The organism is Marinobacter persicus (assembly GCF_002934325.1).
GTDB classification, from domain to species: Bacteria; Pseudomonadota; Gammaproteobacteria; order Pseudomonadales; family Oleiphilaceae; genus Marinobacter; species Marinobacter persicus_A.
In genome coordinates, this window is the sequence record NZ_PTIV01000001.1 from 170953 (window position 1) to 228409 (window position 57457).

Sequence of the window (57457 nt, forward strand, 5' to 3'; positions counted from 1 at the left end):
CCTTCGTGCCCAGCCCCGGCAAGATCAGCCACTTCCATGCCCCCGGCGGCAATGGTGTGCGCGTGGATTCGCACATGTACAGCGGCTACTCAGTGCCTCCGTACTACGACTCCCTGATCGCCAAGCTGATCACCTGGGGTGACGATCGTGAAATCGCCCGTCGTCGCATGAAGATCGCCCTGGACGAGATGCTGGTTGAAGGCATCAAGACCAACCAGGCCCTGCATCGGCAACTGCTGCGTGATGGCGGCTTCAAGCAAGTCGACTTCACCATCCATCACCTCGAAAACCTGATGCGGGACTGATATGCCCTGGGTGCAACTCCAGATTCCAGCTGATCCGGACACCGCGGATCAGCTGGAGGACCTGTTAATGGAAATGGGTTCCGACGCCGTTTCAATGGAAGACGCCGCCGACCAGCCCCTGTTCGAGCCGGACCCTGGCACCACGCCCCTGTGGAACCAGACCACGGTCACCGGGCTGTTCCAGTCAGACCGCGATATTGAGCAGCTGTGCGCTGACATTCGCGATGCCTGGCACCAGCAGACCCAGCAGGCGTTACCGGAAATCGACGTAACCCTGGTGGAGGACAAGGACTGGGAGCGGGCCTGGATGGACGATTTCCAGCCCATCAAATTCGGTGAACGTCTCTGGATTGTGCCCAGCTGGCACCAGGCGCCGGACCCGGAGGCCGCCAACCTGATGCTGGACCCCGGGTTGGCCTTCGGCACCGGCACCCATTCCACCACGGCCCTCTGCCTGGAATGGCTGGACGGCCAGGAGATCGCCGGCAAACAGGTCACCGACTACGGTTGTGGTTCCGGTATTCTCGGCCTGGCGGCCCTGCTGCTGGGTGCCGAGCACGTCATTGGCGTGGACACCGATCCCCAGGCACTGGAAGCCAGCCGGGAGAACGCCCGCCGCAACAACGTCTCGGAGCACCGTCTGGATCTGTACCTGCCGGGCGACGATCCGGACACCCAGGCGGACATCATGCTGGCCAACATCCTGGCCCAGCCCTTGATCGGCCTGGCACCACGCCTGGCGGAGCTGACCCGCCCCGGCGGCGACCTGGTGCTCTCCGGCATACTGTTCAACCAGGCCCGGGAAGTAATGGACGCCTACGAGCCCTGGTTCATCATGGACGAGCCCGAACAGAAGGAAGATTGGATACGCCTCACAGGACGCCGCAAAATCGGGTGACGAAACAGCCGGTTATGACTAAACTGCTGAGGGAGTGACAATCACGCTTTCAGGACAGAAGCATGACCCAGAGCAGCCTGCAGACCCAATGCCCCCAATGTGAGACCCGTTTCCGGGTCACGGACGAACAGCTTGGCATTGCCGGGGGCAAAGTCCGTTGTGGCAACTGCATGCATGTTTTCAACGCCATTGACCACCAGGTGTTACCTGAACGCCCCCCAGCTCAACCCGAAACCACCCCAACGCCTTCTGACGATACAGCATCCGACCAGACAGAAGACGAGGAAGATCTGCTCTTCGAGGACAACCCCGAAGAAGATGCCACCGAGAGCCGCTATACCGGCAGCGCGCTGACTTTCTCCGACGACGAGCTTAGCGACAGCTTCCGCAACTTCGACCAGGACGACGATTCCAGCCATCCAGAGCACGACCTGGAACCCGGCTCCAAAGACCAGGACGAGAGCTGGGCCGAAGCCATACTGGAAGAGGATGATGAGCTCGAGCACGCGCCGGAGCCTGAACAAACCCCGAACTCCCCGGAAGAATTGCACCTGACAGCCGGAGACGACGACCGGGTGACTGAGCCCGAGCCCCGCGCCTCCAAACCTTCTCCCGAGCCCGACAACCTTTACCAGGGCCTACGCCACGAACCGGTGTCGGTTCGCCGCAGCGGGGGTGGCTTGCGCAAGGCTTTCTGGGCACTGGTGGTTCTCGCCCTGATCGGCGGGCTCGCGGCCCAGGTGGCCTGGTTCCAGTTCGACCGGTTGGCAGCCATCCCCCAACTGCGCCCCTTTTATGAACAGGCGTGCCAGTGGGCCGGCTGCACCCTCAAACCCCTGATCAACGTGGAAGCCGTGGAAAGCCGGAAGCTGGTGGTACGCACCAACCCGGACAACCGCAACCAGTTGATTGTCGATGCGGTCATCGTCAACACGGCGGGCTTCGAGCAACCTTTCCCGGCCATTGCCTTGACGTTCTCCAACCTCAATGGCGACGTGGTGGCGCAGAGCACGTTCACGCCGGATGAATACCTGGCGGAGGGCGAAGGGGACAAGCAGATCATGCCCCGGCAAACACCGGTCCGCATCTCCATCGACATCCGGGATCCCGGGCGCGATGCAGTGAACTATAACCTCAGCTTTGTTCCCTGGGAGGGCTGAGCGCTAACCACCCGACTCCCGGCCAATGGTTGACAGCGCAAAAGTCAACCAGAAAGCGCGAAAAATAATCAATTTTTTCAGCCCCCTGCCCCTTCAATCGGCTGGCCCCCAGCGGTATTATTAGCGCCCTTCGGATCCGGAAGCGGTTATTAATTAACCAATCGCTTCATTCCGATGCTTGCTCAATCTCCTGTGACACGGACTCAGATCATGTTGCCAACGGCAAAAATCGGGCCGTACACCCTGCCCAATCCATTGATCGTTGCGCCCATGGCTGGCGTTACTGATCGCCCCTTCCGGCTACTGTGCCGAAAAATGGGGGCGGGCCTGGCGGTGTCGGAAATGGTGATCGCAGACAGCAAGCTCTGGCACACGCGCAAATCCCAAACCCGCCTGAACCACCAGGGCGAACCAGAGCCCCGCTCGGTCCAGATTGCCGGTGGCGACCCCGCCATGCTGGCGGACGCGGCCCGGCAGAATGCCGCATTCGGGGCACAGATCATCGACATCAACATGGGCTGTCCGGCGAAAAAGGTCTGCAACAAGGCTGCCGGCTCCGCGCTGATGAAAGACGAGGCTCTGGTTCGGGAGATACTCGAAACCGTGGTCAAGGCTGTCGATATCCCGGTGACCCTGAAAATGCGGACCGGCTGGGACAGGGAGCACCGCAATGCCCCGGTTATCGCTCGCATGGCTGAAGACGCCGGCATCCAGGCCATTGCCGTACATGGTCGTACCCGCGCGGACAAATACAACGGTGAAGCGGAGTACGACACCATTGCCGAGGTCAAAGCCAGCGTCGGCATCCCGGTGTTTGCCAACGGCGACATCACGTCACCGGAAAAAGCCCGACGAGTACTCACCCACACAGGGGCAGATGGCCTGCTAATTGGCCGTGGAGCCCAGGGGCGACCGTGGATCTTCCGGGAAATCCTGCATTATCTGGAGACCGGGAAACACTTGGCGACACCGGCACTGGATGAAGTGGAGCAAATCCTGACAGAGCACCTGTCTGCACTGCATGGCTTCTATGGCGAGAAAATGGGTGTGCGCATAGCCAGAAAACACGTGGGCTGGTACCTGCAGGCTCACGATGAGAGCAAACAATTCCGCAAACGCTTCAACGCTATTGATAATGCGATGGAGCAGCAAGACAGCATCGAACATTACTTTGCACGCTTACGTAAAGAAGAGGAATTCGCAGCATGACCGCTGAGACTTTGACGAATGAGAACATGGGCACCCCGGCCAACGACGACATGCATCAGCTGCACACCGTCAATGGCAGTGGCAACAGCGTCACCCTGCGCGACAGCGTGGAAGTTGCCCTGAAAAACTATTTCGAGCAACTCGATGGCGCACCGGTCTCCGATGTGTACCAGTTGGTACTCTCAGAGGTTGAAGCCCCTCTGCTCGAACAGGTCATGGCTTACACCCGTAACAACCAGACCAAGGCCTCAACCATGCTGGGGCTGAACCGCGGCACATTGCGCAAGAAACTCAAGCAGTACGGTCTGCTATAATCTGCACGGCTTTCCCTGGGCCTCCCGGATGACACTCTGGCGAGGCCCTTGCTACTTTATACCCGAGCAAAATTCAGCGTATCCGACCAGCGAAGAAAGTGACCATGGCAAATCAGGCAAACACCCCCGTCCGTCGCGCTCTGATCAGCGTGAGTGATAAAACCGGCATCGTCGACTTTGGCCGTGCCCTGACCGAACGCGGCATCGAGCTGTTGTCCACTGGCGGCACCTTCCGCCTGCTCCAGGAAAACAACGTACCGGTTACCGAAGTGTCCGACTACACCGGTTTCCCGGAAATGATGGACGGTCGGGTCAAGACCCTGCACCCGAAAATCCACGGCGGCATCCTGGGCCGTCGCGGCACCGACGACACCGTAATGGGCGAACACGGGATTAACCCGATCGACATGGTCGTGGTGAATCTCTACCCGTTCGAAGACACCGTCGCCAACCCGGATTGCGACCTGGCCACCGCCATTGAAAACATCGACATCGGTGGCCCGACCATGGTCCGTGCAGCTGCCAAGAACCACAACGATGTCGCCATCGTGGTTAACGCCTCCGATTACAGCCGGGTACTCAAGGAACTGAACGACAACGACGGCGAGCTGACCTACAGCACCCGCTTCGATCTGGCCGTAAAAGCGTTCGAGCACACCGCAGGTTACGACGGTGCTATTGCCAACTACCTGGGTGGCCGCACCCCGGACAACGACAACGCCGACTTCCCCCGCACCTTCAACGCCCAGTTCGTGAAGGTCCAGGACATGCGTTACGGCGAGAATCCTCACCAGCGCGCCGCCTTCTACGCCGAGCGCAACCCGCGCGAAGCCTGCGTGGCCACCGCGAAGCAGCTGCAGGGCAAGGAACTGAGCTTCAACAACGTGGCCGACACCGACGCCGCGCTGGAATGCGTGAAGCCCTTCGCCGATCCGGCGTGTGTCATCGTCAAGCACGCCAACCCCTGCGGCGTGGCCATTGGCGCCGACATTGAACAGGCCTACGACCTGGCCTTTGCCACCGACCCGACGTCCGCCTTCGGCGGCATCATCGCCTTCAACCGCGAGCTGGATGCCAAAACCGCCAAGGCCATCGTTGACCGCCAGTTCGTGGAAGTGATCATCGCCCCGACCATCGCGCCGGAAGCCGTAGAGATTGTCTCCGCCAAGAAGAACGTGCGCCTGCTGGCCTGTGGCGAGTTCGACGGCGAGCGCGCCAAGTCCCTGGACTACAAGCGTGTGACCGGCGGCCTGCTGGTGCAGGATCGCGACCTGGGCATGGTCGCCATGGAAGACGTGAAAGTGGTTACCGAGCGCCAGCCCACCGAGCAGGAACTCAATGACCTCTTGTTCGCCTGGGAAGTGGCCAAGTACGTGAAGTCCAATGCCATCGTGTACGCCAAGGCCGGCCGCACCATTGGCGTGGGCGCAGGCCAGATGAGCCGCGTCTACAGCGCCAAGATCGCCGGTATCAAGGCTGCCGATGAAAACCTGGAAGTGAAAGGTTCGGTGATGTCTTCCGACGCCTTCTTCCCGTTCCGGGACGGCATCGACGCCGCCGCCGAAGCCGGCATTACCGCTGTGATCCAGCCGGGCGGCTCCATGCGCGACCAGGAAGTAATCGATGCCGCCAACGAGCATGGCATCGCCATGGTCTTCACCGGCATGCGCCACTTCCGCCACTGATACGGATTCAAGGAGAACACGATGAACATTCTGGTTATCGGCGGCGGTGGTCGCGAACATGCACTGGCCTGGAAAGCGGCCCAATCCCCCCAAGCGGACAAGGTTTTCGTGGCGCCCGGCAACGCCGGCACCGCCCGCGAGCCGAACCTGGAGAACGTCGACCTGGACGTGATGGACCTGGACGGCCTGGCCGACTTTGCCGAACAGAACCACGTGGGTCTGACCATCGTCGGCCCGGAAGCGCCCCTGGTGGCCGGTGTGGTCGACAAATTCGAGGAACGCGGCCTGCGCATCTTCGGCCCCAGCGCCGGCGCCGCCCAGCTCGAAGGCTCCAAGGCCTTCACCAAGGACTTCCTGGCCCGCCAGCAGATTCCCACCGCCGACTACGCCAATTTCACCGATGTGGACGAGGCCCTGGCCTACGTGCGTGAGAAAGGCGCGCCCATCGTCGTCAAAGCCGATGGCTTGGCCGCCGGCAAGGGCGTGATTGTCGCCATGACCCAGGAAGAAGCCGAAGATGCCATCCGCGATATGCTCGCGGGTAACGCCTTTGGTGACGCCGGCAGCCGCGTGGTGGTCGAGGAATTCCTGGACGGCGAAGAAGCCTCCTTCATCGTGATGGTGGACGGCAAGAACGTACTGGCCATGGCCACCTCCCAGGACCACAAGCGCGTGGGCGACGGCGATACCGGCCCGAACACCGGTGGCATGGGCGCCTACTCCCCCGCACCCGTAGTCACCGCCGACGTGCACCAGCGCATCATGGACGAGGTAATCATGCCCACGGTTAACGGCATGGCCGCCGAAGGCCATGCCTACAAAGGCTTTTTGTACGCCGGCCTGATGATCGACACCAATGGTGCCCCCAAGGTGATCGAATTCAACTGCCGTTTCGGCGACCCGGAGACCCAGCCGATCATGCTGCGCATGAAATCCGACCTGGTGGAACTGTGCCAGGCCGCCGTGGACGGCAAGCTGGACCAGTGCGACTCCGAATGGGACGACCGTGCATCCGTGGGCATTGTCCTCGCCGCCGGGGGCTACCCGGGCAGCTACAACAAGGGCGATGTCATCTCTGGGTTGCCCGAAACCGAGGTGGACGGCAAGAAGGTCTTCCACGCCGGCACCAAGCTGGATGGCGATGAGGTGGTCACCGCCGGCGGTCGCGTGCTTTGCGCCACGGCTCTGGGCAATACCGTCACCGAGGCCCAACAGCGCGCCTACGAGCTGGCTGCGAAAGTCACCTGGGATGGCGTGTTCTACCGTAAGGATATCGCCTACCGGGCGATTGCCCGCGAGCAGGGCTAGCCCCTCAAACGGACCTGACAGGGCCTGCTGCTGATGCCTGAAGCCATCTGGATTACGTTTGCCTTTGTGCTGGGCCTGGGCGTGAAAGCCGTGGGCCTGCCACCACTGGTGGGGTATCTGGCCGCAGGCTTTGTCCTCAGCGGGCTGTCGTCGTTTACCGGGCTGGCGGTTGAACAAACCGGTGTGCTGGAGCATGTCGCCCATCTGGGTGTACTGCTACTACTGTTCACCGTTGGCCTGAAACTCAAGCTCAAATCCATCGTCAGCCCGGAAGTCATCGGCGGCGGCCTCCTGCATTTTGGCATCACCTGCCTGGTGTTTACCCCCGGCCTGTACTGGCTACTGGAGCTAGACTGGGCGACCGCACTTCTGCTGGCCATCGCGCTCTCCTTCTCCAGCACGGTTCTCGCCGCCAAGGTGCTGGAAGGCAAACGGGAAATCCGAGCCTTCCATGGCAGGGTCGCCATCGGCATCCTGATCATGCAGGACCTCATCGCCCTGGTGGTGATGAGCCTGGCAGCCGGCAAGACGCCCTCGCAATGGGCACTGCTGGTGTTCGGCCTGCCCCTGTTACGTCCCCTGCTCTACCGCCTGCTGGATGCCAGTGGCCACGACGAACTGCTGGTTCTGCTTGGCCTGTTACTGGCCCTGGTTCTGGGCGGATTGGGCTTCGAGGCCGTCGGTCTGAGTTCGGAACTCGGCGCCCTGATCTTTGGCGCCATGCTGGCCAACCATCCGCGTTCACAGGAACTCTCCAAGTCGCTTTGGAGCGTGAAGGAAATGTTCCTGGTAGGCTTCTTCCTGCAAATCGGGATTGGAGGCCTTCCGGACCAGCAAGCTTTGATGTTTGCCGTGGTGGCGGCCCTGGTGTTGCCGCTCAAGGGCATACTGTTCTACTTCCTGCTGCTGGCTTTCCGCCTGCGTGCCCGCAGTAGCTTCCTGACTTCCCTGTCACTGACCAATTACAGCGAATTCGGCCTGATCGTGGCCAGCGTGGCATTGCCGGAGTGGCTGGTGCCCCTGGCGATCACCGTGTCACTGTCGTTTGTCTTTTCGGCACCGATCAACCGCTTCGCCCACAGCATTTACGAACGTGTCTGCCATCGCATCGACCGGTTTGAGAGCCACAAGCGCCATCCGGACGAGCAGCCGATTTCCCTGGGCGACACCAAAGTGCTGGTGATGGGCATGGGGCGGACTGGCACCGCCGCCTATGACTGGTTAAGTGCCAATGAAGAACGCATCATGGGCCTGGATTCAGACCCGGCGAAGACGGAGAAGCACCAGAAAGAAGGACGCCACGTGGTGTTTGCCGATGCCGAGGACATCACTTTCTGGGAGGGACTGCACATGCCTTCCGTGGAATCGGTGGTGCTGGCCATGAGCGATATCGAAGGCAAGCTCATTGCCGCCCGAATGTTGCGCAAGCTGGGCTTCACCGGCTATATCGTGGCCCACACCATGTATGCCGATGAAGCTGAGCGCATTCGGGAAGCCGGTGCCAACCAGGCCTACCTGACCATGAGCGAAACCGGTGTGGCCCTGGCCAGCCACCTGGCGGAGCACCATCAGCGGATAGAAGATGTCCGGGCGCTGGAACAGGCCAAACTGCCGAAATAGCCTGGCCTTACCGGGCACAGCTCCTGAAACCGGTGTAGACATCGTTCCTGGTCGGGAAGTACGCCTGTCGATAGGTGCCGCGAATGAGGTTCGATGAGGTGGCACAACTGCCGCCCTTGGTGACCTTGTGGGTGGCAAACTGCAGGGTGGACATGAACGGGTACATATCCACCTTGAAGCCGTCATAGGGCAGGAACTGGTTGCTGGTCCATTCCCAGACCGTGCCCACCATCTGGCGGCAGCCGAACGGACTGTCACCCGCCGGATAATCCCAGACCGGATTCTGTGCCATGCTGCGCCCATCCAGATCCGCTTTTGAGGCATCCGGTGCTTGATTACCCCAAGGGTACCGCCGGAACGGCTCACCGGCTTTGTTCGCCAATGCCGCCACTTCCCACTCATATTCGGTCGGTAACCGCCGGCCCGCCCATTGGCACCAGGCCTCCGCTTCCCAGTAGGTAATATGGGTCACTGGCGCGTCCGGATTCAACGGCCGCCACCGATCAAACACCCGCTCCTGCCATTCGTTGTTCTGCCAACGCCAATACAGCGGATGCCGGGGCGCTCGCATCAAAGCCTCGTCCAGACCGTGCACCAGGGCCACGTCCTGCTCGGCCTCCAGCCACTTTCGCCCACCGAATGACCACAGCTCCGGGCGTTGGTAACCACCGTCATCCACGAACGCCTGAAATTCGCGATTGGACACCAGGGTTCGGCTGATCCGAAACGCCTCCAGCTCAATCTCAAATCCGGGCTTCTCGTTATCAAAGGCAAAATCTTCCCTGGCAAACGCTTCAGAGTCGCCGGGCATACCAATGCGCCAGCGCCCGGCCGGAATCTCCACATCACCGGAAACCAGCTCACCCGGCGCGGGCCGGTCGCCCTGCAAATCCGGCGGAGCGGGATACCCCACGGTTTGCCGACACCAGATCAGCGATTCGATGTGCATGTTCTGGTGGAAGATGGCGTAGCGGTACAGGTACAGCTCTTCATCGGTCAGGGGACGGCTCTGGATGCGCTCGGCAACCCGGTCGTAGATCGTATTGAAATACGCCAGCGTGGCTTCCCGCCCCGGGAAGAGATCACTGCGCCAGCGGTCCTGGTGCTCGACGTGGAAGGAATCCCAGAGGTCGTCCATGGACGGATCATAGCTGGGGGTTCCGTCCAGCAGGTTGAAGACAAACACTTCGTAGAAAAACGCCGAGTGGCCCATTTCCCACAGCGGTGGATTTACGCCGGGATGATAGGGGACATCCAGCTTTTCAGCCGGCAGTGACTCAATCAGTCTCAGTGTCCGGCTGCGGGCCAGTTCCAGTTCACCGAGCAATTGTTCTTTATAGTCTTCAGCCACCATGAATTCTGCCCTCTCAGCGTTCAGCTTTATGTTTGCAGCATATCAGAATCAGCCCCACACCCAGAGAATCACCGGCACAGCCACGACGGTTACCACCACCGAAAGTGGCAGGCCCAGACGCCAGTAATCACCGAAGCGATAGCCACCCGGCTCCATCACCAAGGCATTGGACTGGTGGCCGATGGGCGTCAGGAAGGCACAGGAGGCACCCACGGCCACCGCCATCAAGGCGGCATCCGGCGCCAGGCCCAGTTGTTCCGAGAGGCCCAGGGCGATGGGGGCCACCAGGACCGCTGCCGCCGCATTGTTCACCACATTGGACAGCGCCATAGCGCCTACCAGAATGATACCCAGGGCCAGCCAACTCGGCTGTCCCTGCGCCACGGCCAGTATCTGGGCCGCAATCGAGTCGGCGCCACCGGTGGTTTCCAGCGCCTGGCCCACCGGGATCATGGCGGCCAGGAGAACAATCACGGACCAGTCAATGGCCCGGTAGGCCTCTGCCGGTTCCAGCAGGCGAGCCAGCACCATGGCCACAGCACAACCAATCAGGGCAACCGGTGGTCCCAGCCATCCAAGCAGAATAACGGCGATGGCTGCCAGAAACAGCCCGCCCGCCAGCCAGAGCTTTTTCGGGCGGCCCAGTTTAAGTTCCCGCTCGGCCAGGGGCAGGCAGCCCAGGGTCTGGAGCGTCGCCATCAGCGAGTCTTCTTCCCCCTGCACCAGGAGAATGTCTCCCGAGCGGAAACGAATATCCGCCAGTCGCTCTTTCAACCGATGCCCCTGACGGGCCACCGCCACAATGTTAAGTTCATACCTTTCCCGCAGATTCAGACGGTTGGCCGAACGCCCGGTCAGTTGGGAGTTTGGGGTAATCACGGCCTCGATTAACCGGACATCGCCGCTGGCAATCCTTTTTTCGGCCTCTTTTTCATCCGGCCGACGGCTCTCGGGTGAACCGTCTTCGTCCTCTTCTTCCTTTTGCTCTTCAACCGCGTGAGCCAAAGCCAGCCCGGTGTGGTCCAGAAATTCCTCCAGGGTCTGGGTATCCGCCTGCACCAGAAGGACATCGCCTTCACGCAATACGGTAAACGTGGACGGAGCCGGCGCACTTTCCTCGTCCCTGATCAACGCCAGGACCACCAGGCTCTGTGCGTTGTCACCGGATGTCAGAAGCTTATGCAGGGTGCCACCGGCGTAGTCCGAATCCTCCGGCACCCGCAACTCGGTTACGTAGTCGCCGACACTGAACAAGCTCTCCCCGTTGGCAGCCTCTTCCCGTTTCGGGGTCAGACGCCAGCCGATGAGCCCGATGAACACGATACCGGCCGCAGTGATAGCCAGGCCTGCCGGGGCAAAATCCAGCAACCCGAAGGCGCCGGTTTCCCGGTAGCTGGCGATGATGATGTTGGGCGGCGTGCCGATCAGGGTGATGGTACCGCCCAGGAGAGAACCGAAAGCGAGGGGCATTAACAGCAGGGAGGGTGAGCGGCCGGATTGCCGGGACATCCAGATCGCCACCGGCATCAATAAGGCCAGTGCCCCGACGTTATTGATGAACGCCGAGCACAGGGCAACCACCAAACTCAGGGTCACCACCTGCAGCACGGCGTTATGCCCAACCCTTGCCAGTAGCCGGGCCACCGCATCCACCACACCACCGTTCACCAGGCCCTGGCTGATCACCAATACAGCTGCCACCGTAATCACAGCGGGGTGGCTAAAGCCGGAGAACAGTTGGTCACCCGGCACCAGGCCGGTGACCGACACCGCCAGCAAGGCCAGCATCGCGACGACATCAAATCGGATCCGGTTCCAGACAAACAGGACAAGCGTGACGCCCAGAATCAGAAATATCATCCATTGATCAGACAACATCGACCGGCCCCTACTCCAAACAACGTCGATTATATTTACAGGCCAACCCTTTGGCCCGGGCGTCCATGACGGCAAGGTGCTGATATTCCGCCAGCTTCAGGAACTGGCCCGAGACCTGCTTTTCGGTGGTCCGAGGAAACGGATCATGGAACAGAAACCAAAATTGCTCTGGCTTTCGGCCGACAGGCGTCAGAACAACATCCATCAGCTGCTCACAAACCAGTGGCAGCTGAACCGGATTCACCCGGGCGAGCCTCTGCATACCCAAGAACCGGAGTGCCGCGGCAGACCTATCGGTGTTTGCGATCTGGCCAGCCTGACACAGGGTCAGTATGCCCACATTGACCAGTGGCTGGAACACCTGCCAGCCAGCTCGTGGCTGGCCATTGTGCAGACCGGCCAGCTGGATCACCCCCAGGTTCGACGCCTGATTCAGGACTACTGCCAGGACTACCACACCCTCCCCGTTGACTGGCGACGCCTGCGTTACAGTCTAGGGCATATGTGGGGAATGGCCTGTCTGGGCAACCTGGAGGTCGACCACAATCGCGCCAGCTATCAACACTTTGCCTTGAAGGGGCCTTCGCAGGCCATTCGCCGGACCCGTACCCTGCTGAGGCGGTTTGCAGCCACTAATGAGCCGGTGCTGATTTACGGCGAGAATGGCACCGGCCGGGACGCGGCAGCCCACTTTGTTCATCGGGAATCGCGCCGACGCCACCAGCCGCTGGTCACGGTAAACTGTGCAGCCCTTCCCCCTTCCCTGACCCAGAGCGAACTGTTTGGCCATGAACGCGGCGCGTTCACCCATGCCCTCAAGGCCCGCAAGGGCCGGATAGAGGCAGCCGATGGCGGCACCCTGGTGTTGGCCGGGGCTGATGAGCTCTGCCCGGAACAGCAATCGGCCATTCTTCGTTTTCTCCAGGACGGGCAGGTGGAGCCCATTGGCGCCAACCACTCCACCCAGGTAGACGTACGCATTATCGCCACCTGCAATACCCCCCTGGAAGACCTGGTGCACGCCGGTCATTTCCGGGAGGACGTGATGTATCGGCTGGGCAACCTGACAGTCACCATGCCGCCCCTTAGGGATCGGCTGGAAGACCTGCCCGGCCTGGTACAGCGCATGCTGGACAACACCACCAACCAGAAACACTGGATCGACAACGCCACATTGCTGGCCATGGCCCGCCATAACTGGCCCGGCAACCTCCGGGAACTCCAGAACCGGCTGAGCCAGGCGGTGCTGCTGTCCCGAAGCCTCCGTATACAGCCGGAGGACATGGGGCTACTGCAAACCACGCCACCAATGCAGACAGATCGTTATTCCCTCCAGGCCTTCCGGGCCCGGGCGGACCGGGAAGCGATCACCACCAGTCTGTCGCTCACGCACCAGAACATTTCAGCCGCGGCCCGGCTACTGAAGATTTCCCGGGTGTCGTTTTACCGGCTACTGGACAAGCACCGGCTGACGCCACCTTCCGCAAAAACCCACAACAACGCCGACCCCGACCGGGGTCAAGGAGAGACCTCATGAAACAGCTTGCCACTCTGGGACTGGCCGCCTGCCTCGCCCCCTTTGCCCACGCCGAACCCAACGACACTGCCACCGAGATTGCCTCAATCACCGCCGACCGGGGCATTGTCACGCAACCGGGACGTTTCACTTTTGAACCGTCGTTTTCCTATGCCCACAGCAGTGCAACCAAGGTGGCGGTGGAAGGCTATACGGTGATCCCCGCCCTGCTGGTGGGGCTCATCAATATTTCCGAAATCCAGCGCGATGTGTTCGTCGGCGCGTTAACCACCAAGTACGGATTCACCAGCCGATTCGAAGCCGGGCTTCGGGTTCCCTATCTCAGCATCGAAGAGGATATTCGTGCCCGAGAGGCCTTTAGCGGCACCCCCATTGACACGTTGGAAGAGTCTTCGGGCGAAGGCCTGGGGGATGTGGAACTGGCGCTACGCTACCAGCTCAATGATGGTCTGGACGGCTGGCCTTACCTGATCGGCACGTTCCGGGCCAAGGCGCCGACCGGTGATGGGCCCTATGACGTTGACCGGGACCCAATTACCGGTACGGATGGAGAAGTGGTGAGGGACAAAGACGGCAATCCCATTGGCTACGAGCTGGCCGAACGCCCCACCGGCTCAGGCTTCTGGTCGGTGGAGCCAGGCTTGTCGTTCATCTACCCTTCCGATCCCGCTGTGCTGTTCGGCAACCTGAGCTACGTGTGGACCATTGAGGACGACCAGGGGCCCGAGAATGGCGGCACGGTGGATCCCGGGGATGTCGTCCGGTTTGGCTTTGGCATGGGCTTCGCCTTCAACGAACGCACCTCGTTCAGCCTGGGGTACGATCACTCTGTCATTGGCGAGACCACCTACGAGCTGGGAAATGACTTGTTTGCCGCCAACTTCAGCCGTACCCAGGTCGCCTCGCTCGCCTTTGGACTGTCTCACCGGGTAACCAGTGACACCCTGCTGAGCCTGACCGTTGCCATCGGGGTCACCGATGCCGCACCCGACACGGAGATTACCCTGAAGCTGCCGATCAACCTGTAAGCAGCGTCACGGCAACATCGGCAGGCCGGCATCCTGTGGCAGACGATAGACGTTGCCGATATTGTTCAGCTCAATATCCAGCTGGCGAATTTGCTGGATGGTGACGCTATTGAGACTGTTCTGAAGCACCGTCATCCAGCCACCATCGCCCGCAGCGCCGGTGGTCAGCCTCAGGCCGTCCGAGCCAATGCTCTGGGCCACCAAGGACTCCATTTGCAGCGACAGCCCATCACCGGTCAGTCGCTGGTTCAGGTTGGGAATGCGCAGGTGATTGATGACCTGGGTCTCGCCGTTCACGGCCACTACCTGCTCAAGCCCGATGGCAATCTCCAGTCCGTCCAGAAAGAAGCCACCCCGCAGGGTTGCCAGTTCGGCATCCGACAGGGGAGTTTCACTCAGCCGCATCTCCGCCTGAACGCTCATGGCAACCAGAGTCATTGCCCAGAAAACGCCCATGTGTCGTTTCATGGCATCACCACTCCTGTGTACTGGGCCAATAAGGCAGAGTATGTCCCACGGACGGCCCCTCCAGCCCCTTGAACAGAGGCGCCCTCGCCAGCCCCGGCCAGTCGTCCCGGGCCAGAAAACTCGACCGGCCCTGCTCCAGATGGCTGCGAATGACAAATGCCGCGCCATCCCAATGCTGGTTGAACTCTGCCCAGGAATAGGCCTTCAGGCCCCGGGCCGGATCACCCACCAGCACTTCGCGTTGGCTAATACCCTTGATCACCACAAAATGCCGGTAACCACCCAGGGTGACCAGTGCAATCACCGGCACCCGCACCCGCTCACGCAGGCCTTCCAATGGCATCCGGAATCCATCCGCCTGGTAACCATTGGCTTCGAGATATCGCTTCATATCCAGCATGGAGAAACCGTCCCGAAGCACCTTTTCCTTATCCGCCAGGGCCAGCATCTCGCTGAAAACATCCTGCTCTGTCACTGGCCAGTCGTAATGGTAGGAAAGCAGGGAAGCCAGAGCAGCAGAACCACAGCTGAAATCGTACTGTTGCTGATACAGCTGGGCAAAACGCTGATCCTGAAAGCTGGTGACCGAAACCTCTACATGGCCACCGGCACCCGGGACCAGCACCGTTCCGGAAAAGGCGGTGGACCAGAGCAGGCAACCCAGTGCTCCTGCCAGCCACTGTGCTTTACCAACCATGATCCACCTCCGGCTCAGTGATTGATGAGAATGTTGATCTGGGTACTGTCCTGGATCACCACCTGATTACCCGTGTTCTGAATCACCGTGGCGATGCCGCTCATATTTTCGAACGCCTGGTCCGCGATCCAGTTGTCGCCGGTGTTTACCGGTCCTGACAACACATTGCCGCTCACCTCGGCATTCTGCTGGGCCTCATTCAGCTGCCACTGAATGGGAACGCCCTGACGGCCACTGGCCGCATCCAGCTGCTTAAGGCTCATGGGCTGTGCATCGGCCCAGTCCTCAGCAACAGCAACTCCGGGCATAACGGCGACCACAAGCATCAGTACCCTGTTCATGACTTTGGCCATGACACAACTCCCGACAAGGGAAGCTGCCCCCGTTGGAGGCAGCTCGCCCTGTCTCAGCCTCAGTTACCGCCGCCTGCGCTCAGGTTCGACATCACGCTGACGTTGGCCTGGGTCACGCTACCCACACCGGCGTTCTGGGCGAAGGCGCCGACACCGGTGAAGTTCGCGGAGCCACCGGAGATCTCGTTGGAGGTCCGGGTATCAACCATGGAGCGTTTGCCGTTGGCATCGCCATAGGTGACGTTGGTTCCAGACACGGTGCCGCTCAGCTCAGCATCGTTCATGAACACTTCCATCGACAGGTTCATGGTGTTCGAGCTGTTGTCTGAACTGTCGCTATTGTCGGTGTTGTTCGAATCACTGTTGCTGATCGAGCTGTCAGAGCTGTCACTGTTGCCGCTGTTGGCAATCTTGTAGGAGTCAGTGACGGTGGTGCTGTTATCAGAACTGTCGGAGTTATCCGAGTTGTCTGAGTTGTCCGAGTTATTCGTATTCGAATTATCGGAGTTGTTGGTATTGGAGTTATCAGTGTTTCCGCTGTCAGCCACCTTGTAGGAATCGTTCACACTGGTGCTGTTGTCGGAACTGTCACTGTTATCCGAGTTATCCACGGAGGAATTATCGGAGTTGTCCGACGCGTCGGTATTGCCACTGTCGGCAATCTTGAACGCATCGTTCAGGCTGGTGCTGTTGTCTGAGCTGTCGGAGTTGTCCGAATTGTCAGTGCTTGAGTTATCGGAATTATCCGTACTCGAATTATCCGACATGTCATTACCGCTATCGGCAATCTTGAACGAATCAGCAACGCTGGTGCTGTCGTCGGAATTGTCGGTGTTATCGGTATTGGTGGTTGAGTTGTCATTACCGGAGTCAGTATTTCCGGAATAGTTGGTGTTGGCTGCGGAGCTGTCATCCGCATTGGTGTTGGGGCTGCCATCGCCCCCCTGTTCCGCCATTGCATACCCGGAGATACCCAGACTCATTGCAATTGCAGCTGCCAGCAGGCTTTTTTTGGTATTCATGATTCATGTCCTTTTGATGATATTGGCTTAACGGGAATCCGTCCCATCCCGCCGCCAGTGAGCGGGGGCGCCAGGGCACAGATCCGTAGGAATCAAAAGAGCGATTAGTATGCCAACCCCACCAATGAACTTTTAAGCTTATGAATACCTGAACTATTTTCAACAACGTCCCGAATCCGAAGGAAAGCCAAAAAGCCTGAACCTGTATCACCCCTGAAACACTCGCCAGTGTGTCAGTCAGTGATAACCTCAAATATCGTCGCAAATCAGGAAGATGAGGGATTACACCAGTGTTAAAAACAAAAACCCCGCAAAGCTCGCGCCTTGCGGGGTTTTCTGTGGTCGGTGAGCGCCGAAGCACTCACCGGAACATCATGAGGCCAGTTTTAGAACTGGTTCATGGTGTTGTCTTTACCACCGGCCTTCAGAGCCGCGTCACCTGCGAAGAACTCTTTGTGGTCATCACCGATGTTGGAACCGGCCATGTCCTGGTGCTTAACAGTCGCGATACCCTGACGGATTTCCTTACGCTGAACGCCGCCAACGTAGGCCAGCATGCCTTCGTCACCGAAGTAGCCCTTGGCCAGGTTGTCAGTGGACAGAGCAGCGGTGTGGTAAGTCGGCAGAGTGATCAGGTGGTGGAAGATACCTGCTTCTGCAGAGGCCTTGCGCTGGAAGTCCGCAGTCCACTCGTCAGCCAGTTTACCCAGCTCGGTGTCGTCGTACTTGCTGTCCATCAGAGCTTCACGGTCATAGGCAGATACGTCTTTGCCTTCTTCTTTCCAGGCATCGAATACCTGCTGACGGAAGTTCAGGGTCCAGTTGAAGGACGGGCTGTTGTTGTAAACCAGCTTGGCATCGGGCACCACTTCACGGATGCGGTTAACCATGCCGGCGATCTGGCCAACGTGCGGCTTCTCGGTTTCGATCCACAGCAGGTCAGCGCCGTTCTGCAGGGAAGTGATGCAGTCCAGGACAACACGGTCTTCGCCAGTGCCCGGCTTGAACTGGAACAGGCCAGAAGGCAGACGCTTCGGCTTCATCAGCTTGCCGTCAGACTTGATCACAACGTCGCCGTTGTTGATCTGGGAAGCGTCGTCGATGTACTCGCCATCGAGGAAGCTGTTGTACTTGTCGCCCAGGTCGCCCGGCTCGTCAGTTACGGCCAGTTTCTGGGTCAGGCCAGCGCCCAGGGAGTCGGTACGGGCAACGATAACACCGTCATCAACACCCAGCTCCAGGAACGCCAGACGTACGGCGTTGATTTTGGACAGGAAGTCAGCGTGCGGAACGGTTACCTTACCGTCCTGGTGACCACACTGCTTCTCGTCGGAAACCTGGTTTTCGATCTGGATGCAGCAGGCACCGGCTTCGATCATCTTCTTGGACAGCAGGTAAGTGGCTTCAGCGTTACCGAAACCTGCGTCGATGTCGGCAATGATCGGCACAACGTGAGTTTCGTGGTTGTCGATCTGCTTGATCAGCTCTTCAGCCTTGGCAGTGTCGCCGGCGTTTTCAGCTTCTTCCAGGGCGCGGAACAGGTGGTTCAGTTCCCATGCGTCAGCCTGGCGCAGGAAGGTGTAAAGCTCTTCGATCAGGCCAGGAACGGCGGTCTTCTCGTGCATGGACTGGTCCGGCAGCGGGCCGAACTGTGAACGCATGGCCGCAACCATCCAGCCAGACAGGTACAGGTAACGACGCTTGGTGTTACCAAAGTGCTTCTTGATGGACAGCATCTTCTGCTGACCAATAAAGCCGTGCCAGCAGCCCAGGGACTGGGTGTACTGGGAAGTGTCCTTGTCGTAGTTCGCCATGTCTTCGCGCATGATTTTGGCGGTGTACTTGGCGATGTCCAGACCAGTCTTGAACTTGTTCTGGGCGCGCATGCGGGCAGCGTGCTTCGGGTTGATAGCGTTCCAGGTCGGGTTCTGCTTCAACAGGGAAGCAATCTGATCAACGTCTTGTGCGTAAGGCATCTCTATGTCCTTTCTACGTTTTAGGTTCAAAAGGTGCGGAAAAACTGCTGCCAGGCAGCATCCGAAGCCAACTGCCTGCGGCCGGTAACGGGCAGGCGCTGACGTTAAGCGATACTCTAGACGCTTTGAATTTATAATTGAAATTTATGTGGTGTATTTTCGGCATTTTCTACGTGAATACCTAGACAGGTAGGAAGCGTCCTATGTACGGCACATAACCAGCAGACGATCATGTTCCTGAATATCCAGATATTGCCGACGCGGAGGGTTCATCATTATGTGCCGACCACGATCGTCGGGCCTGGCCCGATAAAGGCCCAGCGCCACCTCGCCACGGGCTGCGACAATTTTTTCCAGTACCTGGAAATTGGTGCTGGCCGGCAGTGGATAGTCGTTGGGATCACGAAACTGGAATTCCGCTCCATTGACGGTAAAGAGCTCGTCCAGCACCACGCGCAGCTCCCGCCGCAGCGCCACCTGGGCCAGCACGTGACTGAGAATCATGGGGCTGATCAGCATCTCACTCTGGTGACCGTACAGCAGTTGCCGGTTATCGGGGTCACTCAACTCCAGGATCACCTGGGGCCGGCGGACGGATTCCGACAGTATGTCTTCCAGTTGCAGGTAGCCCACCATGGCACGGGCGTCAGCTTCCTCATCGGAACCGATGCGGTCGCTGCTCAACAGCATCACCGTATCGTAGGTGGCCGGGTCCAGTTTGCGCAGGTCGTCTTCGATCATGTAATCGGCTTCCAGCAGGCGACCGTTCACCCCGGCCAACTCCACACCATGGCGGCGCAGTTCCCGCTCCCGCTCGGCCAGGGGAATGACCGACACCAGGTCCAGATGGAACTGGCGGCCTGGATAGCTGGCAAATTCCGCCGCCAGGCTGGGCACGCGCCGGTTCCAGCCCAGAACCAGGACCCGGTGCGCACGGCCCTGGGCCGCCACCACCGCCGACGGCTCGGCACGCTCAAACATGGCCAGGGGCTCTGCCTTGGAGTCATTGCCGGTATGTTCATACTCGCGGGCCAGCAGTACCACCCGGTCTTCCCGGTGAATCACGGCATTGGCCGGTGCAGGCATGTCGATCCGCCAGCGCTGACTGTCCGTCGGGTGTAACAGCCCCAGGACAATGGCTTGGGGGCGCTGCGCGGCGAGCTCGCTGACGGTCAGGCCTTCGGCCGTTTCGCCGCCACGAACAAAGATTTCGTTGCCTTCACCGGCGGTCAGCAGCTCGTTATAGACCTCCGACAAATGGGGGTGTAGCACGTTCTGGACCATCAGGCGGCTGATGGTGGCATCCCCCGCCACCACTTCCACCGACCCCGGGTAAGCCCGCTGGATGACCGGCAATTTACGCATATCCTGGATTTCCGCCACCACAAACGGCAGTGAACTACCAAAGTCTCGGGCCTGGGCGGCAATGGAGAGCAGCGCCTTAACGGTCTCCACGTCCGGCGTGACGAAACTGCCGGCGCCATGCCCATGACTGGGCACGATCACCGCTGCGGCGTCCAGACAGGCCACCCGTTGCAGGGCCTCGGGCTGAATCGGAGAGCCACTGCGCAGGATCACCTCCCGTGAGCGATCACCCACACCCGGTTCATTTCTCAGCTCATGCAACTGGCCGGCACCCGCCTCTTCAGCCAGCACCACCAGCCGCAGCTTCTGGGTATCGTGCTTCTCCAGAAAACGGCGCATACGACCTGTGGAACCAAACAGTTCGGCTACCAGCGGCGGGGTCTGGGCGGTCCAGCCCAGGACCACCAGGTGGTTTTTCAGGGTCACCGGGGTCAGCCCCCGCTCCAGCTCAGCCATCTTGGCGATCAACCAGCGGGTCAGAATGGCCACCAGAGTGCCCATGAACACCACATAACCGGAGATGGTCAGCAGGGTGGAGACAATGCGCTGCCAGGTACCGACATCGTCCCCCAGGTAACCGGGGTCGGTCAGACGCAGGAACGCCCACCAGATGGCGGAACCCGCATCCTCGAATTCATCGGCCGCCGGCATGATCACCAGCAGGCCGCCAATGAGGGAAATCAGGGCGATGAACAGGCCAACCACCAGCAACTGGAAGCCGGCCCCCTTTACCAGCTGTCGCTCGACAATAAACTTGACCCGGTCAATCAGGCGGAAGGGCAGCATGAAGTCATCCTGTGCAATGAGAATTACCTGCACAGGATAGAACAAAGTGCCAGAAAAGAAGAATATCAGTGGCTTGGAATTACTCGCTTTTACTGCCAGCCGCATGCAGGGCGGCTTCCAGGGTCGGGGTGAAGCGGCTCACCCCCGCCTCCGGTGCCAGCCCGGCCCTGGCCAGCGCCCTCAGAGGCTGGAACTGCAGGTCGGCCACGATCACCTGACTGCCACTTTCACGGCAGGTGTCAATCAGCTTTCCCAGGGCCGACAGGCCACCGGCGTCCAACACGGTGACACCGTCCATATAGAGGATAAAGCCCCGCGCTTCCCGGGACAGCTCGGCCAATTCCCCGAAGATGCGATCAGCGGCGGCAAAAAACAGCGGGCCGTTGATCTTGAAGACCCGCCAGCCCTCCGGCAGGGACTCGCCCCGGATACGCTTGCTGTCGGTGATGTCCGTCACCCGTGTCATTTTGGCCATTTCCTGCATAAACAGGACCGCCGCCAACAGGATGCCGGTGGTAATGGCGATCACCATGTCCAGCGCCACGGTCAGACCAAAACAGGTGAGGAACACCAGGATATCGCCCCGGGGTGCCGTTCTCAGCAGGTGCACCGCCTTGGGCGCTTCACTCATATTCCAGGCCACCATCACCAACAGCGCTGCCATAGCCGGCATGGGCAGGTAAGCCAGGACACCGGCCAGAGATACCAGGGCCAGTAGCACAACCACCGCATGCACCATGGCCGCCACCGGCGACTGGGCGCCGGCCCGGTAATTGGCCGCGGAACGGGCAATGGCCGCAGTGGCGGTGATGCCACCGAAGAAGGGCACCACGATGTTACCCAGCCCCTGCCCCATCAATTCGCTGTTGGCGCTGTGCCGTTTGCCGGTCATGCCATCGAGCACCACCGCGCACAGCAGTGATTCAATCGCCCCCAGCATGGCAATGGCGAACGCCGCTGGCAGCAGTTCACGCACCATATCCCATGACAGCCCCAGCGGCGCACCGTCCGGCCCCGGTTGCTGCCAGGGCCAGGTGAATTCCGGCAGGAACGGCGGAATGCCGGCACCGGTACTGCCATCCGGCAACAGATAGCTGAACCGTGAGCCAATGGTTTCGATACCCGCACCGCTGGCGTTCAGCATCAACGCCAGGCCACTGCCCACCAATACTGCTGGCAGGTGCGGCGGCACTGGCGTGCGCAACTTTGACCACAGCAACATCACCGCCAGTGTTGCCGCCGCCACCAGCGTGCTCATACCGTCGATTTGGGGCAATGCCTGGCCCAATACCGCCAACTTATCCCAGTAATGCTCCGGCAGACTCTCCAGGGGCAGCCCGAAGAAATCCTTCACCTGCAGAGTCAGGATCACCACGGCAATACCGGCGGTGAAGCCCAGGGTAACGGCCTCCGGGATGTACTCGATCAAACGGCCCAGGCGCATGAGGGCCATGATCACCAACAGCACCCCGGACATCAGGGTGGCCAGCAGCAAACCGCCCAGGCCATACTCCTGGGCAATGGGATACAGGATCACGACAAAGGCGGCTGTGGGGCCTGAAATACTGAAACGGCTGCCGCCGGTCAGGGCGATAACAAAGCCGGCAATAACGGCGGTATAAAGACCGTACTGAGGCGCCACGCCGCTGGCGATGGCCAGCGCCATGGACAGCGGAATGGCGATAATCCCCACCGTTATGCCGGCCATCAAGTCTTTTACAAACCGGTGCCCGTTATAACGTTCGCTCAGGCAGGCTTCACGGAAAGCATGGGCAAAGCGCAGTGAAAACAGGTGGGCACGATGGGACATACAGGGACTCGCCAGTCAGGATTTATTTACATTATATGGTTGTTATTTGTTCATTCAATGTTAATCTAATTAACATACCAGTCACTTAACGCCGTAAGAAGCTCTGAACCATGGAAAACCGAACTGCCCGACTCACGCTCCTGATTGACCCCGAAAAGAAAGCAACCTTCGAGAAACTCTGCAAGGAAGAGGATGTCACCCCTTCCCAGAAAGTCCGGCAATTCATTCGCGAATACGTGGAATCCCGGCTCGGCCCAGACTGGCGCGAACAGCACCCGCAGAAATCCGATTGAGCCGACACACCGATGGACGCCCCATGAGACTGTACTTTGCTGCCCTGGCCCTGTTCACCCTGACGCTCCCTGGATGCGCTGCCATGCCCTCAGACACTGCAATGCTGACGCCACCGGAAAGCCAGTACGACGCCCGGCTTGTCGATCCACAAACCGGCCAGTTGCTATCGGTCCCTGAACTGGCCTCGCGGCTGTCTGAAACCGATGTGGTGGTCATCGGTGAGTTCCACGGCCATCATGGTTCTCACCTGCTGCAGGCCCGTTTGCAGCAGGCGCTGTTCCAGCACAATCCAGCCCAGATACTGAGCATGGAGCAATTCAACCTGGATCACCAGCAGGTTCTGGATGACTACCTGGAGGGCCGCCTCGGGGAAACCGAAATGCTGGAAGACGCCCAGGCCTGGGATAACTACCGGGCGTCCTACCGCCCCGTGGTGGAGTTTGCCCGGCAACACCATCTGCCGGTCATGGCCGCCAACGCACCGGCCGATGTAGTTCGTTGTGTCGGTCGCCAGGGCCCGGCCTACCTCGACACACTTGCCCCTGCCCAGCGCGACCAATTGCCGGACTCACCGTTCCTCGACACCCCGGCCTACAAGGAAAAATTCGTCGAAGCCATCCAGGGCAGCCATGGCACCGATAACGAATCGCTGTCCGAGCGCATGCGCAATACCTATCGCGCCCAGCTGCTGCGCGATAACACCATGGCCGAGCGTATACTCCACGCCCGGGAGGAGCACCCCAATCACCAGGTAATTCATCTTACCGGCACGTTCCACAGCGAAGAACGGCTGGGTACGGTGGCGGTACTGGAAAAACGGGCGCCGAAGCTGAGCGTGGCCCTCATATCCCCGGTCATCTGGGCAAACGACACCGAACAGATGCCCCTTGAGGACAATCGCAACCGGGGCGACTACCTCTACTTCATCCAGCCCCTACCCGAGGAATACAAGGATGAAGATCGGCGCCGCAAGGCCATGCAGGCCCGATTCAGCCGCAGCAAACCGGCAGATTGCGACTGACCACAGACGCTCCCGGCATGTCCCTTATCGTCACTTCACTGTCCCAGCGCTGAGCGAAACGCCTCCAGGTCTTTCTCACTGAACGCCACCAGGCGAACGCGCTGGACATGGGCCAGGCCCGGGCCGGCTTCCCGAATGACAGACACGGCCACCCGAGTAGCCTCTTCCAGCGGGTACCCGAACACCCCGGTGGATATCGCGGGAAACGCAATGGACTCCAGACCCTCGGCATCGGCCAGACTCAGGGCATTCCGATAACAGTCAGCCAACAGCTGATCCGACGGTTCGTCCTCGCCATACACCGGCCCCAGACAATGAATCACATGGCGGTTGGGCAAATCGTGGGCACCGCTGATCACCGCCTGCCCCGGTTCAATCGGGGCCAACTTCCGGCACTCCTCCGCCAGGCCGGGACCGGCCGCCGAGTGGATGGCGCCGGCCACACCACTGCCCGGCATCAGTCGGGCGTTGGCGGCGTTGACGATGGCGTCGATGTCCGGCTGGTTGGCAATGTCTCCCTGCACGCACTCAATCGACACATCTGTCATGTTTATCCCCTTATTTGCCACATAAACTAACGGGTAGGCTTTACTGTACTCAGGATAGCAGCCTGGGCAGATCTGTCCGGCGCCTCAGCAAAAGGAGTCTTTCCATGAAGACGGTGCCCGCGCTCATTCTCGGCATCAGCGCCATTATCGCGGCGATGTTTCTCAGTGCCGGCCTGACCGACCTGCGCACCGGCGACCGCTACGTCACGGTCAAAGGCGTGGCCGAACGGGAAGTGCAGGCCGACCTGGCGCTATGGCCTCTGCGCTTCGTGGCCACCGGGGATACCCTGGACCAGGCCCAGGAAAAAGCCCGGATGAGCCGGGAAGCCATCATGGCCTTTCTGAAACTCCAGGCCATCGACACTTCGGCGGTGGAATTGCAGCGGCTGGACGTGACCGACACCCGGGCCAACGCCTATGGTGCCAATAACAACCCGCAGAAATTCATCATCAATCAGACGCTGATGGTGCGCAGCACGCACGTCGACCGCATCCGCCAGGCGGCCCAGAACGTCAGTGAACTGGTGGATTCCGGCGTGGCGCTGTCCTCGGACTATGGTCCCAGCGGCCCCACCTACCTGTTCAACCGCCTGAATGACATCAAGCCCGAGATGATTTCCGAAGCCACCGCCGCCGCCCGGGAAGCCGCCAGCCAGTTTGCGCAGGACGCCAACACCAGCCTTGGGGGCCTGCGCCGGGCCAACCAGGGCGTGTTCCAGATTCTGGCCCGGGACCAGGCGCCCGGCATTTCCGAGAACCAGCAGCCGGTCAAAACCGTGCGGGTGGTATCGACGTTTGACTACTACCTGGAATAGGAAGCGGCAGGCCGTGAATTACTGGGTTTGCACCATTTCATCGGTGACCAGGTAGTCCCCCGCCAGCCAACGCATGATTTCAGAGGCGGCGGGGTGATCGAAGGCATCGTAGGTGTGCAGCAACGCCTGCTTGCGCTCGTCACTCAGGCGGCCCAGGCCCGCGTCCTGAAGCACCAGCAAATCACGACGTAACTGGTTAGCCAGTTCACTGCCCAGCACCTCCCGGGCGGCGTGCAAAAAGGCCTGGCCGTACTGGTAATCCGGCCCCAGCCGGTAGCTTTCAGCCAAGGTCAGGGCCGGGAGCGTGGTCAATGTCGGCTGCAGCGCCGGGTTGATGGCATGACCGGCCAGCCAGGCGGCATTCCCCGCAGGCCGTCCGGTAAAGCCCCGCAGGTGCAGGTGTCCGGACATGCGATCGCCGTCGTTTACCGGGTAATTGTCCCAGAGTATCGGCTTACGACCGAGCAACTTGCCCACGCGTTTGAGGTGGCCCGGAGAAATTTCCCGGGAACAGACCTCTTCGCCGGTCCAGAACACATGAATGGAGGGATCAAGTGCCTGACCCAGGGTTTCCAGATAATCGGCGGGCCGCTCACCAAACACCCGGTCCAGTACGGGGTCATCCGAGTAATAGCTCGGACAGACGCTCAGGCGGGGAATGTCGGTGTGATCCCGGACCCAGTGCATGATATCGGCCTGAACCTGTGCCAGGTTGGGAATATCCGAGCGCATGTCATCGAACAGGATGGCCAGTTCATCAAGCCCCAGTTTCTCCAGCGCCTTGAGCTTGCGCGCCAGCTGAGCCTGTGCCGCCTGGTCGAAATTATTGAAAATTTCATAGGGGCTCAGGCCAACGCCAAAGCTCACCCCCTGGCGGCGGCAGAACCGGGCAAAATCGGCCATGGCCCGGGCTTGCGCCTCGGGAAACGGCTCCTGCCAGCGCCGACGCAGCCAGGCATCCGCCTTGGGCGCATACAAGTAAAAGGCATAACCGTGAGGTGCCAGGGTTTTCACCAGCTGCTGGCGCTCCTCCCAGCTCCACAGGGGGCCGTAAAAACCCTCAATGATACCCAGTGATACGGTCATGACTTTTTTCTCTCCAGCACTCACAAACAGCCGCCCGCCGGGCAATGGCGGCTCCTTCAAGAATCAGTATTGTCGACAGGTGGCTGCAGGACAAGCTCCACCCGGCGGTTGCGGGCCCGGCCCCGCTCGGTGTCGTTGCGCGCCAGAGGCCGGGTATCGGCAAAGCCGGTGGCCTGCATTCTGGCCGGGGAAATGCCCTGGCTTTCAAACAACCGGACAACACTGCCCGCACGGGCCGATGACAACTCCCAGTTGGAGGGATAACGCGGACCGCTGATCGGAATGTTATCGGTATGACCGGCCACCATCAGTTGATAGTCAGTCTCAGACAACAGGGGCACCAACTTTTCCAGTTGGCTCATGCCGTCATTGGACAGCGTTGCCGTGCCCGAGGCAAACAGGATCTCACTGCCAATCCGAAGATTTACCCCGCCTTCCTGGAGAACCACATCCACCTGTTCCGCCAGCCCCGCTTCCTGCAAAAAACGCAGGGCCTCTCCGGCAAAAGCCGCCATCGGATCCAACGCCGGACCAGCCGTGCCCGGCGCAACCGCCGGTTCCGGGTCGCTCGCGGGTGCTGCCGAGGCCTGAACCGTTTCCGGTGTTTTCGAGCTCCCCGGGATGCCAGAAGGTCCGCCCGAAAAAGCCAGCATCACCACAAACATCACCAGCAGCAGGGTAATCACATCCAGGTAGGTCATCAGCCAGCCGTCTTCATCGGTACTGCGCACCAGAGGAATCTTCAGGCTGTCGGAGCGCCGGGCAACACGGGAGCCCCCCTGATCCAGATCAGGCATTGCGTGCGCTCTCTCTGGTCGTGGCCCGGGCCTTGGTGGTGGAGGCGGCGGGCGCCGGCGCCCTGACATCGCGGATTTCATCGTCATAACTGGCGACAAAGGACTTCAGGGTCTCGCGCATCAGCGATGGGCTTCGCTTCTTGCACATCATGGAGATGCCCTGCATCACCATGCGCATCAGGATGATCCGCTGTTCCGTGCGACGCTCCAATTTGACCGCCACCGGGCGAAAAATCAGGTTCGCCAGCAAAATGCCATAGAAGGTAGTCATCAAGGCCAGGGCCAGTTGCTGGCCTATTACGTCCATGCTGCCGCTATCCAGAAGGAACATCATGTTGATCAGCCCCACCAGGGTACCGATCATGCCAAAGGCCGGGGCGAAACTGGCCATCACCCGGAACAGCTGGGCCTCGGCATGCTCCCGGGCACGCAGGCGGGCAATCCGCCACTCCATGAAATCCATGATGTCTTCTTCCGGGTTCAGCTCAATCACCAGCTGGACGCCCGAACGCAGGAAGGGATTGCGCACACTTTCCAGAGCCCGTTCAACAGCGGCCAGGTCACCATCGATCCACAGCCGGGAAATCCGGACCAGCTCGCTGATATCCCGTTCGGTGTACAGCTTTTCATTGCGTACCACGGTGCCAAACAGCCGGAACACACGCAGCACTTCGCCCAGCGGGAAGGAAATAAACGTGGCTGCCAGGGTGCCCCCCACCACAATCGCAAGGCCGGGCAGGTTGATGAACAGGGCCGGGTCTTCGGCCGACCAGAACAGCACGCTGGCCAACACCGCCAGGCCCGCAACCATACCGATGAGGGTAGAGGGGTTCATTCCATGCTCCAATCAAACGACAATCCAGACTAGACTGTTACGATAAAGGGAAAAATACAAATTCCATTGTGACCGGAGTGCAAACCTATGGAAATCAAAACTTTTGCCGATCTGATCGAGTGGACCCGTCAGATGCACGAGCACCACGCCCGCTGCCTGAAAGAGTCTGCCGCGCTTAACAGTAACGACCGGATCAGCGCCCTGCTCGAGTATCTCGGCTCACACGAAGACCTGCTGGCCAGGGAAGTGGCCGAATACCAGAGCCAGGCTGACTCCAAGGCAATGCAGACCCGACTCTATGATTACGGTGTGCACAAACCGGTTGAAAAAAATCGCACCTGCGACCTGCATTACAACAATAAGAGTTTTGACGAAATCAGCCGCGAGATTTTTGCCTTCCATGACCGGGTGATCGCGTTGTACGACTCCCTGGCGGGCAAGGCCGAGATTCCGGAGGCCAAGGAGCTGGCCGAAAACCTCAAGGAATTGGAGGAGCATGAATCCATGCGCATGGCGGGCTCGATTGGCCGGATGCAGGATCTTTAAGACCTTCAACACAACCGCGAATTGGTTCGAATGACTACCGTTCTCGCGAGTTAATTGCTACGCTCAAGTAGGTTGACGGCGCCGGTTTCTGGCAGCGCCCGGAACCGGCACCGACTATAAAAACGACAAGAGGGTAGAATAACAATGAAGATCCGTTCTGTTCTTTCCGCGGCTGTATTGGCGGTCGCAACCACCGTCTCCGCCACACAGGCCCTCGCGCAAGAAAGGTTCACGCTCCGTCTCGCTGAAACCTGGGGCCCCAACTTCCCGATCTTTGGCGACACCACCAAGCGTTTTGCTGAAAACGTCGAGAAGATGTCCGATGGCCGCCTGCGCATCCGCATCGATTCCGCCAACAAACACAAGGCCCCGCTGGGCGTGTTTGACATGGTCAAGGCTGGCCAGTACGACATGGGCCACTCCGCCTCCTACTACTGGAAGGGCAAGGTCCCCGAAACCCTGTTTTTCACCAGTATGCCGTTTGGCATGATCGCCACCGAACAATACGCCTGGTTCTACCATGGCGGCGGCATGGAGCTGATGCAGGAAGTGTATGAGCCCCACAACATGCTGTCCTTCCCCGGCGGTAACACCGGCGTGCAGATGGGCGGCTGGTTCCGCAAGGAAATAAACTCCCTTGAGGATCTTCAAGGCCTCAAAATGCGCATTCCGGGCTTTGCCGGTGAGGTCTTTGCCGAGGTTGGGGTGAACCCGACCAATATCGCCCCGGGCGAGCTTTACACCGCCCTTGAGCGCAATACCATCGACGCCGTTGAGTGGGTCGGCCCGGCACTGGATCTACGCCTGGGCTTCCAGCAAATCGCTGACTACTACTACACCGGCTGGCACGAACCGGCCACCGAGCTGCAGTTCCTGATCAACAAGGATAGCTGGGAAGAACTGCCGGCGGATCTGCAGGAAATCATGCGCGTCGCCATGCGAGCCTCAGCCTATGACATGCTGATTCAATCCCAGCATGCCAACGCAGAAGCTTGGGCCAGCATCAAGGAAGAGTATCCGAACGTGCAGATCAAACAGTTCCCGGACGACGTTTTCGACGCCATGTACGCAGCCAACAAGAAGCTTCTGGATGAAGCGGCCGCAGAGAGCGATATGGCAGCGAAAATCATCAAATCCCAAGAGGAGTACAAGGAAAAGAGCCGCGCTTACACAGACATTTCCGAGCGCGCGTATCTCAACACCATGGCCGAAGTCGAGTAAACTGGGAGGCCATGAAGTAACCGAGCCGGGATCGCTCTTGAAGTGGTCCCGGCTTTTTTCTTTATAAGACCTTCAATTCCGACATCCGCCTGGCGGAGGACAATATTCACATGCGCTGGATAATCAAGCTGGATGAGGGCCTGGGCTGGCTCTCGAAGTTCTGCGGCTGGATCGCCTGCGTTGCCATGATCCTGATGGCAGCCAACGTATTTTACGACGTGGTGATGCGCTATGCATTCAACGACGTCTCCATCGGCATGCAGGAAATGGAGTGGCACCTGTACTCCGTGGTGTTCCTGATGGGCATCCCCTACGCTCTGCGCACCGATGGCCATGTGCGGGTAGACGTGTTCTACACCCGCTGGAGCAACAAGACCAAAGCGTGGATCAATATTGGTGGCGCCCTGCTCTTTGTCATCCCCTTTGCCTACCTGATCGGCTTCTACGGCTACGGCTTTGCCGTTGATGCCTACCAGATGGGCGAAGGCAGTGGCGACCCGGGCGGCCTGCCCCATCGCTGGATCATCAAATCCGTGATTCCGTTTTCCGCCATTTTCATCGCCACCGCCGGTGTGAATATGGTGACCCATGCCATCCGGGTACTGGCCGGCGACAAGGAATACGAAGGCGAACACAGCGCGGGAGGCCTGGCATGATTGGCATGATTATGTTTGGGGCAGCGCTGGTTATGCTGATGCTGGGCTTCCCCGTGGCCTTCACCTTTGGCGGTGTGGCACTGTTCTTCGGTATCTACGCCGAGGGCATGGATCTGTTTGCCTTCATGCCCTTCCGCATCATGAGCGTGATGCAGAACACCGTACTCATGGCGGTGCCCCTGTTTATTTTCATGGGCGTGGTGTTGCAGCGTACACGGCTCGCCGAGCAGCTACTGACTTCCATGGGCCGGCTGTTTGGCGGCCTGCCCGGCGGCCTGGCCATCTCCACCATCCTGGTCGGCGCCCTGTTGGCGGCCTCCACCGGTGTGGTTGGGGCCAGCGTCGTGGCCATGGGCCTGATCTCACTGCCCGTGATGCTCGCCCACAAGTACGACAAGCGCCTGGCCACTGGCACCATCTGTGCCTCCGGCACCCTGGGCCAAATCGTACCTCCGTCCATCATCCTGATCATTCTGGGTGATGTTCTGGGCCTACCGGTGGGCGACCTGTTCAAGGCGGCGGTGATGCCCGGCGTGGTGCTGATCGGCCTGTACATCGCCTACATCCTGATCATGACCCGCTTCAAACCGGAAACGGCACCGGCCATGCCCAAAGAAGACGAAGGCAACAGTCGCGGCAAGGAAATCCTGGATGCCCTGCTGGCCATCATCCCCCCACTCGCCCTGATTGTGGTGGTTCTGGGCTCCATTTTCACCGGCATTGCCACGCCGACCGAATCTTCCGCCCTGGGTGGTGTGGGTGCCGTGGTGCTGGCGATCATCTATCGCCAGTTCAGCTTCAAAATGGTGTGGGACGCCAGTAAGGATACCGTCAAGGTCACCGCCATGGTGTTCGCCATCCTGATCGGCGCCACCGCCTTCTCCATGGTGTTCAGCTACACCGGTGGCGATTACCTGCTGGAAGACTGGCTGATGATGCTGCCCGGCGAACAGTGGGGCTTCATTATCCTGGCGATGCTGGTGATCCTGGTGCTGGGCTTCTTCATCGATTTCGTGGAGATTTCCTTTATTATCGTGCCGATCCTGGCGCCGGTGGCCGAGTCCATGGGCATCAACATGCTCTGGTTTGCCATCCTCATTGCCATGAACCTGCAGACCAGCTTTCTGACCCCACCGTTCGGGTTCTCGCTGTTCTACCTCAAGGGCGTGGCGCCGCCGGAAGTGCGAACCCTGGATATCTACAAGGGCATTATCCCGTTCATCCTGCTCCAGATCCTGGTGCTGGCCCTGATCGTGATCTTCCCCGAGTGGTTTGGCATGAGTGCAACCTACTAGCCAGTCGAAAAATCAGCGGCTTTCAGGTCGCTGTTGTCGAAACGCAAAAAGGCCGGGCAATGCCCGGCCTTCTTGTTTACCTGTCCGGCACACGCCTTTGAAAAGCGCGATACCTTTGGCTTCAGGTTTAAAACTTCACGCGCAGACCGGCCAACATGCCCATGTCGACTTCTTTGTTATTCTTCTTCAAATCACTGTCAGCCACTTCGGCAAACACGCGAACATTCTTGGCCTGCGGGAACTTGTAGGTAACGTTGGCGTACCATTCGGTGACGTCCTCGTAGCCAGTGGCGTCCGAGTCCTTGTTACCCATACCCACGGCAACATCGGTGGTGCTGGCTACCGGGAACACAGCGGCAACGTTGTACTGTTTGGTTTCCACGTCTGTGTTGTTGTCATCGGTCAGGCTGTAGTCCGCCGCCAGGTTCATGAAGCCGAAGTCGTAGGAGGCACTAACGCCGTAGGTGTCCTGTGAGTCGGCCTTACCATACCTCCTCGCCTGTTGATAGGCCGCCGCCAGTTCGAGACCAACCAGCTTGGTAGAAACAAACAGGTCGTAGTACTCTCCGTCAATACCATCATCTGCACCTGTATCCGCAGACTTCATCTCATGTGAAGCCGCGATATAGACATTATCCAGTTCAACATCTATCCGCACGGTATCGTCTCCATCCGTGCCGGTAGCATCGAAGCGATCCTCATCAATAGTCTTCACTTCGTAGGCTTCTTCAATGCCAAACTCGTCGGAGGCGAAGTTCTGCTTACCAAAGGAGAAAGAGGCAACACCGTATTTGAGGCCCACGTAGGACTCTTCCAGATTACTGCCCCGCTGGTCATCTTCCGCCGCTTTTTTGAAGCCAAAATCGACACGACCAAAACCGGTCAGGCCATTGCCCAAGTCATAGCTGACGTAGTTTTTGAGCTCCAGATCGTCGTACTCGACCTCGGCGCGCTCATCGACGCCGATCGCCTGACGCATCTGAACCTGGAAATCACCATTCAGCTTGTAGGTAAAACCATCTTTCTCATAAACAGTTGCAGCATTAGCAGAACCTGCAGCAACAGAGGACACAGCAACAGCCAGAAGAAGCTTCTTCATGGGTTTTCACTCCACTTTCGATTGATTTTATGGGCTTTTATTTGCTGGATTGGATCCAGTTCTTCCACTCTTCTCGAGTTTCCCTGTCGGCCTGCAGATACCAGTAACGCAGCATCTGCCGAACCGTTTCCTGATCCGGAGCGCCCTGCTCGCCAACGTGTGGCACGGCGTCCGTTACGTTGCCTGCAGCGGCGGAGGCTCCAGGCAACTGCATGCGAAGTGCGGCGGGGGCCGGGGTGCGGTTGAAGGCCTCCAGTTCGTCCAGGTAATCCCGGAATACCTGGAAGCCTTCTTTCTCCAGCACACCGATCTGGTAACTCAGGGCCTCGCCCTCGGCGTTCACCAGCCGGAAGTCCTTCTGCTGGTTGAAAGCTGCCATCTGCTGACGTGTCTGAAGGCGGGGAGCCGAGAGCGTCAACACGGCATCGGCCGCATCAAACAGGAGGACAAAGGTTTCACTGCTTTCGGGAAAGGCATCGTCGTCGGAGCGCCCCAGCATCGCTTCGCAGTCCACCACCAGCTGCTGGGTACCATTCGCCAGGGTCAGTGACTCCCCGGATACCGCGTTTTTCTCATCGCCGTTAACCACGTGGGTCTGCACACAGGGGCCCAGTGTCAGGCGCACGTCGGCGTTTACCTGGGCAGATACCAGCAGGATCAAGACAAAAATCGGGGCAACGATGGCTTTCAACAGACACTCCAGATTTTTCAGGCTCTGGGGCCAGCCGGCGTCCGCTCACAATGAGCCTCACCGGGCGGCCGGAATTTGGAAAAAAGCCGGGAGCAGCCCCCGGCATCAAGGTTCTTCACTCAAAACGCAACATGAGCTCAAAGCCCGGGCTTGCCCTTAAGCTTTGAGACTTCAATTTATAGGGAGCTTATTGCAAGGACGTGACATATTTACGGCAGTTTTATGTCACGGAAGGTGAGGCGGGAGGAAGCCGGAAAACCAATGCGTTGGCCCTGCCAACGCATTGGCGTCCGTGGATAGCGAAAACCCTCAACGGATCTCGTAGATCGTGGTGGTGCCACTCACTTCGTTGCCGACAATTAAAAGAGGCGAGTCGCCCGGAGCATCGGCAGCGCTGACAAAGAGGATACTTTCAGGCCCCAGGTCGCCAGCGGCCCAGGCGGGTTCGTTGCCGTCATCAATCCGGTCTTCGATGGGGTATGTGAAATCCCGGTTGTTGAGGTATTGCACATGCCGGGGGCTGGCCGGGTTGCTGATGTCGTACACCATGATGCCGCCGGTACGTTCCAGGCCTATGAAGGCATAGGTACGGTCGTCGATGTGCGCTACCTCGATGGCTTCAGGTTCAGGACCCTTGGCGTCACTGCGGCTATCACCACTGTTCTCATCGTTGTCGTTGTTGAATTCCGCACCCAACTTCTCAGCGGTGATGGTTTCAAAGTCACTGCCACTGTCAGCTATCAGGCGTCCGTCTGCGCTCCAGATGCTGAAACTTCGGGCGCCATAGGCCAGAGGCAGGTCCAGCTCACCATCACTGTTTGTATCGGCGGTCAGTGTGGTCAGAAGACGGCCAAGGTGTTTCTTATTGGAGAAATCCACATCGGCGCGGTTGAAAGGCGCGACATCCGCCAGCGGAGCATCCTTGAAGCGAATTTCCTCAACAAACCCATCGTATTCCCGGGCGTCGCCTTCGTTGGCGGTGAGGTAATACACCTCGCCATTAATGGCGACGGATTTGATGGTGTCCGGCATGTACATGCCCAGCACGGGCCAGTTGGCGATGTTGATGGCGTCGTCCTTGTCGGACACATCCAGCTCGTTGCCGGGCATACCGTGGTCTTTGGTGCCCAGGGCCAGAATACGCTCCACCCGACGCTCCTCCAGATCAATCACCGCTACGGCGTTGTTTTCCTGTAGGGTCACCCAGGCTTTGGAATCGTTCGGCGAGACGGCAATGTATTCCGGCTCCAGATCCTGTGCCACCGACGACTGACCATCATGCAGGAAGGCCCGAAGCTCTGTGTCCTCGTTTTCCACCTCGGTATCATCGTCAAAACCAGTGGTCAGGGTCAGCGTATTGCCTTCCACCCGCGCCACCCGATAAGGCAGTGGATCACCCTCGCTGCTGGCAATCGTCAGCCACATGCCCGGCTTTACGGCCGAGGCATCCGCCACCATCAGCCGGGCCTGGTCATCATCCCTGTAGCCGGTAATCGACAATTCCGTGCGGCCATAATTACCGAAAATCCGAACCTGCGCGGGCAGCTCTGCGGCCCGTTCACCGTCACGGTTAAAGGCCCGGAAATCGATGGTGCTGGCGATGGGCTGGCGGGGATTTTCAACATTGATAACGGACACCGAGCCCTCGGGATCGATGCTGTAATCGGCGTTTGGCTCGCCTTCGTTGGCGGTCAGCAGGTGCCGGCCGTCAGCCGTGAAGGTAATCATGTCCGGCAACGAGCCAACCTTGGCTTGCCCCAGAAACGCCAGATCGGCCGCGTTATAGATTTGCACGCGACCGGGCGACGTCTTGGTGCGATTCTCCACGGCAATCGCCACCAGACCGTCACTTACGCTGACACTGTTGATGGCACCGGCATCCGGCCAGTGCTCACCCGCCAGCAGCGTCGTGACTTTTACCGGATTGGTGGGGTCTTCAAGGCTCAGGACATCGAGTGCACCCTGCTGGGCGTTAACAACGAAGGTGCGTGCGCTCTCAGGATCGAAGGCCACGATTTCTGCGGCGCTTTCGTCAAACTGGTTATCGGCTGAGGTGAAACGACCGATCTGGACCAGCGATATCGCCTGATCGTCCAGGCCGGGGCCGCCGGCGCGTTTACCGTCGCTGCCACAGGCAGACAAACCAACGGTGGCGGAGAGAATGGCGGCAGCCAGAAGGGGGCGGGTCAAATGCATGAGTGCCTCGCGATTATCGGGTCATGGTTCGGGTTGTTGACCAAACCTACCGACGAGGCATGACAGAACGGCTGCAGGAAAAAGACAGTTTGGCGGCACTCTTATGACAACCGTGGCTACGCCCACATAATCCTCCCCGACAGCGGGCGGACCGAAAACGGTGGTTGCCATAAACAAAAATGGCGGCGCTGCTATCCAGAAAAACAGGGCCGCCACGTCTCATGCAATCAACTACCGGGTGGCTTACTGCCCCAGGTAGCTACGATACATCCACACGGTTTTTTCCTGCTCGGAGATGTAATCGCTCATCAGGGCGTTGGTGCCCTCGTCGTCGGCGTCACCCGCCATGTTCAGCAACTCGCGCTGTTTGGAAATGATCTTGCCAAAGCTTTCAACGATGTTGCCCATGGCTTCTTTGCCATCGGATACATCCTTACGCTCCGGGATTTCAGATTTTTCCATGTAGGTGCTGTACGCGTGGGCCGGACGATGCCCCAGAGTCAGTACACGCTCGGCGATTTCATCGATCTTGAGCAGCAGGTCGTCATACAGCTCTTCAAACTTGACGTGCAATTCAAAGAAGTTATCGCCCTTGATGTTCCAGTGATAGCCGCGAACATTCATGTAGAAGATCTGGTAGTTGGACAGCAGGTCATTCAGTGCGCTGGCCAGTTGTTCCGTTTTTTCCGTATCCAGACCAATGAAATTCTTTGCCATTTGAACCTCCTGATTCGATGTAGGCATCAACTTGATTTCTGACTTTACAAAAAACCCGGGGCTTCCCCCAGTTTATTAACTTGATCTCTTTGATAGCAGTAACTTATGGGCGAACCGAAAAGAATGATAAATCAGATCTATGAGAAACCATCAAACAGCCTATTTGAAAACAATTCTTATTTGTTCTTAACTGTGGGTATAGACTCAAACATCCGGAGTTGGCCATGAGCACCATGAAACTGTTCGTCCACAATCACGGAATGCAGGGTGATCAGTCGTTGCTGAAGACCATTACCTTTGCGATCACCCACTTCACAGTGGCATTTACCGTTGCCTATGTTTTAACCGGCGACATTCTGATCGGTAGCCTGATCGCGATGGTGGAACCGGCCATCAATACCGTTGCCTACTTCTTCCACGAGAAGGTATGGGCCCGGCACCAGAAAAATACAACCGCCCGGCAAAGCGTGACGCCCCAAAAGACTCCCCAGGGCGCCTGAACCTAGGCCCGCCGTGACAGGCGGCGGGCTGTCATCTCACCCGCCGGGGCCGCACTCCATGCAGTCATCGACCGCTTCCGGGCCCATGCGCAATTTTCGATGCAGGTCTTTCAAGGCAGTCCGCAGACCTTCCTCAATCACCGGGTGGTAAAATGGCATATCCAGCATACAGCCGACCGTGAGGCGCTGCTGGGCACTCCAGGCCAACAGATGGGCCATGTGTTCTGCGGCCGGGCCAAAGATTTCCGCCCCCAGGAACAGACCGCTCCCGTGCTCGCCGTATACCCGTAACAGGCCTTCGTTCCTGCCAATGACCTTGCTGCGCCCCTGGCCTTCGAAACTCACTTCTCCAACGGCAAAACAGCCCCGGCAGCGTTCACCCACTTCGGCAATGCTCATACCTACGGTCGCGATCTGCGGATCGGTGAAAATCACCGCCAGGGGAACCCGACGCAGGCCGGCACGAACCTCCGGATAGGTCCCGGCGTTATCACCGGCAATCCGTCCCTCATCCGCCGCTTCATGGAGCAGTGGGCGGTCATTGTTTACGTCACCGGCGATGAAGATATGACTGTCGCCGCAACGCAGGGTGTAGGGGTCATAAACAGGCATGCCACGGTCATCCAGATCAATGCCGGCGTTCTGGATGTCCAGATGATCAATGTTCGGGCGCCGTCCCGTAGCCGCCAACAGATACTCGAACGTTTCCTGATGCTCCTGGCCGTTTTCCCGCCAGGTCACTTCAACCCCCTGATCGGTGCAGTGCACCTTCCGGGTGTCCGCTTCCGCGCTCAAGGCAAATTCGCTGGCGAAGGTTCGGCGGGCATAATCCACGATTTTCTCATCGCGCAGGGCGGCAATGCTGCCGTCCACCCCAAACAGGCGTATGCGCACACCCAGGCGGCTTAACGCCTGACCCAGCTCCAGACCGATCACCCCGGGGCCAAACACGGCCACCGATTCCGGCAGATCCTGCCAGTCAAAGACATCGTCGTTGACGATCAGTCGATCTTTCGCCCCCTTGAGGACATCGGGGATGTTGGGTCGCGAACCGGTGGCGATCACAAATCGCTGGGCGGTGACTTCGGTGTGTTCCCCCACCACCAGGCGATGGCCATCGAGAAAGCGGGCGTGGCCCATCAGACGGTGTTCTTCGGGAAGGGCTTCCATGGACTTCACCACGGGTTCAACAAACCGGTCTCGTTCGGTGCGCACACGGGCCATCACGGCCCGACCATCAATCCGGACGTCTGTCGGTATCACACCAAAGACTTCGGCCTGCCTCACATCCTCGGCCCTGTCAGCCGCGGCAATCAGCAATTTGCTGGGCATGCAGCCTACCCGGGCGCAGGTGGTGCCGTAACGTTCACCTTCAATGAGAACCACCCGGTCGGTTTTCTTGCTGACCCGCTGATACGCGACCATTCCGGCCGTGCCGGCTCCGATAATGGCGACGTCTACCTCTCGCTTGTCCATCCGGCCTCCTTCATTGGCTCGTTATACTGCGTCACCGTACGAGTATAGAACCCTTGCGGACTTGCGACAGATCAAAGCCTCAAGCTTCCGCCAGCCCCCGGCAAACGGAAGCTACAGTGAGCGGATCAACGCCTCGGTCTGTTCCCAGCCCAGGCAGGGATCGGTCAGGGAGCAGCCGTAGATCAGGTCATCCCCATCATCCTGACGACCGAATGCCAGGAAGCTTTCCAGCATCAGGCCCTTGATGTGGCTGTTGCCCTTATCCTTTTGAGCCATGACTTCCCTGGCAATCTCCTGCTGGCGCTCGGCCTGTTTGCGAGCGTTATCGTGGCTGCAGTCCACCATGACAGCGCTGTTCACACCGGCTTTTTCCAACTCTTCGACGGCCCGGGCAATGCTCAGCTCATCGTAGTTGGTGATTCCCCGTCCGCCACGCAGAACCAGGTGTGTGTCCGGGTTGCCGGGCGTGGAAATCATCGCCGGCGAGCCGCAATGGGAAATACCCATGTGGTGATGGGGATGGGCGCCGGATTTCATGGCATTGATGGCCACGCCAATGCTGCCATCGGTGCCGTTCTTGAAGCCCACCGGCATGGGCAGACCACTGACCATTTCCCGGTGGATCTGGGATTCGGTGGTGCGCGCGCCAATGGCGGTCCAGCTCACCAGGTCACCCAGGTAGTCCATCATGAATGGCCCCAGGGCTTCGGTGGCCAGGGGCAGCCCCAACTCACTGAGTCCCAGAAGAAGCCGACGGGAACGCTCCAGTCCCTGTTTCAGATCGCCGCGACCGGTGCGCTCCGGGTCGTACAGCAGGCCTTTCCAGCCCACGGTGGTGCGGGGTTTTTCCAGGTAGGCCCGCATCACGATCAGGAAGCGATCACTGACCTCGTCCGCCAGGGCCTTGAGTTTGCGGCCGTAGTCCAGAGCCGCCTCTTCGTCGTGGATGGAACAGGGGCCAATCACGATCAGGGTGCGATTATCCTCACCATGCAGCACCCGACGAATCTGCTCCCGGTAACCGGCAATCTCCCAGGCCAGTGACTCGCTTACCGGAAACCGGCCTCGCAGCTCCAGTGCGGTGGGCAGGCGGGTTTCCTGGCGGTGCTGGCTGCGATTCAGCGGCTCCGAATCCAGTGTCTCGGCGTTCAGTGGCATGTTCATGTCTTGCTTCCTGTTTCCCTGTGTCAGAATCAAAAAAGCCCCGGCTGGGCTACCAGTCGGGGCTTTTTGAGTCCGGTGGCAGCCTGGGTTGCTTGCCGGGCTGCCTTCCTCGTTGTGTTCGGTCGATGAAGATCTTACGGGCGGCCCGGGCTCTGGCTAAAGTAAAAGCCATAACCAAACCACCAAAAATACACGGCGGAACCTGCGGCTTTCGTTTTTTCACCGAAAGCTTTCAGAACATTCAATTGACAGGCTGCGTGTAGGGTCTTCATGCTTTTCACTATAAACCGATCTTTTTTACATTGACAACCCGCAACCCGGATTATTTTCAGCGGGTTGTCAGCCAGGGCTGCGGAGGCCGGCATGCACATTCCGTCTGTACACCCATCTTTTGCTTACCGTTCTGGCCTCCTTGCGGTGGTTTTGCTGTTGATGTGCAGCGTCGTCCAGGCCGAGCCGGAAGCTCGCATTTACCAGTTACAGAACCGGACCGCAGAAGATATGGCGGGCCAGATCAAGGACCTTTACCGCCAGGCACCGATCACGGTTACCGCCCGAGGACAACAGCTGGTGGTGCGTGGGGAGCCAGCCCAACTGGATGAAATCGGCACCCTGATTGAAACCCTGGATGTTGCGCCCATCCAGATGCGGGTAAGTGTTCGCTATCGCCAGGACATCGGCGGCAGGGAAACCGGGGGTGGTATCAGCGCCTCAGATGATAACGCCCGCGCTACCATCAAAAGCCGCACCATCAGCACGGCTTCGAGCACCGAACGCAACGTCATCGTCCAGAGCGGGCAATCCGCCCACATTACCTCCGGCCAGGTCCGGACCCTGCCTTTCGCCCTCCAGGGCGGTCGGAATCCGGCCATGATCCTGGAACAGGTGGAGACACGAAGCGGCTTTGTGGTGAGCCCCCACGTGATTTCCGACAGGACGGTCGAACTGAAGATCGTTTCCTTTGAAGAGGATCCGGCCGCCCTCCCCGGTTACGAAACCGAAGCGCTGGTCACCATTCGCCGGGTGGATCCGGGACAATGGGTCAGCCTCGGTGGAACCAACACCTCCCAAGCCGGTCATGAAGGTGGGATTACTTACCGTGTGAATGGCAACCGCGCCGAAAACCAGACCGTGGAAGTAAAGGTAGACCTGCTACACTGATCTAATTCAGCCCGCCGTTCGTAGCGCCCGTAATCGCAGTATTTATACTGTATTAGCGGTGCAAAAACATGACAATTTGCGCCGCTTTTTGTAGCATCCTAAGCTAACTAAGTTGTTAACGAGTACTGTTAGCATTGCCATACCGGCATCATGGCATTGCTGGCATCGCTTTTTGGTTAGCAATCACTCACCATCAGGAACTCCATTCCCAGGAACAACCCATGCGCACTGCTTCCCGTTTCATCATTGTCCTTATCTTTCTCGGTGTCGTCCTTGGCGGAATTTTCGGCTACAAGTTCTACCAGTTCGGCCAGATGGAAAAGCAGCTTTCCCAGCCCCAGCCGCCGGCCAAGATCTCGGTCACCCAGGCCAGCGAGGAGAGCTGGAAGCCGGCCATCAAGGCCGTTGGCAGCATTGAGGCGATTAATGGCATTGAGGTTGCCAACGAGGTTCCAGGGGTTGTCGAGACCATCAATTTTGAATCCGGCGACACCGTCAGCAAGGGGGATGTACTGATCCGCCTGGACGCCGCCATTGACGAAGCCGCCCTGCGCACCCGTCGGGCCGAAGCGCAGCTGGCCGCCCAGGAGTTCAAGCGTGTGTCCGACCTGCTGCCACGCCGTGCTGTGTCCCAGTCCCAGTATGACGAAGCCAAGGCCAACTACGACGCGGCCCGTGCCCGGGTCAACGAGGCGGAGGCACAGCTCAACAAGAAAGTCATTCGCGCGCCGTTTGATGGAACCCTGGGCATTCGCATGGTGGATCAGGGTGAGTACATTGCCACCGGCACCCCCATCGTTGAGATCAACATGCTGAATCCGATCTACGTGGATTACACCCTGTCCGAGAAATCGCTGCCAGAGGTGGAAAACGGCTATCCGGTATCGGTCACCGTGGCCGCCGTCCCTGAGCACACTTTCACCGGTGACGTCAGTGCCATCAACACCTCGGTGAACCCGGAAAGCCGGACCGTGCGCATTCGTGCCACCCTGGACAACCAGGACAACCTGTTGCGCCCGGGTATGTTCGCCACCATCCAGACCGGCCAGCCACGGGAAAATAAGGTTGTGACCGTGCCACGCACCGCCATTTCCTATAACACCTATGGCGATTTCGTGTTCCTGGTGGCAGAAAACGACAATGGCGAGCAGATCGTCAAGCGCCAGACCATCACTACCGGTGAGGTCCGGGATGGCCGCGCTGAGGTCACCTCCGGGCTCAAGGCTGGCGACACCATCGTTGCCAAGGGTCTGCTACGCCTGCGCGCCGGCCAGCGAGTGGAAATCCTGGACGAGTCCGGCCAGGAGGCGTCTGAATAATGCGATTCACCGACATATTCATTCACCGGCCGGTACTCTCGACGGTTGTCAGCCTACTGATTCTGCTGATTGGTGCGCGGTCAGCCATGGAAATGGAAATCCGCCAGTACCCGGAGCTGGAAAGCACCACCGTTACCGTCTCCACCGCCTACCCGGGCGCCAGCTCCGACCTGATCAAGGGTTTCATCACCGTGCCCCTGCAGCAGGCGATCGCTGAGGCCAGCGGTATTGATTACCTGACTTCCACCAGTTCCCAGGGCGTGTCCACCATTCAGGCCAAGATGGAGCTGAACTACGACGCCAACGATGCCCTGGCGGAGATCCAGGCCAAGGTCGCCAGCCAGCGAAACGTCCTGCCTGCTGAGGCCCAGGATCCGGTGATCACATCGACGACCGGCGACAGCACCGCGTTGATGTACATCTCTTTCTACAGCACGGAACTGCAAGTCCCCCAGATCACCGACTACCTGACCCGCGTGGTGCAACCTAAACTGCAGGCCCTGTCTGGTGTGGGCAAGGCCCGGATTCTGGGCCGCAGTTTCGCGCTGCGCGTCTGGCTGAACCCCGAACGGCTGGCCGCCGTCGATATGACGCCAACGGAAGTTGCCGCCAAACTGCGGGCCAACAACTACCAGGCCGCCGTGGGCAAGACCCGGGGCAAATACACCGAAATCAGTCTGACCAGTGATACCGACATCGCCGACCCGGAAGCCTTCCGCAACCTGGTGGTGAAGGAAAGCGATGGCTCACTGATCCGCCTGAAGGACATCGCGAACGTCGAACTGGGCTCTGAGACTTACGATGAGCTGGCACTGTACAAGGGACAACCGGCGGCCTTTGTGGCCATCGAAATGGCACCTGGGGCGAACCCGCTGACCGTTGCCGACCTGGTAAAAGCCCAACTACCCGAAATCGAGCAACAACTGCCCAGCGGGCTGAACGTGCGTCTGGCTTATGACGCCTCTGACTTCATCCAGGACTCCATCAACGAGGTGATCAAGACCCTGCTCGAGGCCATGATCATCGTGCTGGTGGTGGTGTTCCTGTGCCTGGGCTCGGTAAGGGCCTCGGTGGTGCCTTCGGTTGCCGTGCCGCTGTCTCTGATTGGTGGAGCGTTTGTCATGCTCATGTTCGGCTTCTCGCTGAACTTGCTGACCCTGCTGTCCATGGTACTGGCCATCGGCCTCGTGGTGGACGATGCCATCATCATGGTGGAGAACGTACACCGGCACATTGAGCAGGGCGAGTCCCGTTTCGACGCCGCCATCAACGGTGCCCGGGAAATGGCCGTGCCCATCATCGCCATGACCACCACCCTGGTGGCGGTGTACGCGCCCATCGGCTTCATGGGCGGGCTGGTGGGCTCGCTGTTCACCGAGTTTGCCTTCACCCTGGCTGGCACGGTGGTGATCTCGGGCATTGTGGCTCTCACCCTGTCACCCATGCTGTCAGGTAAGGTACTCAAACCCCATGGCAATCCGGGGCGTTTCGAGCAGGTGGTGGAGAAGACCTTTAACGGCCTGTCCAACATCTACAAGCGAGCTTTGATCTCGCTGATGCAAACCAAGTCCGTGGTGATTTTCTTTGCCGTGGTGGTGCTGGGCTCCATCTACTTCATGGTTAACATGAGTCAGAATGAGCTGGCGCCGACCGAAGACCAGGGCATCCTGTTCTACCAGGGCCTTGGCCCGGAAACCGCCACCATGGACTACCTGTATGACCATGGTCAGGAAATACAGGATCGCATCGCCACCGTGCCGGGCTACAACGAAGACTTCATGATCATCGGTATCACCAGTCCGAACGCCGTCTTCGGCGGCTTCAAGATGAAGCCCTGGAGCGAACGGGACATTACCCAGTTCGAGGCTCAGCCGCAGGTGGATGCCGAGCTGAAAAACGTGACCGGTCTGCAAACCGCAGTTTTCCCGCGTCCGTCACTGCCGGGCTCGGGTGGCGGCCTGCCGTTCCAGTTCGTCATTACCACTGGCGCCAGCTATGAACAGCTGGACCAGGTGGCGGACGAGCTGCTGGGCAAGGCCATGCAGAGCGGCAACTTCATGTTCCTGAAGAAGTCCATCAACTTCGACAAGCCCATTACCCGTATCCAGGTGGACCGGGACCGTGTCGCAGACCTGGGCCTGTCCATGCAGGATGTCGGGCAGTCTCTTGCCAGCATGCTCAGTGGTGGTTACATCAATCGCTTCAACATGGAAGGACGGTCGTACAAGGTGATGCCCCAGGTGGATGAGCAATTCCGCCCGAGCAAGGAATCACTCAAGGATTACTACATCCGGGCCGGCAACGGCGAACTGGTACCGCTGTCCAGCGTGGTCAGCTTCACCGAGGACGTAGAACCGTCCAACCGCACCCAGTTCAACCAGTTGAACTCGCTGACCCTGGAAGGCGTGGTGCAACCGGGTGTTGCCATGGGTACGGCCATGGATTACATGGAGAAGACCGCCGAAGAGGTCTTCCCGCAGGGCTTCAGCAACGATTACACCGGCCAGACCCGGCAGTTGGCCAACCAGGGCAGCGCCCTGATGGTGACCTTCTTCCTGTCCCTGCTGGTGATCTATCTGGTACTGGCCGCGCAATTCGAAAGCTGGCGGGACCCGTTCATCATCCTGGTCTCGGTGCCCATGTCCGTGGCTGGTGCGATGGCCTTCATTGTGCTGGGCTTCGCCACCATGAACATCTACACCCAGGTGGGGCTGATCACGCTGATCGGCGTGGTCTCGAAGAACGGCATCCTGATTGTGGAGTTCGCCAATCTGTTGCAGAAGGACCGGGGGCTGAGCAAGTTTGATGCAGTGGTTGAGGCCGCCGCTATTCGACTGCGTCCGATCATCATGACCTCCCTGGCGCTGATCTTCGCCATGGTGCCACTGCTGATCGCCATTGGTCCGGGTGCGGAAAGTCGCTTCGCCATCGGCCTGACCATCAGCGCTGGCCTGGGTATCGGTACGCTGTTCACCATCTTCGTGCTCCCGGCGTTCTATCTCCTGCTGGCCCGTGATCATCACGGCTCAGCACAGGACGAATACGCGGATGAGGAACCGGCGGCCAGCCAATAACACAGGCACAGCCCCAAAAAAGCCCGCCCGGGATCATCCCGCGCGGGCTTTTTTCGTTCAGTTACCGTAATTCAGGAAGCCGTGCAGGTTTTACCCGATGGCGCGCTCATATTATCCAGGGCCTGCAAGCGCCGACGCCATTGCACTGTTTCGCTGGGCAGCTCACCAAAATGGTCCCGGTACAGAGCCGCAAAGCGGCCCAGGTGCGAAAAGCCCTCGTCAGCGGCGTACCAGGAGATGTGGGGGATGTCGCACTGGCAGTCCACCAATCGGCGACGGACGCGAATCAGCCGGCAGCGCTGGTAGAACCGGTAAGGCGTCATGCCGGTGGCCCGCTTCATGAGGTAGTACAGGTTGCGTTCGCTGACACCGGAATGGCTGGCCAGCTCCTGCAGGTTAAACGCCCACTGCGGCTCGTTGCGAATCTTGTCCACCACCCGCACCAGGCGTCGATCCAGCTCCATCGACGGTTCCTCTCCGGCAGGATGGGGATCACCAGAGGACAACAATTCCCGGACCCTGGCGAACAGCTGGTTCACCTCTTCACAGGCATGCCGATGGCCGTGGAAATACTCGGAGCGAAACAGAAATTGCCAGAGACAGACAGCCAGGGCGTTAGCCGCCCCCTGTACCGGCCAACGGGGAATGTGGCCAGGCACCGGGAAAACCAGGGCCAGCCGGCTACCCCCGCCCACCGTCAGGGTAAATTCCTGATCGGCCGGAACCGTGGCCAGTGGCACCATCGGCAACCGGGGACCATCGGTCAGGGCAACCTCACAACGCCCTTCCAGTGGCATCACCAACAAGGCACCGGCCAGCAGACAGTGAGTGAATTCCATCTCCTGGGCAACGTTCAGGACACAGACCACACCAGCGTCGGCTTCAATGGCAGACAGCGAACCAAAGACCGCCTGACTGCGACGCGCATGGCACTCAAGGTCGTCGCAGCCCAGAAGGTGGCGAAGGGCGTGAAGCCACTCGCCGGCAGCGGCACGATTCAGCCGCAGGTAGGCTTCGAGTTCGGATTTACTCTGGGGGTGGCGCATACCGCTCGCAGGGGCAATGAATGACCTCGTCCTTTTAAGGCACACTCGCACATTGCCCTAGCCAGATCTTGCAAAATGTTCACAATATGGCCGGTTTTCCGCTTTTTCTTGATACCCATCAAGCGGCAGAAGAGGCTCCTCACGCCTTTAGATCACTTCCAGACTCGCCAGGGGCAAGGGGCGGGCCATCAAATAACCCTGCCCCCGATGACAGTTCAGTTCCTGCAGGCGAGTTCTCTGGGCTTCTGTCTCGATACCCTCGGCCACCACTTCCAGATCCAGAGCCTCAGCAATACCGAGGATGGCGCCCACGATGCGGGAATCCCGACGTTCAGGCCCAAGACGCTGCACGAACTGGCGGTCGATCTTCAGCACGTGCACCGGGAGGGTATGCAGGTAGGCGAGAGAGGAATAGCCGGTGCCAAAATCATCGATGGCCACCATCACACCCTTATGCCCGAAGTCCTTGAGTTTATCCAGGCAGGTGCGGGAGAGATTCATCAGGTGAGTTTCAGTGATTTCCAGTTCCGGCACCCATCCCGACTGGCGCAGGCGCGCAAAGAAAGGCTCCAGCAGGTCTTCCAGGCGACCATCGGCAATCTGCCGCGCGGAAATATTAATCGCCAGGCGCATGGAATCCCCGCCGGTCACTCCATGCAAATCCAGGTCAGCAGTGATACACCGGACCAGTTGTTCGGTCAGCTCATGGATCAGGCCCCGCTGTTCCGCCAGGGGAACAAACTCACCCGGCGAGACCGCACCGAGTTTGGGGTGGCGCCAGCGTATCAGTGCTTCCATGCCCACCATCTCGCCGCTGGAAAGATCGTATTGGGGTTGATAGACCACCGAGAATTCTTCCGGCGATGTCTTCAGCGACGCAACCAGCGCTTCTGAAAGAATCTGCTGATGCTGGCCCTGCTCGCTTTCCTCAGCACTATATACCCGGTAACAGGCCCGACCGGCGGTTTTCGCAGCGTACATGGCCCGGTCGGCTTTCAGCAGGAGATCGGCGGCGCTGTCCGAGTGCTTGGGATAGATAGCAGCCCCCACAGAGGCGGAAAGAAAATATTCCCGGTAATCCACCACCATGGGCGCACGGAACGCCTGTGTTGTGCGCTGACAGACCGCTTCCAGCTCGGATTCATCCTGCAATTCGATGATGGCGGCAAACTCGTCGCCGGACAAACGGGCCACTACATCACCTTCGCGCAGAACCCCCTGGATGCTGGCTGCCGCTTCCTTCAACACACGGTCCCCGTAGTCATGACCGTGGAGGTCATTCACCGACTTGAAGAAATCGAGGTCAATGTAGAGAACCGCAAAACAGGTCTTGTCATAGTTGCGCCGGGAGGCCCTGGCTTTCAGGAATTCCTGGAACAAGGTGCGGTTGGGCAATTCCGTGAGGGGATCGTAGTAGGCCAGCGCCGCCAGGCGCTCATCGTTGGCGGTTAACTCGCCAACATCCATGAACACGCCCGTGTAGAAACAGCCTTCCTCGTATTCCACCGGGTAGATCGTGAGCCATTGGGGGTAGGTTTCACCATTTTTCCGGCGATTCCAGATCAGCCCTTCCCAGCGGCCTTCGCTTTCCAGACGGCGCCACATGTCAGCATAGAACTCACGGGAATGCAGACCGGAACTTAGAATCGACGGGGTCTGCCCGACAATCTCTTCCTGCTGGTAGCCGGTAACGGCCTCAAACTGGCGATTGACGTAAGCAATGGTGGCATCAAGGCCTGAAAGCATGATCGCTTTGGGATGCAGATCCACCAGAGCTTTAAAGTCCTGTCCGCTCAATGACTGCATGGATGCTTCCACTCGCTGTTCCCTGCCGGTGTTTTTTATTCTTGTTGTCAGCATAAGCTTAAAACACTCTCAACCTATCCGTTTTTTGCAAAATAGGCCTATTTTTAACCAAATCGGTAAGTGCCTCTCATTAGTTTCTCAAGAATTGCAATAAGGGGATATTCTGCAAAGGTCGGCAGGCCGATAGTGTGTACACATGGAAGCGTATTCTGGAGCACCACATGCGCAGGAACGAACCGGTGACAGGGAAGGAACACGAGTACCCGTCACACTATCACCTGATCAGCACCACCGACCTGAAAGGCAAGATCACCGCCGTCAACGAAGACTTTGTTGATGTCGCCGGCTTCAATGAAGACGAACTGATCGGCCGCCCCCACAACATGATCCGGCATCCGGACATGCCCCCAGAAGCCTTCGAGAATCTCTGGCAAACCGTGCAGGCGGGCGACTCCTGGCGGGGCATCGTCAAGAATCGCTGCAAAAATGGCGATCATTACTGGGTGGATGCCTACGTTACACCAATCAAGAAAAACGGCCAGATCGTCGAATACCAGTCGGTTCGCTGCCAACCCAGCCGGGCACAGATCCAGCGTGCAGAGGCGGCCTATGCCGCTTGGAACAAGGGCAGGATACCCCGGCGCTACCAGGCCATCAGCCCGCCCATGGCCTCCAAACTGGCCTGCCTTTACGCCGTTCTGGCCGGCAGCCTGGTGATTTTTGGCCTGGCCGCGCTGACCCTGATCCAGATGGCTGTTCTTCAGGCCCTGGTACTCGCCGTATTTGCCATCCTCTTCTGGCTCACGCTGCCGATGATGCGCACCGCCCGGGACGCCTGCTGCGACGCCCACCCCGTTATGCCCTGGATCTATACCGGTCTTCGGGACGAAAGTGCCTGGATTGAGTACGATCGGCAAAAACGCGACGCCACCCTGCGAGCCGTCTCCGCCCGAATGCACTCCAACATAGGCATGCTGCACGGCAAGAAACAGAAAACCATGGAATGGGTATCCAGCTCGGTCGACAGCGTGCGTAACCAGCAAACGGACATTGAACACATTACCCGTGCTTTTGAAGAACTGGCGCAGAGCGTACGGCGGGTCAGTGACATGACCACCCGCACGGAGCATGCCAGCCAGGAAGCGCGACAATCCGCGCACCAGTGCCAGGACCGGATGGATGGCGTCAACCAGGCGATCTCCCAGCTAAGGGGACAGCTGGACAGCGCCAATACCGAAATGGACAAGCTCTCGGAACGTAGCGATGCCATTTCCGTGGTCCTGGAAGTGATCACGGAAATTGCCGAGCAAACCAACCTGCTGGCACTGAATGCCGCCATTGAGGCAGCCCGGGCGGGAGAAGCCGGCCGGGGCTTTGCCGTGGTGGCCGACGAAATTCGCGGCCTGGCCCGACGCACCCACGAATCCACCCAACGCATCGACACCATGATTGACGAGCTGCAGTCGGAAACCCACATGGTGGTCGATGTGATCAACAAAGGCTCGGAAGCCTGCAACCGCACCGCCACCATGGCCGATGAGGCCAGCCAGTCACTGCGCGTCACCCTGAACGACATGGACATCATCGACGATTGCGCCAGGGAAGTCGCCAGCGCCTCGCAACAACAATCGGCCCTGGCGGTTCAGGTGGAAAAGCAGGCCTCGCACTTGCTGGATCTGGGCAACCAGTCAGTGTCCAGCAGCGAAAGCGCGCATCAGGAGTCCGAGCAGTTGGGGAACCATGTAGACCAGGCCCAGTTGCTGACCAGCCACTTCCTGCATATGCTGCGGGATCGCCTGCGGCTCAGCAAATCCGGCGAAAAACAGAAAGAATTTCCCGAGCCGGCCCAATAAGGTACTCTGGCAATCCTCTAACGGTCAGTCATCACAACCAACAGGATTGCCTCTACCTTGACCCTGGGCACACTCGTCTGGCTCTTTATCGCCGGTTTCGCCGCCTGGTACTGGTGGCGGGCCAAGGCCATCAAGGATTCTGTCCTAACGGCCGCCCGGCGCTACTGCAAATCCATGGACGTCCTGCTTCTGGACGATGCCGTTTACCTGCGCGGCTTATGGTTCAAGCGCGACCAGAATGGCCGCATTCGGGTCTGGCGTCGTTTCCTGTTCGATTTCGCCACCACCGGCGAAGAGCGCTACACCGGCCGCATCATCATGCTCGGCCCCAACATCCTGCACATGGAGCTCGAGCCTCACCGGTTCTAGCGAGCCTTTGCCCTGATAAGCCTCAGTTTTCGGCAATCCCTTATCTGACCACCCATTTTAAATATGTTTGGGTTTCCTATACTGCGTAGGTGACCACTCACCAAACAGACCGGGACAATGGACATCAAACACGACCATCGCTACGCGATTAACCTGAACGTCCGGGGCATCCAGCCCTCTGCCACCCTCCGCATCAATGAGCTAAGCAACCAACTCCGGGCCGAAGGCCGGGACATCATCAAACTGGGCCTGGGACAATCACCCTTCCCGGTACCCGAGCGAGTTGTCGAAGCGCTCAAGGAACACGCCCACGAAAAGGACTATCTGCCGGTCAAAGGCCTTAAAGGCCTGCGCGAAGCCATTTCCGGCTACATCAACCGTAACGAACGCATGCGCAGCACCTGGGAAGACGTGCTTATCGGCCCGGGCTCGAAAGAGCTGCTGTTCATGCTGCAGCTGGCCTACTACGGTGATTTGCTGATTCCGCGCCCAAGCTGGGTGTCCTACGCCCCTCAGGCCCGGATCATCGGCCGCTCCGTGCATTGGCTGCCAACCCACGCCGAGAACAACTGGCAACTGACCGCCGAGGAACTGGATATCGTTTGCCGGGACGATCCCTCCCGCCCGCGTATCCTGATCCTGAACTACCCGTCCAACCCCACGGGCTGCACCTACACCGACGACCAGCTGCTGGCCATTGCCAACGTGGCCCGCAAATACAAAATCATCCTGTTGTCGGATGAAATCTACGGGGAAGTGCACTTCGAGGGTCGACACAAATCGATCGCGCGCTACTACCCGGAAGGCACCATCATCAGCACCGGCATGAGCAAGTGGTTGGGTGCCGGCGGCTGGCGCCTGGGCACGTTCATTTTCCCGCCCGAGCTGCGCCCACTGCAGGACGCCATGGCGATCATCGCCAGCGAAACCTTCACCTCTACCGCGGCCCCCATCCAGCACGCGGCGATTACCGCGTTCAACGGCGGGGACGATATCAACGAATACCTGAAACAGTCCCGCCGGATTCTCAAGGTGGTGGGTGAATACATGCATCGCCGGCTGCAGGAAATGAACGCCGTGGTGCAAAAGCCGCAGGGCGCGTTCTATCTCTTCCCGGACTTCTCTGCATACCGGGAAAAACTCGCCCGGCATGACATCAAGACCTCACAGTCCTTCTGCACGGCGCTGTTGGCCAGCACTGGCGTGGCCATCCTGCCGTCCAGTGACTTCGGTTTCACCCCGGACCACCTGGGGGCACGACTGGCGTTCGTGGATTTTGATGGCGGTGAGGCCCTGAAGCTTGCCGGTGGCGATTATGCCGACATCGAGTTGGGCGACGACTTCGTGCAGCAGGCCTGCCCTCGCCTGGCAAAAGCCATGGACAAAATGGAGCAGTGGCTCAACAGCCTGTAACCCTGCCGTGCTAGACTGGCACCCTCACGTTTGCTGCCTGGGGGTGCCATGTCTGACGCAATGACTCTTCGAGAAATTACCGATTTCGCCGAAAACCTGGCCCGCGAGGCTGGCGAACTGGTTCGCCGGGAGCGCGAGGACAACACCCTGCGCACCGACTACAAGCACCAGACCGAGCTGGTCACCCACGCCGACGTGATGGCGGACGAATTCATCACCGGCGCCATCCGGAAACGCTTCCCGCACCACCGCATTCTTTCCGAAGAGACCATGCCGGATTTGTCCCAGGCCGAAGAGCTGGACACCCCGCTGTGGATCATTGACCCCATCGACGGCACGGTGAACTACGCCTACGGCCACCCCCAGGTGGCGGTGTCCATTGCCTACGCGGAAAAGGGTCAGGTGCAGGCGGGCGTGGTACACGCGCCTTTCTCCGATGAGACCTACCGCGCCACCAAGGGCGAAGGCGCCACTCTGAATGACAAGCCCATCCAGCACAGCGGAGCCACCGAACCCCGGCAGTCCCTGTTCGCCACCGGCTTTCCCTACACCAAGGACAACCTGGAGCCGCTGGTCAACCGCCTGAACGCAATGATCCACCAGTGCCGGGACCTGCGCCGCATCGGCTCGGCAGCCCTGGACATCTGCTGGGTGGCCTGCGGCCGTCTGGACATCTACTACGAAACCGTCAGCCCCTGGGACTTCGCCGCCGCCCGCCTGATCGCCAAGGAGGCCGGCGCCACGGCTGGGCACTTTGGTGCCGTTCCTGAAGGTTACCCTGAAGACCTCTGGGGCCAGGACTTGCTGATTTCCGCGCCGGCGGTGTGGGAGCCAGTGCGAAAGATACTGCGGTCTGCTTCCGGATATGAGGGTAATTAGCCCCAAACAGACTCGGATACCAAGCCCCAGGCTTCATCAAAGTCAGTCGAGGGCAGGCGAGCAAACGAAGAGCGCACAAACCGCTGAATCCGGCCCTCGACAAATACCATGACAAAGTCCGCCCCACGCGCCGAAGTGGTCCGCGGACTCAGGCCCTGGCGAATTTCGCCTTCCTTCAGAGCCTGCCGAAGCTGGGTTTCCAGGCGCTCGAAGAATTGAGACGCCCGCTTGCGCAGGGACTCGTCTTCACCCATCAGGGCATCGCCGGTCAGCACACTGCACAGCCCCGGATTGCGTTCGGCGAACACCAGCACCAGATGCACCAACTGCTGGATGCGAACCCGCACATCCTCCTGCTCCTGAAGGATTACCTGGCAGCGGGAAAACACCGCTTCCTCGGCAAACTCAATCAAGGCCTCGAACATTTTCCGCTTGCTCGGGAAATGGCGGTACAAGGCCGCCTCGGTCACACCCACAGTGCGAGCCAGGCCGGCGGTGGTAATACGGGCGCCGGGGTCAGACTGGATAAGTTCCACCAGGGCGTGAAGGATGCTTTCCCGACGGCTGGGTTTCTGGTTGGTCATGGCAAGGTTTCAGCGCTTTTGGGTTCTGGTTATCGGTTTTATGCCCTCTCCCCTGGTGGAAGAGGGCCAGGAAGAGAGGGATTAAGGGTCTTAGAAGAAAGTACCGTCGATGGGTGATGATGCACTGGCGTACAGCTTCTTCGGCATACGGCCAGCCAGGTAGGACTCGCGGCCCGCTTCGATGGCCAGGCGCATGGCGTGGGCCATTTTGATGGGGTCCCCGGCCTTGGCGATGGCGGTATTCATCAGCACGCCGTCGCAGCCCAGTTCCATGGCAATGGCAGCATCGGATGCCGTACCCACGCCGGCATCCACCAACACCGGCACATTGGCGTTCTCAACAATCAGGCGGATGTTGTAGCGATTCTGGATGCCCAGGCCCGAACCAATGGGCGCACCCAGGGGCATGACGGCAATACAGCCCATCTCTTCCAGGCGCAGGGCCAGCAAGGGATCATCGGAGCAGTACACCATCACCTTGAAGCCGTCCTTGATCAGCTCTTCGGCGGCCACCAGGGTTTCCGGCATGTTCGGGTACAGGGTTTTCTGGTCGCCCAGCACTTCGAGTTTTACCAAGTCGTGGCCATCGAGTAGTTCCCGGGCCAGTTTGCAGGTGCGCACCGCATCCTTGGCGGTGTAGCAGCCGGCGGTGTTGGGCAGGATGGTGTAGGTATCCGGGTTCACCACATCCAGCAGGTTGGGCTCGTCCGGGTTCTGGCCAATGTTGGTTCGGCGCACCGCCACGGTGACAATTTCGGCGCCGGAGGCTTCAATGGCGTGGCCGGTTTCCATCAGGTCGCTATACTGGCCAGTGCCCACCAACAAGCGGGACTGGTACGTCCGGCCGGCAAGTTCCAGGGGTTTGTCTTCGGGGAGCTGGATCTGTGCTGTCTCTGTCATGGTTTTCCTGAAATCGGTAGTCGTCATATAGGATCGCAGGCGGGATGGACCCGCTGCTTAACCGCCGCCAATGGCGTGAACCACTTCCACCCGGTCACCCTCGTTGAGGGTCAGTTCGGGGTGTTGGCTGCGGGGTACAATGTCTTCGTTCACTTCCACGGCAAGCCGCTTGCCGGTCAGTTCCAGATGCGCAATCAGGTCCGCGACCGTCATGGCATCGGGTAGTTCCACAGCGTCACCATTCAGCTGTATCTGCATGGTTTTCTTACCTCTGCTCTTTCTTCAGGGCTGCGATGATCAACAGTACCCAGCCAATCATGAAACAGACACCGCCGATCGGGGTCACCGGCCCCAGCCAGTGAGTGCCGGACAACACCAGCAGGTACAGGCTGCCGCTAAACAGCACAATGCCCGCCAGCCAGAACCCACAGGCGACAACCAGCAAACGCCTTGGCAATCCCACGGTGGGCATGAGCGACGCAGCTACCAGCACAATTGCGTGGTACATCTGATAACTGACGGCCGTTTCAAACACGTCAAGACCACGGGCGCTGACCACGCCCCGCAGACCGTGGGCGCCAAACGCACCGGTCATTACCGCCAGCAAGCCCGCCAGGGCACCAAGTGCCAGAGCCCAGCGAATGGTTTGCCGGTTTAACGGATTAACTGCAGTCACAGTGGATCTTCTCGCCGGTGTCCAGGTTCATCATGGTTAATGCACCACCCCAGACGCAACCAGTGTCCAGGGCCACGTATTGCTCACTGACTGTGCGCCCCTCAAGTGCGGCCCAATGGCCGAAGATAATTCGGGTGTCATCCTGGCGGGGAAAATCGAACCAGGGTGCAAAGCCCTCGGGCGCGTTGTTGGCCGGTTCCTTGGTATCCAGCTCCAGGGTGCCGTCCTGGGCGATGAAGCGCATGCGGGTGAAGTAGTTGGTAATCGCCCGCCAACGCTCCATGCCCTCCAGGTTCTCATCCCAACAGGCCGGCTCATTGCCGTACATATAGGTGAAGTATTCTTCGGCCTGGTCACTGCGGATAACCGACTCCACTTCCCCGGCGTAGGCCATGGCCTGCTCCACACTCCAGATGTGAGGCAGCCCGGCATGGGCCATCACCAGGTTGCGGCGAGGGTCGTGCACGCAAAAATTCTGCTGGCGCAGCCAATGTAACAGCCGGTCCCGGTCCGGGGCCTCCAGGATCTCGGAGAGCGTGTCTTTCTTCTTGAAGCCATGCCCACCCAACGCAACGGCCAGCAGGTGCAGGTCATGGTTGCCCAGCACCACCAGGGCGGAATCCCCAAGGCTTTCGACGTACCGAAGGGTTTCCAGGGACGATGGCCCCCGGTTGATCAGGTCACCGGCCACCCAAAGCCGGTCGCGGGAGGGCGAGAAGTCCACTTTCGCCATCACTTCCCGCAAACGTTCGTAACACCCCTGAATATCGCCAATGGCGTAGTCAGTCATTACTTACCTCTTCCCCTTGCGCACAGTGATCTCCGCTGTCTACCAGCATGTCAGCAATTTGTACGTAATCAGCCAGGCTAAGGTTTTCCGGTCGCAGACCGTCGTTGATGCCCAGACTCTGCAGTTGCTCGACGGTAACCATGCTCGCCAGGGCCTTGCGCAGGGTTTTGCGACGGGCATTGAAGGCGGTACGCACCACCGCCTGAAGCGTTTTCAGGTCTTTGGCCGGGTGCGGCAATTCCTTGTGCGGCACCAGTCGCACAATAGCGGAATCCACTTTGGGCGCTGGCCGGAAGGCGCCCGGCCCCACTTCAAACAGCGGCTGCACCTTGCAGAAATACTGGGCCATGATACCCAGGCGGCCATAGTTGTTGTCGCCCGGCACCGCCGCCAGCCGCTGCACCACTTCCTTCTGCAGCATGAAGTGCATGTCCGCCACCACCCCGGCCTGGGACAACAGGTGGAAAATCAGCGGCGTGGAAATGTTGTACGGGAGGTTACCGATAATGCGCAGCGGCCGATCGGTCATCAGCTGGCTGAAATCAAAGCTGAGGGCGTCGGCTTCGTGGATCCGGAATTCCGGGTAGTTAAAAAACTTGGTGCGCAACACCGGAATCAGGTCCCGGTCCAGCTCCACTACCTGCAAACGCGGGTTCACCGCCAGGATTTCCTCGGTCAACGCGCCCAACCCCGGACCAATCTCCACGATGGCGTCGTCTGGCTTCGGGTTGATGGCCCGAACAATTTTCTCTATCACGCCCGGGTCACTCAAAAAGTTCTGACCAAAGCGTTTACGGGCCTTGTGCCCATGGTTGTTACTCATGAATATTCTCCGGCGTTCGCCGCCTTTCGACAAAGCGCCATCTGTTCGCCAACGCGAATGGCGGTGTGCAGACTACCGGCGTCCGACTTGCCCGTGCCCGCCAGATCAAGGGCGGTGCCGTGGTCCACGGAAGTTCGTACGATGGGCAGCCCCAGGGTGATGTTCACCGCACGGCCAAAGCCCTGGAATTTCAGTACCGGCAGGCCCTGGTCGTGATACATGGCCAGGGCGGCGTCAGCATTATCGAGCCAGTGGGGCGTGAACAGGGTGTCCGCCGGCAGCGGACCGGTCAGTTCAATGCCCTCGGCGCGCAGTTTTTCCAGGGTAGGCTCGATCACGTCGATTTCTTCCCGGCCCAGATGGCCGCCTTCGCCGGCGTGGGGGTTCAGTCCCGCCACCAGGATGCGCGGCTGCTCAATGCCAAAGAAGGTTTTCAGGTCGGCACTCAGGATGCGGGTCACCTGGGTGATCCGTTCGGGCGTAATGGCTTCAGGTACGTCCTTCAGGGGTAAGTGAGTGGTTACCAGGGCCACCCGGAGCTCTTCGGTGGCAAGCATCATCACTACCCGCTCAACGCCACACAGCTCCTGAAGGAACTCGGTATGACCGCTGAAGGCAATGCCCGCTTCGTTGATCACGCCCTTGTGAACCGGTGCCGTAACCATGCCGTCGAAGTCGCCTTTCAGGCACCCCTCAGCGGCAATGGTAAGGGTATCCAGCACGTACTGGCTATTCGCAGAATCCACGTGACCGGCTGTTTCGGAGTGGCAACCATCGACGTGTCGCACGGACAGGTGGCCAGCACGGGTCTCCGGGAGCTGCCCCGGTTGCCAGTCGTGCAGTTCCACAGCCAGGCCCAGGTTTTTTGCCCTGGCCGCCAGCAGTGACTTACTGGCAATCACTACAATACCCGGCTGGCGAGTCTCGCCGGCCAGTTGCAGACACAGCTCAGGACCGATGCCCGCCGGTTCACCGGCGGTCAGGGCCAGGATGACCGGACTGCTCATGAAGCGGTGTCGCCTTCGCTGGCGTTG

Annotated in this window: 55 protein-coding genes (2 of these 55 running past the window's edge); 25 read left to right on the plus strand and 30 right to left on the minus strand. The window is 59.4% G+C overall.

Going from position 1 to position 57457, the window contains the following annotated elements:
* From accC to BY454_RS00880, 8 genes are all read left to right on the plus strand, one after another.
* Nucleotides 1-305, plus strand: the final stretch of a protein-coding gene (accC, locus tag BY454_RS00845; protein WP_104414733.1) for an acetyl-CoA carboxylase biotin carboxylase subunit. 1042 nt of this gene lie to the left of the window's left edge; only the last 305 of its 1347 coding nucleotides appear in the window; its start codon lies off the left edge, out of view; its stop codon occupies nt 303-305.
* A 1-nt stretch (nt 306) separates the two neighbouring features.
* Nucleotides 307-1203: a 50S ribosomal protein L11 methyltransferase gene (gene prmA / locus BY454_RS00850; protein WP_104414734.1), complete on the plus strand. Its 897-nt coding sequence runs from the start codon at nt 307-309 to the stop codon at nt 1201-1203.
* Nucleotides 1204-1265: 62 nt separating this feature from the next.
* Complete coding sequence (locus BY454_RS00855) at nt 1266-2363, plus strand: DUF3426 domain-containing protein (RefSeq protein WP_104414735.1); 1098 nt, start codon at nt 1266-1268, stop codon at nt 2361-2363.
* 210 nt (nt 2364-2573) lie between these two features.
* The gene (dusB, locus tag BY454_RS00860) at nt 2574-3572 is read left to right on the plus strand and encodes a tRNA dihydrouridine synthase DusB (protein ID WP_104414736.1); all 999 of its coding nucleotides are present in this window, start codon (nt 2574-2576) and stop codon (nt 3570-3572) included.
* Nucleotides 3569-3886 carry a DNA-binding transcriptional regulator Fis gene (fis, locus tag BY454_RS00865; protein WP_104414737.1) on the plus strand — a complete coding sequence of 106 codons (318 nt, stop codon included), beginning with the start codon at nt 3569-3571 and terminating at the stop codon, nt 3884-3886. The genes dusB and fis overlap by 4 nt, the downstream gene beginning before the upstream one ends.
* 104 nt (nt 3887-3990) lie before the next feature.
* Nucleotides 3991-5571, plus strand: coding sequence for a bifunctional phosphoribosylaminoimidazolecarboxamide formyltransferase/IMP cyclohydrolase (purH, locus tag BY454_RS00870; protein ID WP_104414738.1), 1581 nt, complete (start codon nt 3991-3993; stop codon nt 5569-5571).
* Between the two features lie 21 nt (nt 5572-5592).
* Entirely contained in the window at nt 5593-6879 is a 1287-nt protein-coding gene (purD, locus tag BY454_RS00875) for a phosphoribosylamine--glycine ligase (RefSeq protein ID WP_104414739.1), read from the plus strand.
* Between the two features lie 33 nt (nt 6880-6912).
* Nucleotides 6913-8499, plus strand: a complete 1587-nt coding sequence (locus tag BY454_RS00880) for a cation:proton antiporter family protein (RefSeq protein WP_104414740.1) — start codon at nt 6913-6915, stop codon at nt 8497-8499.
* Between the two features lie 7 nt (nt 8500-8506).
* Here the strand turns inward: BY454_RS00880 and senA are convergent, their stop codons facing one another.
* A complete protein-coding gene (gene senA / locus BY454_RS00885; RefSeq protein ID WP_104414741.1) occupies nt 8507-9853 on the minus strand; it encodes a selenoneine synthase SenA in 1347 nt (448 codons plus the stop codon).
* Nucleotides 9854-9901: 48 nt separating this feature from the next.
* Nucleotides 9902-11731, minus strand: coding sequence for an SLC13 family permease (locus BY454_RS00890; protein ID WP_104414742.1), 1830 nt, complete (start codon nt 11729-11731; stop codon nt 9902-9904).
* Nucleotides 11732-11876: 145 nt separating this feature from the next.
* On the opposite strand from BY454_RS00890, the gene BY454_RS00895 reads away from it, so the two are divergent.
* Nucleotides 11877-13268 (plus strand): sigma-54-dependent transcriptional regulator, encoded by a 1392-nt coding sequence (locus BY454_RS00895; RefSeq protein WP_104414801.1) that lies wholly within the window; start codon nt 11877-11879, stop codon nt 13266-13268.
* Complete coding sequence (locus BY454_RS00900) at nt 13265-14296, plus strand: transporter (RefSeq protein ID WP_104414743.1); 1032 nt, start codon at nt 13265-13267, stop codon at nt 14294-14296. Before BY454_RS00895 ends, BY454_RS00900 begins: the two co-directional genes overlap by 4 nt.
* A gap of 6 nt (nt 14297-14302) precedes the next feature.
* On the opposite strand, the gene BY454_RS00905 is transcribed toward BY454_RS00900, so the two are convergent.
* From BY454_RS00905 to dauA, 7 genes are all read right to left on the minus strand, one after another.
* Nucleotides 14303-14764 (minus strand): hypothetical protein, encoded by a 462-nt coding sequence (locus tag BY454_RS00905; protein ID WP_104414744.1) that lies wholly within the window; start codon nt 14762-14764, stop codon nt 14303-14305.
* Nucleotides 14765-14768: 4 nt separating this feature from the next.
* Nucleotides 14769-15461, minus strand: coding sequence for a C39 family peptidase (locus tag BY454_RS00910; RefSeq protein WP_104414745.1), 693 nt, complete (start codon nt 15459-15461; stop codon nt 14769-14771).
* 14 nt (nt 15462-15475) lie between these two features.
* Nucleotides 15476-15814, minus strand: a complete 339-nt coding sequence (locus BY454_RS00915) for a hypothetical protein (RefSeq protein WP_104414746.1) — start codon at nt 15812-15814, stop codon at nt 15476-15478.
* Nucleotides 15815-15873: 59 nt separating this feature from the next.
* Nucleotides 15874-16836, minus strand: a complete 963-nt coding sequence (locus BY454_RS00920) for a hypothetical protein (RefSeq protein ID WP_104414747.1) — start codon at nt 16834-16836, stop codon at nt 15874-15876.
* Between the two features lie 386 nt (nt 16837-17222).
* Nucleotides 17223-18812: an isocitrate lyase gene (locus BY454_RS00925; protein ID WP_104414748.1), complete on the minus strand. Its 1590-nt coding sequence runs from the start codon at nt 18810-18812 to the stop codon at nt 17223-17225.
* A 201-nt stretch (nt 18813-19013) separates the two neighbouring features.
* On the minus strand, nt 19014-20963 hold the full coding sequence (locus BY454_RS00930; protein ID WP_104414802.1) for a CASTOR/POLLUX-related putative ion channel: 1950 nt from the start codon (nt 20961-20963) through the stop codon (nt 19014-19016).
* A 79-nt stretch (nt 20964-21042) separates the two neighbouring features.
* On the minus strand, nt 21043-22773 hold the full coding sequence (dauA, locus tag BY454_RS00935; RefSeq protein WP_104414749.1) for a C4-dicarboxylic acid transporter DauA: 1731 nt from the start codon (nt 22771-22773) through the stop codon (nt 21043-21045).
* Nucleotides 22774-22883: 110 nt separating this feature from the next.
* Between dauA and BY454_RS00940 the strand changes: the two genes are divergently transcribed.
* On the plus strand, nt 22884-23066 hold the full coding sequence (locus BY454_RS00940) for a CopG family transcriptional regulator (protein WP_104414750.1): 183 nt from the start codon (nt 22884-22886) through the stop codon (nt 23064-23066).
* 23 nt (nt 23067-23089) lie between these two features.
* Nucleotides 23090-24088: a ChaN family lipoprotein gene (locus tag BY454_RS00945; RefSeq protein ID WP_258075504.1), complete on the plus strand. Its 999-nt coding sequence runs from the start codon at nt 23090-23092 to the stop codon at nt 24086-24088.
* Nucleotides 24089-24123: 35 nt separating this feature from the next.
* Here the strand turns inward: BY454_RS00945 and BY454_RS00950 are convergent, their stop codons facing one another.
* Nucleotides 24124-24636 (minus strand): macro domain-containing protein, encoded by a 513-nt coding sequence (locus tag BY454_RS00950; RefSeq protein WP_104414751.1) that lies wholly within the window; start codon nt 24634-24636, stop codon nt 24124-24126.
* A gap of 104 nt (nt 24637-24740) precedes the next feature.
* Between BY454_RS00950 and BY454_RS00955 the strand changes: the two genes are divergently transcribed.
* Nucleotides 24741-25451 carry an SIMPL domain-containing protein gene (locus BY454_RS00955; RefSeq protein ID WP_104414752.1) on the plus strand — a complete coding sequence of 237 codons (711 nt, stop codon included), beginning with the start codon at nt 24741-24743 and terminating at the stop codon, nt 25449-25451.
* An 18-nt stretch (nt 25452-25469) separates the two neighbouring features.
* Here the strand turns inward: BY454_RS00955 and BY454_RS00960 are convergent, their stop codons facing one another.
* The 3 genes from BY454_RS00960 to BY454_RS00970 are packed head-to-tail and all read right to left on the minus strand — an operon-like array spanning nt 25470 to nt 28169.
* Nucleotides 25470-26537 (minus strand): beta-N-acetylglucosaminidase domain-containing protein, encoded by a 1068-nt coding sequence (locus BY454_RS00960; RefSeq protein ID WP_104414804.1) that lies wholly within the window; start codon nt 26535-26537, stop codon nt 25470-25472.
* Between the two features lie 56 nt (nt 26538-26593).
* Nucleotides 26594-27334 carry an OmpA/MotB family protein gene (locus BY454_RS00965; RefSeq protein ID WP_181049615.1) on the minus strand — a complete coding sequence of 247 codons (741 nt, stop codon included), beginning with the start codon at nt 27332-27334 and terminating at the stop codon, nt 26594-26596.
* Nucleotides 27327-28169 (minus strand): motility protein A, encoded by an 843-nt coding sequence (locus BY454_RS00970; RefSeq protein ID WP_104414754.1) that lies wholly within the window; start codon nt 28167-28169, stop codon nt 27327-27329. The genes BY454_RS00965 and BY454_RS00970 overlap by 8 nt, the downstream gene beginning before the upstream one ends.
* A gap of 87 nt (nt 28170-28256) precedes the next feature.
* Here BY454_RS00970 and BY454_RS00975 point away from each other — a divergent pair, with 87 nt between their 5' ends.
* The 4 genes from BY454_RS00975 to BY454_RS00990 all read left to right on the plus strand — a co-directional run bounded on the left by BY454_RS00975 (nt 28257) and on the right by BY454_RS00990 (nt 31887).
* The gene (locus BY454_RS00975; RefSeq protein WP_104414755.1) at nt 28257-28715 is read left to right on the plus strand and encodes an ATPase; all 459 of its coding nucleotides are present in this window, start codon (nt 28257-28259) and stop codon (nt 28713-28715) included.
* A gap of 144 nt (nt 28716-28859) precedes the next feature.
* Nucleotides 28860-29936: a TRAP transporter substrate-binding protein gene (locus BY454_RS00980; protein WP_104414756.1), complete on the plus strand. Its 1077-nt coding sequence runs from the start codon at nt 28860-28862 to the stop codon at nt 29934-29936.
* A gap of 110 nt (nt 29937-30046) precedes the next feature.
* The gene (locus BY454_RS00985) at nt 30047-30592 is read left to right on the plus strand and encodes a TRAP transporter small permease subunit (protein WP_104414757.1); all 546 of its coding nucleotides are present in this window, start codon (nt 30047-30049) and stop codon (nt 30590-30592) included.
* Nucleotides 30589-31887 (plus strand): TRAP transporter large permease, encoded by a 1299-nt coding sequence (locus tag BY454_RS00990; protein WP_104414758.1) that lies wholly within the window; start codon nt 30589-30591, stop codon nt 31885-31887. Before BY454_RS00985 ends, BY454_RS00990 begins: the two co-directional genes overlap by 4 nt.
* Nucleotides 31888-32014: 127 nt before the next feature.
* On the opposite strand, the gene BY454_RS00995 is transcribed toward BY454_RS00990, so the two are convergent.
* The 4 genes from BY454_RS00995 to BY454_RS01010 all read right to left on the minus strand — a co-directional run bounded on the left by BY454_RS00995 (nt 32015) and on the right by BY454_RS01010 (nt 36590).
* Nucleotides 32015-32986, minus strand: coding sequence for a porin (locus tag BY454_RS00995; RefSeq protein ID WP_104414759.1), 972 nt, complete (start codon nt 32984-32986; stop codon nt 32015-32017).
* 37 nt (nt 32987-33023) lie between these two features.
* A complete protein-coding gene (locus BY454_RS01000) occupies nt 33024-33677 on the minus strand; it encodes a DUF2057 domain-containing protein (RefSeq protein WP_255199585.1) in 654 nt (217 codons plus the stop codon).
* Between the two features lie 309 nt (nt 33678-33986).
* Nucleotides 33987-35873 (minus strand): choice-of-anchor I family protein, encoded by a 1887-nt coding sequence (locus BY454_RS01005; protein ID WP_104414761.1) that lies wholly within the window; start codon nt 35871-35873, stop codon nt 33987-33989.
* 243 nt (nt 35874-36116) lie between these two features.
* Nucleotides 36117-36590 carry a Dps family protein gene (locus tag BY454_RS01010; RefSeq protein ID WP_104414762.1) on the minus strand — a complete coding sequence of 158 codons (474 nt, stop codon included), beginning with the start codon at nt 36588-36590 and terminating at the stop codon, nt 36117-36119.
* A 224-nt stretch (nt 36591-36814) separates the two neighbouring features.
* Here BY454_RS01010 and BY454_RS01015 point away from each other — a divergent pair, with 224 nt between their 5' ends.
* Nucleotides 36815-37090 carry a DUF2061 domain-containing protein gene (locus BY454_RS01015; RefSeq protein WP_219820587.1) on the plus strand — a complete coding sequence of 92 codons (276 nt, stop codon included), beginning with the start codon at nt 36815-36817 and terminating at the stop codon, nt 37088-37090.
* 36 nt (nt 37091-37126) lie between these two features.
* On the opposite strand, the gene BY454_RS01020 is transcribed toward BY454_RS01015, so the two are convergent.
* From BY454_RS01020 to BY454_RS01030, 3 genes are all read right to left on the minus strand, one after another.
* A complete protein-coding gene (locus tag BY454_RS01020; protein ID WP_104414763.1) occupies nt 37127-38566 on the minus strand; it encodes a dihydrolipoyl dehydrogenase in 1440 nt (479 codons plus the stop codon).
* A gap of 111 nt (nt 38567-38677) precedes the next feature.
* Complete coding sequence (locus BY454_RS01025; protein WP_104414764.1) at nt 38678-39730, minus strand: 3-deoxy-7-phosphoheptulonate synthase; 1053 nt, start codon at nt 39728-39730, stop codon at nt 38678-38680.
* 134 nt (nt 39731-39864) lie between these two features.
* Nucleotides 39865-40095: a hypothetical protein gene (locus BY454_RS01030; RefSeq protein ID WP_104414765.1), complete on the minus strand. Its 231-nt coding sequence runs from the start codon at nt 40093-40095 to the stop codon at nt 39865-39867.
* Here BY454_RS01030 and BY454_RS01035 point away from each other — a divergent pair.
* The 3 genes from BY454_RS01035 (at nt 40094) to BY454_RS01045 (ending at nt 45284) form a co-directional block, all read left to right on the plus strand.
* Nucleotides 40094-40891: a secretin N-terminal domain-containing protein gene (locus BY454_RS01035; protein ID WP_104414766.1), complete on the plus strand. Its 798-nt coding sequence runs from the start codon at nt 40094-40096 to the stop codon at nt 40889-40891. The genes BY454_RS01030 and BY454_RS01035 overlap by 2 nt on opposite strands.
* Before the next feature lie 221 nt (nt 40892-41112).
* Nucleotides 41113-42210 (plus strand): efflux RND transporter periplasmic adaptor subunit, encoded by a 1098-nt coding sequence (locus BY454_RS01040; RefSeq protein ID WP_104414767.1) that lies wholly within the window; start codon nt 41113-41115, stop codon nt 42208-42210.
* A complete protein-coding gene (locus tag BY454_RS01045) occupies nt 42210-45284 on the plus strand; it encodes an efflux RND transporter permease subunit (RefSeq protein ID WP_104414768.1) in 3075 nt (1024 codons plus the stop codon). The genes BY454_RS01040 and BY454_RS01045 overlap by 1 nt, the downstream gene beginning before the upstream one ends.
* Nucleotides 45285-45355: 71 nt before the next feature.
* Here BY454_RS01045 and BY454_RS01050 read toward each other — a convergent pair whose 3' ends face one another.
* Together BY454_RS01050 and BY454_RS01055 are read right to left on the minus strand one after the other, a co-directional pair.
* Complete coding sequence (locus BY454_RS01050; protein WP_104414769.1) at nt 45356-46330, minus strand: AraC family transcriptional regulator; 975 nt, start codon at nt 46328-46330, stop codon at nt 45356-45358.
* A 147-nt stretch (nt 46331-46477) separates the two neighbouring features.
* Nucleotides 46478-48148 carry a putative bifunctional diguanylate cyclase/phosphodiesterase gene (locus BY454_RS01055; RefSeq protein WP_258075505.1) on the minus strand — a complete coding sequence of 557 codons (1671 nt, stop codon included), beginning with the start codon at nt 48146-48148 and terminating at the stop codon, nt 46478-46480.
* 209 nt (nt 48149-48357) lie between these two features.
* On the opposite strand from BY454_RS01055, the gene BY454_RS01060 reads away from it, so the two are divergent.
* The 4 genes from BY454_RS01060 to BY454_RS01075 all read left to right on the plus strand — a co-directional run bounded on the left by BY454_RS01060 (nt 48358) and on the right by BY454_RS01075 (nt 52650).
* A complete protein-coding gene (locus tag BY454_RS01060) occupies nt 48358-49989 on the plus strand; it encodes a methyl-accepting chemotaxis protein (protein ID WP_104414771.1) in 1632 nt (543 codons plus the stop codon).
* Between the two features lie 57 nt (nt 49990-50046).
* Nucleotides 50047-50358: a DUF3301 domain-containing protein gene (locus tag BY454_RS01065; protein ID WP_104414772.1), complete on the plus strand. Its 312-nt coding sequence runs from the start codon at nt 50047-50049 to the stop codon at nt 50356-50358.
* A gap of 117 nt (nt 50359-50475) precedes the next feature.
* The gene (locus BY454_RS01070) at nt 50476-51771 is read left to right on the plus strand and encodes a pyridoxal phosphate-dependent aminotransferase (protein ID WP_104425535.1); all 1296 of its coding nucleotides are present in this window, start codon (nt 50476-50478) and stop codon (nt 51769-51771) included.
* A 48-nt stretch (nt 51772-51819) separates the two neighbouring features.
* Complete coding sequence (locus BY454_RS01075; RefSeq protein WP_104414774.1) at nt 51820-52650, plus strand: inositol monophosphatase family protein; 831 nt, start codon at nt 51820-51822, stop codon at nt 52648-52650.
* On the opposite strand, the gene slmA is transcribed toward BY454_RS01075, so the two are convergent.
* The 8 genes from slmA to BY454_RS01115 all read right to left on the minus strand — a co-directional run.
* Nucleotides 52647-53234, minus strand: a complete 588-nt coding sequence (gene slmA, locus BY454_RS01080; RefSeq protein ID WP_104414775.1) for a nucleoid occlusion factor SlmA — start codon at nt 53232-53234, stop codon at nt 52647-52649. The two genes, BY454_RS01075 and slmA, sit on opposite strands and share 4 nt — an antisense overlap.
* A 90-nt stretch (nt 53235-53324) precedes the next feature.
* A complete protein-coding gene (locus tag BY454_RS01085; protein ID WP_104414776.1) occupies nt 53325-54134 on the minus strand; it encodes a thiazole synthase in 810 nt (269 codons plus the stop codon).
* A 57-nt stretch (nt 54135-54191) separates the two neighbouring features.
* Nucleotides 54192-54392 (minus strand): sulfur carrier protein ThiS, encoded by a 201-nt coding sequence (thiS, locus tag BY454_RS01090; protein ID WP_104414777.1) that lies wholly within the window; start codon nt 54390-54392, stop codon nt 54192-54194.
* 7 nt (nt 54393-54399) lie between these two features.
* Nucleotides 54400-54729: a DUF423 domain-containing protein gene (locus BY454_RS01095; protein ID WP_104414806.1), complete on the minus strand. Its 330-nt coding sequence runs from the start codon at nt 54727-54729 to the stop codon at nt 54400-54402.
* Nucleotides 54730-54796: 67 nt separating this feature from the next.
* The gene (locus BY454_RS01100) at nt 54797-55600 is read right to left on the minus strand and encodes a symmetrical bis(5'-nucleosyl)-tetraphosphatase (RefSeq protein ID WP_104414778.1); all 804 of its coding nucleotides are present in this window, start codon (nt 55598-55600) and stop codon (nt 54797-54799) included.
* Nucleotides 55593-56423, minus strand: coding sequence for a 16S rRNA (adenine(1518)-N(6)/adenine(1519)-N(6))-dimethyltransferase RsmA (gene rsmA, locus BY454_RS01105; protein WP_104414779.1), 831 nt, complete (start codon nt 56421-56423; stop codon nt 55593-55595). The genes BY454_RS01100 and rsmA overlap by 8 nt, the downstream gene beginning before the upstream one ends.
* Entirely contained in the window at nt 56420-57430 is a 1011-nt protein-coding gene (pdxA, locus tag BY454_RS01110) for a 4-hydroxythreonine-4-phosphate dehydrogenase PdxA (protein ID WP_104414780.1), read from the minus strand. Before pdxA ends, rsmA begins: the two co-directional genes overlap by 4 nt.
* Nucleotides 57427-57457 carry the end of a peptidylprolyl isomerase gene (locus tag BY454_RS01115; RefSeq protein WP_104414781.1) on the minus strand. It continues 1313 nt past the right edge of the window, so the window shows 31 of its 1344 coding nt (coding positions 1314-1344); its start codon lies beyond the right edge, outside the window; its stop codon occupies nt 57427-57429. The genes pdxA and BY454_RS01115 overlap by 4 nt, the downstream gene beginning before the upstream one ends.

Coding starts and splice junctions, on each gene's coding strand:
- BY454_RS00895 (WP_104414801.1), top strand. CDS start 11,877: ATGGAACAGAAACCAAAATTGCTCTGGCTTTCGGCCGACAGGCGTCAG.
- purH (WP_104414738.1), top strand. CDS start 3,991: ATGGCAAATCAGGCAAACACCCCCGTCCGTCGCGCTCTGATCAGCGTG.
- BY454_RS01075 (WP_104414774.1), top strand. CDS start 51,820: ATGTCTGACGCAATGACTCTTCGAGAAATTACCGATTTCGCCGAAAAC.
- BY454_RS00930 (WP_104414802.1), bottom strand. CDS start 20,963: ATGCTGCCCTTCCGCCTGATTGACCGGGTCAAGTTTATTGTCGAGCGA.
- BY454_RS00995 (WP_104414759.1), bottom strand. CDS start 32,986: ATGAAGAAGCTTCTTCTGGCTGTTGCTGTGTCCTCTGTTGCTGCAGGT.
- BY454_RS00855 (WP_104414735.1), top strand. CDS start 1,266: ATGACCCAGAGCAGCCTGCAGACCCAATGCCCCCAATGTGAGACCCGT.
- BY454_RS01015 (WP_219820587.1), top strand. CDS start 36,815: ATGAGCACCATGAAACTGTTCGTCCACAATCACGGAATGCAGGGTGAT.
- BY454_RS00910 (WP_104414745.1), bottom strand. CDS start 15,461: ATGGTTGGTAAAGCACAGTGGCTGGCAGGAGCACTGGGTTGCCTGCTC.
- dusB (WP_104414736.1), top strand. CDS start 2,574: ATGTTGCCAACGGCAAAAATCGGGCCGTACACCCTGCCCAATCCATTG.
- BY454_RS00905 (WP_104414744.1), bottom strand. CDS start 14,764: ATGAAACGACACATGGGCGTTTTCTGGGCAATGACTCTGGTTGCCATG.
- rsmA (WP_104414779.1), bottom strand. CDS start 56,423: ATGAGTAACAACCATGGGCACAAGGCCCGTAAACGCTTTGGTCAGAAC.
- pdxA (WP_104414780.1), bottom strand. CDS start 57,430: ATGAGCAGTCCGGTCATCCTGGCCCTGACCGCCGGTGAACCGGCGGGC.
- BY454_RS00945 (WP_258075504.1), top strand. CDS start 23,090: ATGAGACTGTACTTTGCTGCCCTGGCCCTGTTCACCCTGACGCTCCCT.
- thiS (WP_104414777.1), bottom strand. CDS start 54,392: ATGCAGATACAGCTGAATGGTGACGCTGTGGAACTACCCGATGCCATG.
- BY454_RS01040 (WP_104414767.1), top strand. CDS start 41,113: ATGCGCACTGCTTCCCGTTTCATCATTGTCCTTATCTTTCTCGGTGTC.
- BY454_RS01010 (WP_104414762.1), bottom strand. CDS start 36,590: ATGGCAAAGAATTTCATTGGTCTGGATACGGAAAAAACGGAACAACTG.
- fis (WP_104414737.1), top strand. CDS start 3,569: ATGACCGCTGAGACTTTGACGAATGAGAACATGGGCACCCCGGCCAAC.
- dauA (WP_104414749.1), bottom strand. CDS start 22,773: ATGTCCCATCGTGCCCACCTGTTTTCACTGCGCTTTGCCCATGCTTTC.
- BY454_RS00920 (WP_104414747.1), bottom strand. CDS start 16,836: ATGAATACCAAAAAAAGCCTGCTGGCAGCTGCAATTGCAATGAGTCTG.
- BY454_RS00980 (WP_104414756.1), top strand. CDS start 28,860: ATGAAGATCCGTTCTGTTCTTTCCGCGGCTGTATTGGCGGTCGCAACC.
- purD (WP_104414739.1), top strand. CDS start 5,593: ATGAACATTCTGGTTATCGGCGGCGGTGGTCGCGAACATGCACTGGCC.
- BY454_RS01020 (WP_104414763.1), bottom strand. CDS start 38,566: ATGGACAAGCGAGAGGTAGACGTCGCCATTATCGGAGCCGGCACGGCC.
- BY454_RS01035 (WP_104414766.1), top strand. CDS start 40,094: ATGCACATTCCGTCTGTACACCCATCTTTTGCTTACCGTTCTGGCCTC.
- BY454_RS00965 (WP_181049615.1), bottom strand. CDS start 27,334: ATGCCTGATCTGGATCAGGGGGGCTCCCGTGTTGCCCGGCGCTCCGAC.
- BY454_RS00985 (WP_104414757.1), top strand. CDS start 30,047: ATGCGCTGGATAATCAAGCTGGATGAGGGCCTGGGCTGGCTCTCGAAG.
- BY454_RS01030 (WP_104414765.1), bottom strand. CDS start 40,095: ATGCCGGCCTCCGCAGCCCTGGCTGACAACCCGCTGAAAATAATCCGG.
- BY454_RS01045 (WP_104414768.1), top strand. CDS start 42,210: ATGCGATTCACCGACATATTCATTCACCGGCCGGTACTCTCGACGGTT.
- BY454_RS01100 (WP_104414778.1), bottom strand. CDS start 55,600: ATGACTGACTACGCCATTGGCGATATTCAGGGGTGTTACGAACGTTTG.
- BY454_RS01095 (WP_104414806.1), bottom strand. CDS start 54,729: ATGACCGGTGCGTTTGGCGCCCACGGTCTGCGGGGCGTGGTCAGCGCC.
- BY454_RS01085 (WP_104414776.1), bottom strand. CDS start 54,134: ATGACAGAGACAGCACAGATCCAGCTCCCCGAAGACAAACCCCTGGAA.
- BY454_RS00915 (WP_104414746.1), bottom strand. CDS start 15,814: ATGGCCAAAGTCATGAACAGGGTACTGATGCTTGTGGTCGCCGTTATG.
- BY454_RS00975 (WP_104414755.1), top strand. CDS start 28,257: ATGGAAATCAAAACTTTTGCCGATCTGATCGAGTGGACCCGTCAGATG.
- BY454_RS01070 (WP_104425535.1), top strand. CDS start 50,476: ATGGACATCAAACACGACCATCGCTACGCGATTAACCTGAACGTCCGG.
- slmA (WP_104414775.1), bottom strand. CDS start 53,234: ATGACCAACCAGAAACCCAGCCGTCGGGAAAGCATCCTTCACGCCCTG.
- BY454_RS01060 (WP_104414771.1), top strand. CDS start 48,358: ATGCGCAGGAACGAACCGGTGACAGGGAAGGAACACGAGTACCCGTCA.
- BY454_RS00900 (WP_104414743.1), top strand. CDS start 13,265: ATGAAACAGCTTGCCACTCTGGGACTGGCCGCCTGCCTCGCCCCCTTT.
- BY454_RS00880 (WP_104414740.1), top strand. CDS start 6,913: ATGCCTGAAGCCATCTGGATTACGTTTGCCTTTGTGCTGGGCCTGGGC.
- BY454_RS00955 (WP_104414752.1), top strand. CDS start 24,741: ATGAAGACGGTGCCCGCGCTCATTCTCGGCATCAGCGCCATTATCGCG.
- prmA (WP_104414734.1), top strand. CDS start 307: ATGCCCTGGGTGCAACTCCAGATTCCAGCTGATCCGGACACCGCGGAT.
- BY454_RS01005 (WP_104414761.1), bottom strand. CDS start 35,873: ATGCATTTGACCCGCCCCCTTCTGGCTGCCGCCATTCTCTCCGCCACC.
- BY454_RS00960 (WP_104414804.1), bottom strand. CDS start 26,537: ATGACCGTATCACTGGGTATCATTGAGGGTTTTTACGGCCCCCTGTGG.
- BY454_RS00990 (WP_104414758.1), top strand. CDS start 30,589: ATGATTGGCATGATTATGTTTGGGGCAGCGCTGGTTATGCTGATGCTG.
- senA (WP_104414741.1), bottom strand. CDS start 9,853: ATGGTGGCTGAAGACTATAAAGAACAATTGCTCGGTGAACTGGAACTG.
- BY454_RS00970 (WP_104414754.1), bottom strand. CDS start 28,169: ATGAACCCCTCTACCCTCATCGGTATGGTTGCGGGCCTGGCGGTGTTG.
- BY454_RS00890 (WP_104414742.1), bottom strand. CDS start 11,731: ATGTTGTCTGATCAATGGATGATATTTCTGATTCTGGGCGTCACGCTT.
- BY454_RS00950 (WP_104414751.1), bottom strand. CDS start 24,636: ATGACAGATGTGTCGATTGAGTGCGTGCAGGGAGACATTGCCAACCAG.
- BY454_RS00940 (WP_104414750.1), top strand. CDS start 22,884: ATGGAAAACCGAACTGCCCGACTCACGCTCCTGATTGACCCCGAAAAG.
- BY454_RS01050 (WP_104414769.1), bottom strand. CDS start 46,330: ATGCGCCACCCCCAGAGTAAATCCGAACTCGAAGCCTACCTGCGGCTG.
- BY454_RS00925 (WP_104414748.1), bottom strand. CDS start 18,812: ATGCCTTACGCACAAGACGTTGATCAGATTGCTTCCCTGTTGAAGCAG.
- BY454_RS01025 (WP_104414764.1), bottom strand. CDS start 39,730: ATGAACATGCCACTGAACGCCGAGACACTGGATTCGGAGCCGCTGAAT.